The sequence below is a fragment of the Pseudoalteromonas sp. NZS11_1 genome (genome assembly GCF_015864275.1).
In the GTDB taxonomy this organism is placed as follows: Bacteria; Pseudomonadota; Gammaproteobacteria; order Enterobacterales; family Alteromonadaceae; genus Pseudoalteromonas; species Pseudoalteromonas arctica.
In genome coordinates this window covers 1-57,671 of the sequence record NZ_JADYXK010000013.1, presented here as the reverse complement: position 1 = coordinate 57,671, position 57,671 = coordinate 1, and the positions used below count along the sequence as shown (strand labels likewise).

General features: G+C 38.5%; 48 protein-coding genes (1 of these 48 running past the window's edge). 35 read left to right on the top strand and 13 right to left on the bottom strand.

What is annotated here, in order from left to right:
• From I6F44_RS10990 to I6F44_RS10950, 9 genes are all read left to right on the top strand, one after another.
• Positions 1 to 312 carry the 3' portion of a WD40/YVTN/BNR-like repeat-containing protein gene (locus tag I6F44_RS10990; RefSeq protein WP_121954896.1) on the top strand. It extends 684 nt beyond the left edge of the window, so only the last 312 of its 996 coding nucleotides appear in the window; its start codon lies beyond the left edge, outside the window; it ends in the stop codon at positions 310 to 312.
• Positions 312 to 2,633: an efflux RND transporter permease subunit gene (locus I6F44_RS10985; protein ID WP_197173770.1), complete on the top strand. Its 2,322-nt coding sequence runs from the start codon at positions 312 to 314 to the stop codon at positions 2,631 to 2,633. The genes I6F44_RS10990 and I6F44_RS10985 overlap by 1 nt, the downstream gene beginning before the upstream one ends.
• Before the next feature lie 208 nt (positions 2,634 to 2,841).
• Positions 2,842 to 7,683 (top strand): NAD-glutamate dehydrogenase, encoded by a 4,842-nt coding sequence (locus I6F44_RS10980; RefSeq protein WP_197173769.1) that lies wholly within the window; start codon positions 2,842 to 2,844, stop codon positions 7,681 to 7,683.
• A gap of 120 nt (positions 7,684 to 7,803) precedes the next feature.
• A complete protein-coding gene (gene pyrD, locus I6F44_RS10975; RefSeq protein ID WP_010552659.1) occupies positions 7,804 to 8,814 on the top strand; it encodes a quinone-dependent dihydroorotate dehydrogenase in 1,011 nt (336 codons plus the stop codon).
• Between the two features lie 117 nt (positions 8,815 to 8,931).
• The gene (locus I6F44_RS10970; RefSeq protein ID WP_007586900.1) at positions 8,932 to 9,462 is read left to right on the top strand and encodes a cell division protein ZapC; all 531 of its coding nucleotides are present in this window, start codon (positions 8,932 to 8,934) and stop codon (positions 9,460 to 9,462) included.
• Positions 9,463 to 9,553: 91 nt separating this feature from the next.
• Positions 9,554 to 11,671, top strand: coding sequence for a bifunctional 23S rRNA (guanine(2069)-N(7))-methyltransferase RlmK/23S rRNA (guanine(2445)-N(2))-methyltransferase RlmL (rlmKL, locus tag I6F44_RS10965; protein ID WP_007586899.1), 2,118 nt, complete (start codon positions 9,554 to 9,556; stop codon positions 11,669 to 11,671).
• Positions 11,664 to 11,903, top strand: a complete 240-nt coding sequence (locus I6F44_RS10960) for a glutaredoxin family protein (RefSeq protein ID WP_007586898.1) — start codon at positions 11,664 to 11,666, stop codon at positions 11,901 to 11,903. Before rlmKL ends, I6F44_RS10960 begins: the two co-directional genes overlap by 8 nt.
• 15 nt (positions 11,904 to 11,918) lie before the next feature.
• A complete protein-coding gene (uup, locus tag I6F44_RS10955; protein ID WP_024607750.1) occupies positions 11,919 to 13,832 on the top strand; it encodes an ATP-binding cassette ATPase Uup in 1,914 nt (637 codons plus the stop codon).
• Positions 13,833 to 13,843: 11 nt separating this feature from the next.
• On the top strand, positions 13,844 to 15,601 hold the full coding sequence (locus I6F44_RS10950; protein WP_121954899.1) for a DUF3466 family protein: 1,758 nt from the start codon (positions 13,844 to 13,846) through the stop codon (positions 15,599 to 15,601).
• A gap of 110 nt (positions 15,602 to 15,711) precedes the next feature.
• Here I6F44_RS10950 and I6F44_RS10945 read toward each other — a convergent pair whose 3' ends face one another.
• Positions 15,712 to 16,218 carry a DUF2062 domain-containing protein gene (locus tag I6F44_RS10945; RefSeq protein WP_007586895.1) on the bottom strand — a complete coding sequence of 169 codons (507 nt, stop codon included), beginning with the start codon at positions 16,216 to 16,218 and terminating at the stop codon, positions 15,712 to 15,714.
• Between I6F44_RS10945 and I6F44_RS10940 the strand changes: the two genes are divergently transcribed.
• Genes I6F44_RS10940 through tcdA form a run of 7 tightly spaced genes read left to right on the top strand, consistent with a single transcriptional unit; the run spans position 16,198 to position 23,659 of the window.
• Complete coding sequence (locus I6F44_RS10940; RefSeq protein ID WP_197173768.1) at positions 16,198 to 18,465, top strand: DNA internalization-related competence protein ComEC/Rec2; 2,268 nt, start codon at positions 16,198 to 16,200, stop codon at positions 18,463 to 18,465. The genes I6F44_RS10945 and I6F44_RS10940 overlap by 21 nt on opposite strands.
• 60 nt (positions 18,466 to 18,525) lie before the next feature.
• Complete coding sequence (gene msbA / locus I6F44_RS10935; protein WP_121954937.1) at positions 18,526 to 20,271, top strand: lipid A export permease/ATP-binding protein MsbA; 1,746 nt, start codon at positions 18,526 to 18,528, stop codon at positions 20,269 to 20,271.
• Entirely contained in the window at positions 20,268 to 21,248 is a 981-nt protein-coding gene (gene lpxK, locus I6F44_RS10930) for a tetraacyldisaccharide 4'-kinase (RefSeq protein WP_197173767.1), read from the top strand. Before msbA ends, lpxK begins: the two co-directional genes overlap by 4 nt.
• Entirely contained in the window at positions 21,238 to 21,435 is a 198-nt protein-coding gene (locus tag I6F44_RS10925; protein ID WP_002961789.1) for a Trm112 family protein, read from the top strand. Before lpxK ends, I6F44_RS10925 begins: the two co-directional genes overlap by 11 nt.
• A complete protein-coding gene (gene kdsB, locus I6F44_RS10920) occupies positions 21,423 to 22,184 on the top strand; it encodes a 3-deoxy-manno-octulosonate cytidylyltransferase (protein ID WP_121954938.1) in 762 nt (253 codons plus the stop codon). The genes I6F44_RS10925 and kdsB overlap by 13 nt, the downstream gene beginning before the upstream one ends.
• A complete protein-coding gene (locus tag I6F44_RS10915) occupies positions 22,181 to 22,861 on the top strand; it encodes a TIGR01621 family pseudouridine synthase (RefSeq protein WP_121954939.1) in 681 nt (226 codons plus the stop codon). The genes kdsB and I6F44_RS10915 overlap by 4 nt, the downstream gene beginning before the upstream one ends.
• Complete coding sequence (gene tcdA / locus I6F44_RS10910; RefSeq protein ID WP_010552670.1) at positions 22,862 to 23,659, top strand: tRNA cyclic N6-threonylcarbamoyladenosine(37) synthase TcdA; 798 nt, start codon at positions 22,862 to 22,864, stop codon at positions 23,657 to 23,659. It abuts the gene before it with no gap.
• Positions 23,660 to 23,665: 6 nt separating this feature from the next.
• Here the strand turns inward: tcdA and I6F44_RS10905 are convergent, their stop codons facing one another.
• The 3 genes from I6F44_RS10905 to I6F44_RS10895 form a co-directional block, all read right to left on the bottom strand.
• Positions 23,666 to 24,082, bottom strand: a complete 417-nt coding sequence (locus tag I6F44_RS10905) for a SufE family protein (protein ID WP_008172666.1) — start codon at positions 24,080 to 24,082, stop codon at positions 23,666 to 23,668.
• 33 nt (positions 24,083 to 24,115) lie between these two features.
• Entirely contained in the window at positions 24,116 to 25,342 is a 1,227-nt protein-coding gene (locus tag I6F44_RS10900) for a SufS family cysteine desulfurase (protein WP_197173766.1), read from the bottom strand.
• 115 nt (positions 25,343 to 25,457) lie between these two features.
• Complete coding sequence (locus I6F44_RS10895) at positions 25,458 to 26,744, bottom strand: citrate synthase (RefSeq protein ID WP_007586875.1); 1,287 nt, start codon at positions 26,742 to 26,744, stop codon at positions 25,458 to 25,460.
• A 420-nt stretch (positions 26,745 to 27,164) separates the two neighbouring features.
• Between I6F44_RS10895 and sdhC the strand changes: the two genes are divergently transcribed.
• The 8 genes from sdhC to sucD all read left to right on the top strand — a co-directional run bounded on the left by sdhC (position 27,165) and on the right by sucD (position 37,031).
• Positions 27,165 to 27,542 carry a succinate dehydrogenase, cytochrome b556 subunit gene (gene sdhC / locus I6F44_RS10890; RefSeq protein WP_076914908.1) on the top strand — a complete coding sequence of 126 codons (378 nt, stop codon included), beginning with the start codon at positions 27,165 to 27,167 and terminating at the stop codon, positions 27,540 to 27,542.
• Positions 27,533 to 27,880, top strand: a complete 348-nt coding sequence (gene sdhD, locus I6F44_RS10885; protein WP_007586873.1) for a succinate dehydrogenase, hydrophobic membrane anchor protein — start codon at positions 27,533 to 27,535, stop codon at positions 27,878 to 27,880. Before sdhC ends, sdhD begins: the two co-directional genes overlap by 10 nt.
• Positions 27,881 to 29,653 carry a succinate dehydrogenase flavoprotein subunit gene (gene sdhA / locus I6F44_RS10880; protein ID WP_007375750.1) on the top strand — a complete coding sequence of 591 codons (1,773 nt, stop codon included), beginning with the start codon at positions 27,881 to 27,883 and terminating at the stop codon, positions 29,651 to 29,653.
• 10 nt (positions 29,654 to 29,663) lie between these two features.
• Complete coding sequence (locus tag I6F44_RS10875) at positions 29,664 to 30,380, top strand: succinate dehydrogenase iron-sulfur subunit (protein WP_007375751.1); 717 nt, start codon at positions 29,664 to 29,666, stop codon at positions 30,378 to 30,380.
• 94 nt (positions 30,381 to 30,474) lie between these two features.
• Positions 30,475 to 33,294, top strand: coding sequence for a 2-oxoglutarate dehydrogenase E1 component (gene sucA / locus I6F44_RS10870; protein WP_010552673.1), 2,820 nt, complete (start codon positions 30,475 to 30,477; stop codon positions 33,292 to 33,294).
• 3 nt (positions 33,295 to 33,297) lie between these two features.
• On the top strand, positions 33,298 to 34,815 hold the full coding sequence (odhB, locus tag I6F44_RS10865; RefSeq protein ID WP_121954940.1) for a 2-oxoglutarate dehydrogenase complex dihydrolipoyllysine-residue succinyltransferase: 1,518 nt from the start codon (positions 33,298 to 33,300) through the stop codon (positions 34,813 to 34,815).
• Positions 34,816 to 34,992: 177 nt separating this feature from the next.
• Positions 34,993 to 36,159 (top strand): ADP-forming succinate--CoA ligase subunit beta, encoded by a 1,167-nt coding sequence (sucC, locus tag I6F44_RS10860; RefSeq protein WP_007586870.1) that lies wholly within the window; start codon positions 34,993 to 34,995, stop codon positions 36,157 to 36,159.
• Positions 36,159 to 37,031 (top strand): succinate--CoA ligase subunit alpha, encoded by an 873-nt coding sequence (sucD, locus tag I6F44_RS10855; protein ID WP_007586864.1) that lies wholly within the window; start codon positions 36,159 to 36,161, stop codon positions 37,029 to 37,031. The genes sucC and sucD overlap by 1 nt, the downstream gene beginning before the upstream one ends.
• A 60-nt stretch (positions 37,032 to 37,091) precedes the next feature.
• On the opposite strand, the gene I6F44_RS10850 is transcribed toward sucD, so the two are convergent.
• Positions 37,092 to 38,162 (bottom strand): DUF3083 family protein, encoded by a 1,071-nt coding sequence (locus I6F44_RS10850; RefSeq protein ID WP_197173765.1) that lies wholly within the window; start codon positions 38,160 to 38,162, stop codon positions 37,092 to 37,094.
• A 218-nt stretch (positions 38,163 to 38,380) separates the two neighbouring features.
• Between I6F44_RS10850 and glnS the strand changes: the two genes are divergently transcribed.
• Positions 38,381 to 40,039 (top strand): glutamine--tRNA ligase, encoded by a 1,659-nt coding sequence (glnS, locus tag I6F44_RS10845; protein WP_165721945.1) that lies wholly within the window; start codon positions 38,381 to 38,383, stop codon positions 40,037 to 40,039.
• Positions 40,040 to 40,347: 308 nt separating this feature from the next.
• On the opposite strand, the gene fur is transcribed toward glnS, so the two are convergent.
• The 5 genes from fur to I6F44_RS10820 form a co-directional block, all read right to left on the bottom strand.
• Entirely contained in the window at positions 40,348 to 40,791 is a 444-nt protein-coding gene (fur, locus tag I6F44_RS10840; protein ID WP_007586857.1) for a ferric iron uptake transcriptional regulator, read from the bottom strand.
• A gap of 186 nt (positions 40,792 to 40,977) precedes the next feature.
• Entirely contained in the window at positions 40,978 to 41,505 is a 528-nt protein-coding gene (gene fldA, locus I6F44_RS10835) for a flavodoxin FldA (protein WP_197173764.1), read from the bottom strand.
• A gap of 14 nt (positions 41,506 to 41,519) precedes the next feature.
• Positions 41,520 to 41,798 (bottom strand): LexA regulated protein, encoded by a 279-nt coding sequence (gene ybfE, locus I6F44_RS10830; protein WP_002962928.1) that lies wholly within the window; start codon positions 41,796 to 41,798, stop codon positions 41,520 to 41,522.
• Positions 41,799 to 41,800: 2 nt separating this feature from the next.
• Positions 41,801 to 42,022 carry a DUF2788 domain-containing protein gene (locus I6F44_RS10825; protein ID WP_002962930.1) on the bottom strand — a complete coding sequence of 74 codons (222 nt, stop codon included), beginning with the start codon at positions 42,020 to 42,022 and terminating at the stop codon, positions 41,801 to 41,803.
• A 95-nt stretch (positions 42,023 to 42,117) separates the two neighbouring features.
• The gene (locus I6F44_RS10820) at positions 42,118 to 42,885 is read right to left on the bottom strand and encodes an alpha/beta fold hydrolase (RefSeq protein ID WP_197173763.1); all 768 of its coding nucleotides are present in this window, start codon (positions 42,883 to 42,885) and stop codon (positions 42,118 to 42,120) included.
• Positions 42,886 to 43,105: 220 nt separating this feature from the next.
• Here I6F44_RS10820 and seqA point away from each other — a divergent pair, with 220 nt between their 5' ends.
• The 7 genes from seqA to I6F44_RS10785 all read left to right on the top strand — a co-directional run bounded on the left by seqA (position 43,106) and on the right by I6F44_RS10785 (position 51,087).
• Complete coding sequence (seqA, locus tag I6F44_RS10815; RefSeq protein ID WP_121955047.1) at positions 43,106 to 43,702, top strand: replication initiation negative regulator SeqA; 597 nt, start codon at positions 43,106 to 43,108, stop codon at positions 43,700 to 43,702.
• A gap of 9 nt (positions 43,703 to 43,711) precedes the next feature.
• Positions 43,712 to 45,349, top strand: coding sequence for a phosphoglucomutase (alpha-D-glucose-1,6-bisphosphate-dependent) (gene pgm, locus I6F44_RS10810; protein ID WP_007586850.1), 1,638 nt, complete (start codon positions 43,712 to 43,714; stop codon positions 45,347 to 45,349).
• 121 nt (positions 45,350 to 45,470) lie between these two features.
• Entirely contained in the window at positions 45,471 to 46,523 is a 1,053-nt protein-coding gene (gene astE, locus I6F44_RS10805) for a succinylglutamate desuccinylase (RefSeq protein ID WP_121955048.1), read from the top strand.
• Between the two features lie 265 nt (positions 46,524 to 46,788).
• On the top strand, positions 46,789 to 48,003 hold the full coding sequence (locus I6F44_RS10800; protein ID WP_197173762.1) for a thiamine pyrophosphate-dependent dehydrogenase E1 component subunit alpha: 1,215 nt from the start codon (positions 46,789 to 46,791) through the stop codon (positions 48,001 to 48,003).
• On the top strand, positions 48,003 to 48,980 hold the full coding sequence (locus I6F44_RS10795) for an alpha-ketoacid dehydrogenase subunit beta (protein WP_008171214.1): 978 nt from the start codon (positions 48,003 to 48,005) through the stop codon (positions 48,978 to 48,980). The genes I6F44_RS10800 and I6F44_RS10795 overlap by 1 nt, the downstream gene beginning before the upstream one ends.
• 8 nt (positions 48,981 to 48,988) lie before the next feature.
• Entirely contained in the window at positions 48,989 to 50,572 is a 1,584-nt protein-coding gene (locus tag I6F44_RS10790; protein WP_197173761.1) for a dihydrolipoyllysine-residue acetyltransferase, read from the top strand.
• 149 nt (positions 50,573 to 50,721) lie between these two features.
• Positions 50,722 to 51,087, top strand: coding sequence for a DUF805 domain-containing protein (locus I6F44_RS10785; RefSeq protein ID WP_007586837.1), 366 nt, complete (start codon positions 50,722 to 50,724; stop codon positions 51,085 to 51,087).
• Positions 51,088 to 51,172: 85 nt separating this feature from the next.
• On the opposite strand, the gene I6F44_RS10780 is transcribed toward I6F44_RS10785, so the two are convergent.
• Positions 51,173 to 52,348, bottom strand: coding sequence for a putative manganese transporter (locus I6F44_RS10780; protein WP_197173760.1), 1,176 nt, complete (start codon positions 52,346 to 52,348; stop codon positions 51,173 to 51,175).
• Between the two features lie 160 nt (positions 52,349 to 52,508).
• A complete protein-coding gene (locus I6F44_RS10775; RefSeq protein WP_197173759.1) occupies positions 52,509 to 54,134 on the bottom strand; it encodes a M28 family metallopeptidase in 1,626 nt (541 codons plus the stop codon).
• 113 nt (positions 54,135 to 54,247) lie between these two features.
• Here I6F44_RS10775 and I6F44_RS10770 point away from each other — a divergent pair, with 113 nt between their 5' ends.
• From I6F44_RS10770 to I6F44_RS10760, 3 genes are read left to right on the top strand one after another with little or no spacing between them, the layout of a single operon-like run.
• On the top strand, positions 54,248 to 55,060 hold the full coding sequence (locus I6F44_RS10770) for a DUF3025 domain-containing protein (protein ID WP_197173758.1): 813 nt from the start codon (positions 54,248 to 54,250) through the stop codon (positions 55,058 to 55,060).
• The gene (locus I6F44_RS10765) at positions 55,057 to 55,845 is read left to right on the top strand and encodes an ABC transporter ATP-binding protein (protein ID WP_007586825.1); all 789 of its coding nucleotides are present in this window, start codon (positions 55,057 to 55,059) and stop codon (positions 55,843 to 55,845) included. Before I6F44_RS10770 ends, I6F44_RS10765 begins: the two co-directional genes overlap by 4 nt.
• On the top strand, positions 55,838 to 57,046 hold the full coding sequence (locus I6F44_RS10760) for an ABC transporter permease (RefSeq protein WP_197173786.1): 1,209 nt from the start codon (positions 55,838 to 55,840) through the stop codon (positions 57,044 to 57,046). The genes I6F44_RS10765 and I6F44_RS10760 overlap by 8 nt, the downstream gene beginning before the upstream one ends.
• Before the next feature lie 161 nt (positions 57,047 to 57,207).
• On the opposite strand, the gene I6F44_RS10755 is transcribed toward I6F44_RS10760, so the two are convergent.
• Positions 57,208 to 57,618 (bottom strand): transposase, encoded by a 411-nt coding sequence (locus tag I6F44_RS10755; RefSeq protein WP_442960264.1) that lies wholly within the window; start codon positions 57,616 to 57,618, stop codon positions 57,208 to 57,210.
• Between the last annotated feature and the right edge of the window lie 53 nt (positions 57,619 to 57,671).

Below are 57,671 nucleotides of genomic sequence, written 5' to 3'. Positions count from 1 at the left end.
GCTGTTGCATCAGATAGCACACAAGAAATTGTGGCAGGGCTTCGAGGTAATGTTTTTGCAAAGCAAAATGGTGAACAGCAGTGGCAGCATTTCGAAAATGTAAAAACAGCGACGATTAACAACATTATTAATTATAATAACAAACAATGGCTTATGCTTGCCAATAGTGGCGTTATTTTTCATCTTCAAGATGGGTTACTCACCCATGAGCAGCTTGCTGACGGTAAAGCGATTCTTGATGGTGTAATTTTAGATAACAGGCTGATTATGGCTACAGAAGATGGCATTAAAGTGAAGGAGTTAACCCCTTAATGCATAAACTACTCGATTTTATTGAAAAGGCGATTTTTAGACATCGCTTAATTATGCTTATAAGTTTTGCACTTATAACTTGTTTACTTGTATTCAAAGCGACTCAAATTCAATTAGATGCATCGTTTAATAAAAATATCCCGTTAAACCACGATTATATGAAAGTGTATACCAAGCATGAAAAGCAGTTTGGTGGTGCAAACAGTATTTTGATTTCAGTGTGTGATGATAGTGGTGATATATTTAATCCAGAGTTCTTTACCCAATTAAAAGCGGTTCACGATCAGCTTTATTTCATTCCTGGCGTAAATCGTCCATTAGTTAACTCAATATTTTCACCCAGTGCTCGTTTTGTTGAAGTAGTGGAGGATGGCTTTGCCGGTGGCCCAATTATTCCTGCTAACTTTAAAGCAGATAAGCGTGGTTTAGGTGTAGTAAAGGAAAACATTGAAAAAGCAAAAGTTGTAGGACGTATGATTGCCAGCGATTATTCGTGTGCAATGGTAACTGCTCAACTTTTAGAAACTGATCCTCAAACACAACAAAAATTAGACACATTAGCTTTTGCACAAAAGCTAGAAAGTGATTTAAGAGAGCCTTTAAGTACGGACAAAGTAAGTATTCATATTATTGGCTTTGCAAAAATGGCTGGTGATATAGCGGAAGGTGCAAAAGGGGTGGTTGTATTTTTTGCCATTGCTATCGCTTTTACCTTTATTATGGTCTGGCTATTTTGTGGCAGTTTAAAGCTGACTATTTTGCCTATCGCATGTTCCATTATTGCTGTTATTTGGCAATTAGGCCTGCTTTCAAGTTTAGGTTTTGGCCTTGATCCTATGTCTATTTTGGTACCGTTTTTAGTATTTGCTATTGGTGTAAGCCATGGTGTGCAGATGATAAATGCGATTGGTAAAAAAGTAGGTGAAGGTAAAACAACACGTATTTGTTGTCAGTCAAGTTTTAGGGCTTTATTAGTGCCAGGCGGTATTGCACTGCTTTCAGACACCGTAGGCTTCTTAACATTACTTACCATCGATATTGGTATTATACGTGAACTTGCCATTACAGCGAGTTTAGGTGTAGCAGTAATTATATTTACTAATTTAATCTTATTGCCAGTTTGGGCTTCGTACATGAACTTTGAAAACAGTGTACATATTCAATCTGGTGATGCAGCAAAACCAAACATGCTTGATAAAATCCGCGACTTACTTGTTAAAGCGACTGATCCTAAAGTAGCTAAAATGATTATTGGTTTTACCCTTGTTCTATTTGCTTTAGGTTACTGGCAAGCAGATAAAATGCGTATAGGTGACTTACATGCAGGCGCGCCATCACTGCATCAAGATGCTCGTTATAATCAAGACACGTTTTTAATATCAGACAAGTACACTATCTCGTCTGATATCTTAAAGGTAATTGTAGAAGCGTATCCTGCAGCATGTACTGAGCATGATGTGATGGAGCGTATAAGCCGTTTTCAATACAAAGTAGAGAATGTAGCAGGTGTGCAGTCTGCTGTAAGTTTGAGCTCTGTAGCTCAATCGGTTAACGCAGGATACAACGAAGGCAATTTGAAATGGCAAAGCTTGCCACGAAATTCAGCAAGTTTAGTGCAGTCAACGTCTCGAGTTGAAACTAGTACAGGTTTACTTAACGGTGATTGTTCAGTTATGCCAGTGATTATATTTTTAGATGATCATAAAGCACAAACTATAGATACTGTAATTAAGAGTGTTAAGCAATTTGCGCAAGAAGAGGGCACTGATAAATTAGCATTTAAACTAGCGTCAGGACCTGTTGGCGTAATGGCAGCGACTAATGAGTCAGTTGCAGATGCGCAAATACCAATGATGCTTTATGTTTATGGTGCCGTTATCATCTTATGTTTAATGAGCTTTAAAAGCGTAAAAGCAACGATTGCTGTGGTATTGCCGCTTTATATCGTATCAACACTTGCACAAGCACTTATGGTGCAATTAGAAATAGGCTTAACCGTTTCTACTTTGCCAGTTATTGCTCTAGGAGTAGGTATTGGGGTCGATTACGGTATTTATATACTGTCGTCGATGATGGGGCAGCTTAAGCAAAATGTACCATTAAGTGTTGCTTATCGAAATGCGCTTGTTGAACGTGGAAGTGCGGTTCTATTTACCGGTATTACACTTGCGATTGGTGTGAGTACGTGGATATTCTCAGATCTTAAATTCCAAGTTGATATGGGTATACTGTTAACCTTCATGTTTTTAGTAAATATGTTAGGTGCAGTGTTGTTATTACCCGCTATTGGCAGCCTTCTCTGGACTGACCAGAAAAAATAATGTGAATAATTTTGCTCCTAAATGGCCTGTAAAGGCCATTTATATCTACAATTTGTGAATAGATGACCAAATAGCTGAAATGCTTAAAATGTTTTCATCGAAAAGGCTGTTTATTAGCTGTAAAAGGGTTAGAATTTAATTGACTCCACGCTAATGAATAGCTGTACAAATTCCTGCTCCTGAGCAGTAATAGATTAAGGAACATACAATGACACGAAATGAAGGCCAAGCCTCGGTTATCCTAGATAATGTCTGTAAGCTGATCCAGAAAAAAGTTCGCGCTGATAATGTGTTACTCGTTGAGAAATTCGCCAAAGCCTTGTACAGCAATATGTCTAAAGAGGATTTGGCAAACCGCAACGATAGTGACCTATATGGCGCAGCATTAAGCCTTTGGAACTCGCTAGAAAAAAATACTACCGACGACGCTGTTATCCGCGTTTTCAACCCTGAAGTGGCAAAAGATGGCTGGCAGTCATCACATACAATCGTAGAGATTATTACTAAAGACATGCCGTTTTTAGTTGATTCTGTTCGTATGGCCATGACTCGTGAAAATATCGCCTCTCACTTATTACTTCACTGCCCATTAAAAATTAAGCGCGATGAAAACGCTAAAATTTCTGGATTATCAAATTTAAAAGCAGAGCAAGAATCCTCATCTACTAAAACAGTATTTTTTATTGAAATTGACCGTCAAACAGATTCTTCTGTGATTGAGTCTTTCAAGAAAGAGTTAGAGTCGGTTCTTGTTGATGTATCAGTTGCTGTTGATGATTGGCAGCCAATTCGTAAAAAATTGATTGCAGTAACCAAAGAGTTACCTAAACGTCATCATAATAAAACTACAGAAGAAGTTTCAGAAACAACTGAGTTTTTAGATTGGTTAGCGAAAGATAACTTTACCCTAATGGGTTACCGTGAATATGAGCTAAGCCCAGTTCAAGGAGATTACCAATTAAAAGGTAAAATGGAATCAAGCCTTGGCTTGATGAAAAACTCTACTGAAGAACACACACGATTATTATCAGAATTACCAGAAGTTGCTCGCCAAGAAGCACGCAGCAGCAATCTACTGATCTTGACAAAAACAAACTCTGTTTCTCGCGTTCACCGTCCAGCCTACATTGATTACGTAGGTATTAAGCGTTTTGACGATGAAGGCAATGTAACTGGTGAAGACCGCTTTATTGGTTTGTTCTCATCAAGCTTTTACAATAACAGTGCTACTGATGTGCCTGTTTTAAAGAGTAAAATTAACCGCATTATGGAAATGTGTGATTTTGCTAAAGGTACACACGCTTACAAAGCTGTTTTAAATATTTTAGAAACCTACCCACGTGACGAGCTAGTTCAAGCGCGCGAAAGTGAGCTACTTGAAGTTGCTATGGGTGTTTTACAAGTACAAGAGCGCGATATGTGTCGCTTGTTTGTACGTAAAGATGCGTATGGTCGCTTTTTATCTTGCATGGTTTATGTGCCTCGCGAACGCTATAACACGGCTCTTCGTCGTGAAACGCAAGATATATTAGCTAATGCATTTAATTCTGACGATAAAGTCGAATTTACTACTTATTTCTCTGAGTCAACACTGGCGCGTACTCATTACACCGTTCGTGTGACCGACAACAAGATCGAATATAACGTGAAAGACATCGAAAACAATTTAGTAGAAGCTGCACGTACGTGGGAAGATAAACTTCAATCTGCACTTTTAGAGTCTGCGGGTGAAGCACGTGGTAACGATTTAAATCGTAAATACTGTAATGCATTTGCACGCTCATACAAAGATGAAGTGCTTCCAAGTGCAGCGGTTGTTGATATTGAAAAGTTAGAACTACTTAGCGATGAAAACAAGCTAGAAATGCTGTTCTACCGTCCTCAAGAAGAAGCAAACAGTAATATTGTACGATTAAGCTTATTCCATAAAGATGAGCCAATTCACTTATCTGATGTTATGCCAATGCTTGAAAACTTTGGTCTGCGCGTTGTTGGTGAAACACCATATTCAGTTAAAACTAGCGATGGTCGTATTAACTGGATCATGGACTTCTCGATGCTTATTGACAGCAAAGGGATGGCAGACTTTGATAAAATTTCAGCACGTTTTCGCGCTGCATTAACAAATGTGTGGGGCAACCGCCTTGAAAATGATGGTTTTAACCGTTTAGTGTTAATGGGTGGCCTAACTGGCCGCGAAGCCTCTATTTTACGTGCTTACGCTAAGTACATGCGTCAAATTGGTGTAACGTTCTCACAAAGTTACATTGAAAGCACATTTGCAAATTATCCAAACATTGCAGCGCAAATTGTTAATTTATTTGCTAAAAAGTTCTCAGTTAAGAGCCCAGCAAGTGCTAAAACACTTGAAAAGTTAAGTACGCAAATTTACTTAGAACTTGAAAACGTAGCAAACCTTGATGATGACCGTATTATACGTTTATACGTAGATATGATTGTTGCGACGCTACGAACTAACTATTTCCAAAAAGATGAAGCAGGTCAGTTTAAGTCTTATGTCTCGTTTAAAATACAGCCTAGCTTAATTCCTGATGTACCACTTCCACTTCCTGCGTTTGAGATTTTTGTATACTCTCCGCGCGTTGAAGGTGTGCATTTACGTTACGGTAAAGTAGCGCGTGGTGGTCTGCGTTGGTCTGACCGTCGTGAAGATTTCCGTACTGAAGTACTTGGCTTAGTTAAAGCTCAACAAGTTAAAAATACAGTAATTGTACCTGTTGGTTCTAAAGGTGGTTTTGTATGTAAACAATTACCTAGTGAGCGCGAAGCGTTTATAAAAGAAGGCCAAGAGTGTTACAAAATCTTTATCCGTGGTCTTCTAGATATTACAGATAACATAGAGCGCGGTGAAGTAGTCCCAGCTCGCGATGTTGTTCGCCACGATGAAGATGATGCTTACTTAGTGGTTGCAGCCGATAAAGGAACCGCTACTTTCTCTGATATCGCAAACGGTATAGCTAATGAATACAATTTCTGGCTAGGTGATGCATTCGCATCAGGTGGCTCGGTTGGTTACGATCATAAGAAAATGGGTATTACAGCTAAAGGCGCATGGGAGTCAGTTAAACGACATTTCCGTGAAATGGATATCGATTGTCAAACGACTGACTTTACAGTGGTAGCTATAGGCGATATGGCTGGTGATGTATTTGGTAATGGTATGTTGTTATCTAAGCATATTCGGTTACAAGTTGCCTTTAACCATATGCACATTTTTGTTGATCCGAACCCAGATGCTGCTACTTCTTACCCAGAGCGCGAACGTTTATTTAATATGCCGCGTTCATCGTGGGAAGATTACAATAAAGAGTTAATTTCTGCCGGTGGTGGTGTTTTCTCTCGTGCTGCTAAATCAATTACGCTCAGCCCAGAAATGAAAAAAATGTTGGGCACTAAAAAAGCAAGTATGACCCCAAATGAGTTAATGAAAGCTTCATTGATGATGGAGTTCGATTTACTGTGGAATGGCGGTATTGGTACATATATTAAAAACTCTAAAGAAACTGATGCAGATGTAGGGGATCGTGCAAACGATGCACTACGTATCAATGGTAGAGATTTAGGCGCTAAAATAATTGGTGAGGGCGGTAACTTAGGTGCAACTCAATTAGGTCGTGTTGAATTTGCAGCTAAGGGTGGTCGTGTTAATACTGACTTTATTGATAACGTAGGGGGCGTTGCCTGTTCAGATAACGAAGTTAACATTAAGATTTTACTTAATGGCTTGGTTGCTGAAGGCGACTTAACACGTAAACAACGTGATGAGCTACTTTATTCTATGACAGATGAAGTATCTGAATTAGTATTAAAAGACTGTTACCGTCAAACACATACTATTTCAATTACGCAGTCTAAAGGTACTTCAACGCTTAAAGAAAAGATTCGCTTTATTCATGCACTTGAAAAAGATGGTAAGTTAAACCGTGCTATTGAGTTCATTCCAAGTGATGAAGAATTGGCAGAACGTGCAGCCGCAGGTAAAGACTTAACTCGCCCTGAGCTTTCAGTGCTAGTGTCTTACGCAAAAATGGTATTAAAAGAGTCTTTAGTAAGTGATGAAATTACTGAAAACCCTTACTATCGCCAATTGCTTGTGAAGTCATTCCCACGTCCTCTACGTGAGAAGTTTAACGATGCGATGAACAACCATCCACTTCGTAAAGAAATTATTGCAACTAAACTTGCTAACAGCATTGTTAACGATATGGGTTTAAACTTCATGGTACGCATGCATGAAGAAACCGGTGCCAACGAAGCTGAAATTGCAATGTGTTACTCAATTGCTAGCGAAATATTTGAAATGCGTGATACATGGTCTTCTATCAGCGCACTGGATAATAAAATACCAGCAGCGGTACAAACTGAAATGCTTTACCAACTTCGTCGTACTGTTCGCCGTACTACGCGTTGGTTCTTACGTCATCGTAATAAGTCACAAACGATTGAACAAGGAATTGAATTCTTTGCGCCAACGTTTAAAGATTTAAGCGATAATTTAAATACATACATGATTGAAAAAGAAAATGACCGTATTGTAATTGAAGCTAATAAGTTAATTGATGCCGGCGTTCCTGTAGATATAGCTAAGCGTATTGTTTCGTTATCAAGCTTATTCTCTGTGATGGATTTAGCTGAGGTTGCTAATAATTCAGGTAAGAGTATTTCGATGGTATCGAATACTTACTTTAAACTAGGCGCGAGAATGGGTCTGCATTGGTTCTTAGAGCAAATAACTAAGCAACCAGTAGCAAATCATTGGCAAGCACTTGCTCGTTCATCTTACCGTGAAGAGCTTGATTGGCAGCAACGTACGTTATCTGAAGTGGTGCTAAATAGCTTTGAAGGTGACGAGAGCGATGTTGATAGTCAAATAGATGAGTGGATGGATAGCCAAGATTTATTACTTCAGCGTTGGAAACAAATGTTGGCTGAGTTTAAAACATCACAAAGCCATGACTTTGCTAAGTTCTCAGTTGCACTTCGTGAACTTATGTTATTAAGTCACAACTGTGATACATCAGGAAAATAATTTAGCTTTAATCAGTTATTTGTTTAGTAAATAAATAACTGATTGTTAAAATTGTTATACAATACCTCAGCCTTGTCTGAGGTATTTTTTTGTCTGAAATTTAAAAAGAGGATTATATTGATGTTTTATGATTTAGCTCGCCGTTTTATGTTTACCCGTGATGCGGAGTGGGCGCATGAGTTTGCACTTAATAATCTTCGTCGTTTTGCTAATACGCCTCTAAATATAGCTTGGTCACAAAGTGTTTCAGATAAACCCGTAAACTTTTTAGGTCTTGAATTTAAAAACCCAGTAGGGCTTGCCGCTGGCCTGGATAAAAATGCAGAATGTATAGATGCATTTAGCCAAATGGGATTTGGTTTTATTGAAGTTGGAACGGTTACACCGCGTCCTCAAGTTGGTAATGATAAGCCACGTATTTTTAGACTTCCAGAGTCAAACGCAATTATTAACCGTATGGGTTTTAATAATAAAGGTGTTGATAATTTAGTCGAAAATGTAAAAGCAGCAAAGTACAGTGGCATACTCGGTATCAATATTGGTAAAAATAAAGATACACCTAACGAGCAAGGTAAAGATGACTATATTCATTGTATGCGTAAAGTATTTGAGCATGCCTCATACATTACGGTAAATATTTCATCACCAAATACCCCAGGGCTTCGTGATTTACAATATGGTGCTGCACTTGATGATTTATTGCAAAGTCTTAAAAATGAACAGTTAGATTTAATTGCAAAGCATAATAAGCAAGTTCCTATGCTTGTAAAAATTGCACCGGATCTCGATCAAATACAAATAGAGCAAGTAAGTGAGTCACTTTTAAATAATAAAATTGATGGTGTAATTGCCACAAACACAACGCTTGAGCGAGCCGCAGTCATGGGGCAGCAATATGCACAAGAGGCAGGCGGTTTATCAGGTCACCCTGTTAGAATGCGCTCTACAGAGGTAGTAAGTGAGCTAAAACGCTTAACACAAGGTAAGCTACCAATCATCGGAGTCGGCGGTATTGATGATGCTACATCTGCAAAAGAAAAGTTAGATGCAGGCGCAAATTTAGTTCAGGTTTATACTGGGTTCATCTACAAAGGTCCACAATTGGTAAAGTCGATCGTTAACGGCTTATAAGGATCAGTTATCTAAGCTTTTGATCGTTAGCTAAATGTTCTAAGCAAACATTTTAAAAGTGGTCAAAAGCGGTTATACTCTGAGCAATAATTATTCAACATACCCAAGGAGGAGTAAATGTTACAAGCATCAAAGCAATGGCAGTGGATTACTTGTCCTGATAAAAATCGTTTGTTACTTGATTTAAATGACGACATGCAATTATGCACGCCTTATAAATTAAGACAGCTCACCGATTCTGTTTTTAAAAATCCACGTTTTAGTCTCGAAGATGCTGCATTTTACGAACAGGTTTATAATTATCTGGATGGATTTGAATTGTGGTCTGCGGCTCAAATTTGTCAAATATCATTAAATGCAACTGCTGTTAAGTATCACTTAAAACCCGTTTTAGCAAAAAGTTGGTTTTTTGAAGAATACACCGGGACAGAGCCAAGCGTAGAGGCAATAGTAAAATTAACATCTAAAGCGCAGTCAGGTGATTTTTTAATTGTAGAGCATTGTCCTGATGCATCTATTTGTTTGAATTTAAGTGAAACCTTTAAATTAGACGAAAACTTATCTTTAGCGCAATTTGAAGTAATCCGTATTTTGAATAATCGAGTCCACCCCATCCTAAATCAGCAATATCAAAGTCAAACCGCCTAACCAAATTTAAGTCTTAAGCGTGTCTTTATGGCGTGTTTGTCGCCCAACCTATGTTATAATCCTGCGCAATTAGCTATTAAGGGTTATTACTTTGCAATTTATCGCACTTACTTCTATCGGAATCGAAAATTTATTGGTTGATGAACTAACAGAACTTGGCGCAACCGTGTCTAAGCAAACTGTTGGTTCTGTTCGTTTTGAGGCTGACTCATTACTTGCGCAAAAGGTTTGTTTATCAACTCGTTTTGCAACGCGTGTGCTTATGCTTATTGAAGAAAAAGAAGGCGTAGATGACAAAAATAGCCTGTATAATTTTGCGCGCTCGCAACCTTGGCAAGAATGGTTTGGACCTACGCAAACATTCGCTGTCGACTTCAACGGTACCAATGACTCATTAAAAAACACGCAATTTTCGGGTCTTGTAATCAAAGATGCGATTGTTGACTATTTTAATGATTTATACGAGCAACGTCCTAACGTTGATAAGCAAGATGCTAACGTGCGCGTAGTTGCACGATTAAATCGTTACGGCGTATCGATGTATATTGACTATTCAGGTCCTCGTTTGTCAGAACGTGGTTACCGCCAAGGCCAAGGTAAAGCGCCAATTAAAGAGCACTTAGCTGCTGCATTAATTAAGCGAAGTGGCTGGCTTGAAAATGTAAAACAGCCTTTATTCGATCCATGTTGTGGTGCGGGTACTATTTTGATAGAAGCTGCCGGTATGGCGCGAAACGAAGCGCCAGGATTATTCCGTGAAGGTTTTGCTTTTGAGCGTTTACCCAGTTTTAGAGCCGCTAAGTTTAAAGAGCTTAAAGAAGAGTTACTCGCTAATATTACTGATCCTAAATTGTGGTTAATTGGCCACGATTACGATGAGCAAGTATTAAGTAAAGCAATTGATAATGCTAAACGAGCCGAGCTTGACGACGTGATTAAGTTTAAGCAAAGTGATGCAACTAAACTTACAGCTGTTGCAAAATTACCGGGTGTTGTAATTTCAAACTTACCTTATGGTGAGCGTATTGGCTCTATGGCTGAGCTTGTTGATTTACACCGTAATTTAGGCGTTGGCTTTAAAAAGCACTTCAATCACTGGAAACTTGCCTTATTGGGTATGGACGAGAGCTTATTTAAACTTTTAAAACTTGTGCGCCTCAAGCGTTATAAATTTAAAAATGGCCCGCTTGATGTAGAACTTAACTTATATCAATTAGATGATAAGCAAGTAAGTTTGACCACAGATGACAAAAAAGCACTCAATTTTGAAGGCTCAACGTCATTCGCAAATAGATTGAAAAAAAATAAGCAAGGCTTAAAAAACTGGCTTAAACAAAATAAAATAGATGCTTATCGCGTCTATGAAGCAGATATCCCTGAATACAATGTTGCTGTAGATATTTATGGTGACTCTGCTGTAATTTTTGAATATGCAGCGCCTAAAGAAATTGATGAAAAAACATCAGAAAAACGCCTGCAAGACGTAATAAGTTTAACGGCTCAACAGCTTGAGATTTCACCTGAAAACATTGCTGTAAAAGTACGTAAAAAGCAGAAGGGCGAAGATCAATACACCGCTATGTCTAAACAAAACCGTACTATGGTTGTTGAAGAGTTTGGTGCTAAGTTCAAAGTTAATTTATTTGACTACTTAGACACAGGCTTGTTTTTAGACCATCGCTTAATGCGCCGTTATATTCAAGAAAATGCTAAAGATAAACGTTTCTTAAACCTTTTTGCATACACAGGTACAGCTTCTGTACATGCTGCTCTTGGTGGTGCCAAAGCCATTACTACAGTCGATTTATCAAAGACCTACTTAAAATGGGGCCAAGATAACTTTGATTTAAATGGTATTAGTAATACACGATACCGTTTTGAACAAGCAGATTGTTTAAAATGGTTAGAGCACGCAACAGCGCAATATGATTTGATATTTTTAGATCCTCCAACGTTTTCAAACTCAAAACGTATGAAAGACGCGTTTGATGTACAGAGCGATCACATTAAATTATTAACGTGGGTTAAAAAGATTTTAAGCCCATCAGGTACCTTAATTTTCTCTAATAACAAACGTGGCTTTGTGATAGATGAAGTTGGTCTGATTGGTTTAGGTTTAAAAGCCATTAATATTTCAGATAAAACGTTATCACCAGACTTTAAACGTAATAAAAAAATCCATAATAGCTGGTTAATCACACATGGCTAAATGGGTTTTATACCACACTGATGGTTGCCACTTGTGCGAGCAAGCTGAGCAACTTATCACTGAGGTACTTAGTAATACGAGTGAGTTATTACTAATCGATATTATGACTGATGAGCAGCTTATAGCTGAGTATCAAATTACTATTCCTGTATTAAAAAGTGAAAAAGGCGAGCAATTATTTTGGCCTTTTACTTTACACACTGTGCGCGAATTTTTAGCACAAGCAGAATAAGAGCAAATAAGAACTATGGATTTAATTAGAATTTTAAAAGCACAACTTGCTTTTGGTACGCATGCTTTGCTTAACAAAGCAGATGCCGTTATAGAAAGTGGCGAAAGAGTGTGTGTTGTTGGTCGAAATGGCGCGGGTAAGTCAACTCTATTAAAAGTGCTTGATGGCGAAGTTGTATTAGATGATGGTGAAATAAATCAGCTAGGCGGGATTAGAATTTCTCGTTTAGAACAAGATCCACCAAAAGGCGCAAATGGCACAGTATTTGATTATGTTGCGCAAGGTATGCCTGAGATTGCAAACTTACTAATTGATTTTCATCATGTAAGTAATGAGTTGCAAACAGTGTGTACTGATAAGTTATTAAACAAGCTTGAACGTTTATCAAATCAATTAGAAGCGGCTGATGGCTGGCGCTTTGATAGCCGAATTCAATTAGTGCTAACACAATTAGAATTAACGCCAGAAGCTAAACTTGAGTCTCTTTCTGGTGGTTGGTTACGTAAAGTAGCACTTGCACGTGCACTTGTTAGTGAGCCTGATTTATTATTACTTGATGAGCCAACAAACCATTTAGACATGGCAAGCGTCATGTGGCTTGAGCAATTTTTAAAAGAGTTTAAGGGCGGAATCGTATTTATATCGCATGACCGTGCGTTTATTCGCGCTGTTGCTACGCGTATTTTAGATTTAGACCGTGGTAAGCTTATTTCGTACCCTGGTGATTACGCTACGTACTTAGAGCAAAAAGCCCATGATTTAAAAGTAGAAGAAAGCCAAAATGCATTGTTCGATAAGCGTTTAGCCGAAGAAGAAACATGGATCCGCCAAGGTGTTAAAGCGCGTAGAACGCGTAACGAAGGTAGAGTTCGTGAGTTAAAGCAGCTTCGTACAGAGCGTAAGCAACGTGTTGACCAAGTTGGTAAAACTGATTTCAATATTGAAACAGCAGATCGCTCTGGTAAGTTAGTATTTGAAGCTAAGAATCTTTGTCATGCATTTAAAGACAAAGTTATTGCTGATGATTTTTCTACACTGGTAATGCGCGGTGACAGAATCGGTCTAGTAGGCCCAAATGGTATTGGTAAAACAACACTATTAAAGCTAATGTTTGGTGATTTAGAACCAGATAGCGGCATAACTAAGCAAGGTGTTAATTTAGAGTTTGCTTACTTTGACCAATATCGTGAAAAGCTTGATGAAGAAGCAACAGTTCAAGATAACGTTGCCGAAGGTAAACAAGAAGTGATGATGGGCGGCCGCTCACGTCATGTTTTAGGTTATTTACAAGACTTTTTATTCCCGCCAGCACGTGCTCGAACCCCTGTTAAAGCACTCTCTGGTGGTGAAAAAAACAGATTACTATTAGCTAAATTGTTTTTAAAACCGTCTAATATCCTTGTTCTCGATGAGCCAACAAATGACTTGGACATTGAAACGTTAGAGTTACTAGAGGACATCATTAATCAATACCAAGGTACAGTGCTGATTGTAAGCCATGACCGTGAATTTATTGATAATACATGTTCAAGTGTATGGGCGTTTGAAGGTAACGGTAAAGTTACAGATATTGTAGGTGGCTATAGCGACTATGAGGCTTACGTTAACTATTTAGCTGAACAAGAAAAAAAAACGCAGCAGCAACCAGTAAAAAAAGTTGAAAAAGTAGTCGCTCCAGTTGCTAAACCTGCAGCTAAAACAAATAAACTCTCTTACAAATTAAAACTTGAATTAGAGCAACTACCGAATAAAATGGAAAAACTAGAAGCTGAAATTGAAGCTCAACAAGCTGTAGTTAGTGACTCAGACTTTTTTAAACAAGAGAGTGATGTAACAACTAAAGCATTGAACCATTTGGCACAACTTGAGTCTGACCTTGAAGCTGCGCTTGAGCGCTGGGAAGAACTTGAAGAATTACAGAATCAGTAGTAAGGACTAAAATGAAATATAAATTACTCGCTGCCAGTATTTTAGCGACATTAAGCACTTCAGCAACAAGTGCTACGTACCAGTTAAGTGAATTAGGGACTCTTGAAGACGCTAAATATTCTTATGTAACAGATGTAAGCGAAAGCGGGCATATTATTGGTTTCGCAAATGGTTTATACAATTTACCTATTGATATCAGCTATATAGATTTTACAGAAAATGTTATTGAAAGTGCATATGATAGCGCTGAAGCAGCATATGAACTAAGTGATAAAGCAATTACTTTTACGCTTAATGATATTGAAAACAATGACGCCGTAAGTACTAATCCTGATGCTCATACTTTTATGGTTAGCTTTTTGGCAAATTCGAATTTGGGGATTCCGTCAAACTTTGAATATCAAAAGATGAGTTCTTTGGTTGGTATTAAATTTAACGAATCGGTGATTACTGAACAACCTCTTTTTGATGTAGTTTCTGTTGATTATGACGGATTAACTCGTTCAACTATTAATCTTCTTAATGCTGTAAGTGAAGATGGCGTTACAGTTGGGTGGGGTAGCGCTCCATACGATAAAGTATCTTTTACACCTGATGATGAAGATGATGCAGAAACGTGGTTCACTCATGAGTTTATAGAACGTGGGATTGTAATAAGCGCTGATGGCAGTATAAGTGTTGAGTTAGAGCCTGAGTTTAATGAATACGGTGGCACAAGCCGCGCTAACGATATAGTCAAAACAAATAGTGGTTACACTGTTGTAGGTAATATCTCTACAAGTATTCCTGATGACAAACAAGATAATATTGATGATAACTGTGATAATGAAGACGAACCAACATCAGTATGTATCAATTTATTAAATTCTAACATTACACGAGGCTTATTTAATAAGCGTGCTGTTAAATGGGAACTTGATGAATCGTTAAATATTATTTCTGTTGAAGAGCTTGGTATGGCACTTACACCTGATGAAGGTGAAACGGAAGATGACGCATTTACGAGTACTGCTTTAGCAGTGAATAACAACGGTACAATTGTAGGTTCATCAAATACGCGTTATTACAAAAATGATGATGCGATTCTTACAATGCCAGTTTATTTTAAAGATGGTGCAGTTACTGACTTTATCAATCAAGAAGATGACTGGCAGTCTGGTAAGTCAATTGCTATTAATGATAATGATGTAATTACAGGTTATGCGACTAAGCGTATTGAAGGCACACTTCGCAATAAATTCTTCTATCATGACATTGAAACAGGTAATACAGTTTTTCCAACTGATTATTTTTCAAGCTCAAGTTCTTATGGCAACGATATAAATAATAAAGGATATATTGTAGGCGAAGGGGAAGTGGGTGTTTCTGATAGCTCACGACTTAAAGAAGCGTTTATTTACAAAATTGGTGATGATAAAATCACTAATCTAAACGATTTACTGCCTTGTTATGACACGGACGGTGAAACTGATTATGCTTATACTATGGCTGAAGCTACAGCTATCAATGAAAATAATGAAATATTTGGTACTGCGACTAAGACAGTTGAAAAACTTGATTCTTTAGGCGGTGTTGTAACTGATATCAATGGTGAAATTGAATACGAAAGTATTGCAGTTGCAGTTAAATTAACGCCAATTGCAAATGGTGAAGTAGAAAACTGTGCTCCAGTAGAAGCAGAAGTGTATGAGCGTAACTCTGCTAGCTTTCCTTGGTATACATTATTGCTATTACCATTAGTTGGCTTAAGACGTATATTTCGCTTTTAAAGTTTACTAATATTGATTATAAAAAAAACCAACTTAATAAAGTTGGTTTTTTTTTCGTCTATAATATTTTATAAGATTAGGATTACAGTGATTATTTAGTTTTAACGCTACTAATTATTTCGCGATAACCATGCCTTTTTAACAGAACGGCGCCAAATAATATCAATACCAAAATAGCCGATAATTGATGCAATAGAAGCACATACTAACGAACCTAGTAAAAATGCAGGACCAATAGTTTCAATGCTCTCTAGAAACCAAGACCAACTAGCTTCAAATACAAAGTGTTGCTCAGGCTGATTAAGTATTAATGTACCCACTAAGTATGAGCCATAAAAAATAGGGGGCATAGTTAGAGGGTTTGTAAGCCATACTAATGCTACTGAGATAGGTAAATTAACTCTAAATAATATAGCGCCGGCTGCTGCTAAAACCATTTGAAAAGGAACAGGGATGAAAGCAAAAAATAACCCGACTGCAAATGCACCTCGAGCAGAACGTCTATTTAAATGCCAAAGATTTGCATCTTGTAAAAGGCGTCCAAATATTCTTAGTGATTTATGATGTCTAATTTTATTTGGATCAGGTAAAAATCTTTGGATCGTTTTTTTAGCCATTTAAAGCAACCATTTACATCAGTGTGGATAAGTCTTGGGTTTGTAATTGGCTGTATAGCAACCGTATTTTATTATCAAACTCTCGAATTTACAGTATTCACAATTTTCATTGTTATAGTGAGCGCTTATTTTAAGCCGTTTTTAAATGTATTGTTAGGCTTTATTTGTGCAATTTGCTTCGTTGGTCTGCATTTTTACGTTTTTTATAGTTTTGAAATACCAAAACCGGATGAAAAGTATGCACTTGATTCTACATTAATTGTTGAAGAGGTTATTTCTGACAAAAAACCTCAATATATTAAAGTTAAAATAGTGGCATTAGAAGGGAGTAATTTTTCGGATTTTAGAGCACCCAAAGCAATGCTCAGTGTTAATTCTGCACAGCCTTTAATAGTAGGTGATGAATTTTCTGCTTTAATTCATTTAAAACATTTTCGTAGTAATAAAAATTTTAATGTATTTGATAATGAACGTTATGCTTTTATAAGTAGAATATTATTTAAAGGTAAAGTGCTTAATAAAAATCTTAATATTATAAATAGCGACAAACAAAGCATAATTTTAGATTATCAACACTTCCTTAAAAACACTTATACGGATACAAAACTACAGTGGCTCTATTATGCATTGCTTAGCGGTGAAAAATCTTTGATGAGCTACGCTGATAAACAATTAATGCAATCTCTTGGGCTAAGTCATTTACTTGCTATATCGGGGTTACATATTGGTTTGATTTTTAGCTTCGGTTATCTATTTACTCGATTCATTTTTGCAAAAATTAATTCTTCGATCGGGCAATCATTCAACCTGACTCTTTATTATAGTTCATGCGGATTTTTAGTAGCCTTGGTTTATGTGTACTTAAGTGACTTTTTAGTATCGGCAACGCGAGCGCTTATCATGCTGGGTTGTTATTTATTATTGTATTTTCTTGCTAAGCAGTCGCTGCGTTGGCGGAGCATTTTATTTGCCTTGGTTATTGTTCTTATTGTTAACCCATTTAATTTACTCAATCCAGGTCTCTACTTTTCATTTTTAGCGGTTGCTATCATTTTTACAGTTATTAATAAATTACCAATATTAAACACTCGCATAAAAAACAAAGTTATTTCACTGTTTGTTATTCAAATAGCGTTATTTATTGGTTTATTGCCACTTTCACTCTATTTTTTTAATGGGGTAAGTATTGCAGGTTTGATAATAAATTTAATTGCTATACCGCTGCTTTCAATCATTATCTTACCTTTTTTAATTGTTTTTACATTACTGAGTATTTTCTTAGATGTAAGTATTTTAATAAACCTGTTTGATACTGGCTTATATGCGCTATTTAAATTGCTTAATGAAATACCAGAATCGTTAAGGTGGATAACGACTGGCAGAATTGACTCAATATTTGTCGTTTTTACTTATATTATTATGTTGATGGTTTATTTCCTTCCTTATAAATGGCTCGCTTTTATTCCAGCAATAACGCTTTTATTAAATTATTGGTTAACAGAAAAGTCTAAGTGGCAACTACATGTATTTGATGTAGGGCATGGACTTATGGCATTAATTGAAAAAGATAATCAAGTGCTTATTTATGATTTTGGCCCCAGTTATTTCAATCGCTTTAGCCGTACGCGAAGTATTTTATTGCCTTATATTAAAGCAAATAATTTAACAGTGAAAACGGCGATTCTAAGTCATGAAGATAATGATCACGCTGGAGGATTACAACATTTCATAGATGCTGGCTTTGGTGAAACATTACAACAATTTCATCCTAAAAATACACATAATGTATGTGAAGTCATAAACATTGATTTTGCTGGATTAAAAGTACAAAGCTTTAGTACAAAAGGGTTTGGAAATGAAAATGATGATTCATGCGTTGTTAGGGTATCAGATAATACTCATAGCGTGTTACTTACCGGTGATATATCAAAGGCGCGTGAAGCATCGCTATTAGCGGATAATAAATCGTTGAAAAGTACAGTAATGTTAAGCCCGCATCATGGCAGCGATACATCCTCAAGTGTTAATTTTATAAATAACGTTGCTCCCCAAGTAGTCATTCATTCAAGTGCCTATAAAGGGCAATGGGAATTCCCTAAGCCTCTTGTCGTCGAACGTTATAACCAAATAAACGCTCAGCAATTTACGACAGGCGTTGAAGGGCAAATTAGTATTAAATTTTATGCAAAGAATTTGGCTATAGAAACAGCAAGAGGGCAGGAAAGTTACTGGTTTATCAAAGATTGACGTTTAGTTTTATCTCATCGGAGGATACAATACAGATTGTTACTGTATTTAGAGAGTGTTATGGATCAAAGTACTACACAAATTTATAAACGTCTTGTCTCATATGTTGGCACCTACAAAAGCGTCGCATTTGTCGCAATTATTGGGATGATAGGCTATTCAGCAATGGATGCTTTATTTATTCAATTAATGAAGCCGTTTATTGATCAAGGTTTGAACCAGCGTAATACAGAAGTTTTAAAGTACGCTCCTTTTGTCGTTATCGCGTTAGTTCTAGGGCGTGGTGTTTTTAACTTTATGTCTTCCTACTGCTTAAGTTATGTAGGCTCCCAAGTTGTACGTTCTTTACGCCAAGAGTTATTTGAGCACATATTGCACTTACCCGTTTCTTTTCATGACAAAAACTCAACGGGAGATTTAATTTCAAAAATCACATTTGATACAGAACAAGTTCAACAAGCGATTACTAAAGCCTTGCTAATCGTGGTTCGAGAAGGTGCATTTGTTGTATTTTTACTTGCGGTAATGTTCTATACCAGTTGGCAACTATCACTGATATTTTTAGTGATCATCCCACTTGTTGCTATTATTGTCGCCGTCGTCTCTAAACGTTTTCGCCACATTTCTAAAAACATTCAATCTGCCATGGGGCAAGTTACCCGTAGCTCAGAACAAATGCTGAGCGGACATAAAGTTATTCATGGTTTTGGTGGTCAAGATCAAGAGATTAATCACTTCTCGAAAATTAATAATCATAATCGTCAGCAACGTATCAAAATGGATGCAACTAAAGCGCTTAGTGTATCTATAATCCAAATTTTAGCGGCAAGTGCCATGGCAGTTATTTTGTGGGCGGTGTCGTTGCCATCAATGATTGATACGATTACATCTGGTGACTTCATGGCATTAATTGCCTCAATGATGATGTTATTACGTCCGCTAAAACAACTTGCCAATGTGAATAGTGATATGCAACGTGGTATCTCTGCAGCGCAAAGTATATTTTTAGTTTTAGACGAAGAAATGGAAAAAGATACAGGCACTGTTTCGGTTGATAAAGTTAAAGGTTTAATTGAAGTTAAGAACGTAACCTTTAAGTACCCAACTAAAGATGAAGCCGTATTAAACGATTTGTCGCTAACGATTGAGGCGGGTGAAAGTATTGCCTTAGTAGGGCGCTCAGGCTCTGGTAAGTCAACAATTTCTAACTTGTTACCCCGCTATTATGATTTAGAACTACCGAGTGAAATTTTACTTGATGGCATAGCACTGCAGGACTATAAATTAACTGATCTGCGTCGCCAATTTGCTTTAGTCTCTCAGCAGGTTATGTTATTTAACGATACGATTGCCAATAATATTTGTTATGGCATAAAGCACGATGTCTCTGTTGAAGAGTTAGAACAAGTTGCCAAACAAGCGCACGTGTGGGAATTTGTTAAAGACCTGCCAGAGCAATTAAACACCATGGTAGGCGAAAATGGGGTAATGCTCTCAGGTGGTCAACGCCAGCGAATAGCGATAGCGCGTGCAATATTAAAAGATGCACCTATTTTGATTTTAGATGAGGCAACGTCAGCACTTGATACCGAATCTGAAAAGCTTATTCAGCAAGCGTTAGAAACGTTAATGAAAGATAAAACCTCTATTGTTATAGCACATCGCTTATCTACTATTGAAAACAGTGACCGAATTTATGTTATTGATAACGGTCGTGTGATAGAAAGTGGCGATCATAGTAGCTTATTAGCAAATGACGGTACTTATTCAGCACTTTGCAAAATGCAGTTTGGTGATCAGGCGTGAGCAAAATAGAGCAGAGCTGGTATAAACCATTTGGTCTAATTACTTTATTGTTATTACCATTAAGTGCTTTGTTTTGGGTTGTATCGGCATTTCTAAAACTCTTGTACAGCGCTAAAATACTTAAACCTTTTGAGTGCAAAACGCCTGTTATTGTAGTCGGCAATATAAGTGTAGGCGGCAATGGTAAAACACCTTTTGTTTTGTGGTTGTATGAGTATTTGACCGAGCAAGGTTTATCAGTGGGTATTATTAGTAGAGGTTATGGTGGGCAATCAGATAATTACCCGCTGTTAGTCACTTCAGTTGTTGACGCCCAACAGGCTGGAGATGAGCCTGTGCTTTTATACCATCGTTTAAAGTGCCCAATAGCAGTTGGCCCTAATAGAAAGCATAATATCGATTTATTAGAAAAAAATTATACGCTAGATGTCATTATTTCTGATGATGGGATGCAGCATTATAAAATGCCTCGTAGCATTGAGTGTTGTATTGTTGATAGTGAACGCCGCTTTGGTAATGGTTTTGTTATGCCCGCAGGGCCACTACGCGAAACAACTAAACGCTTACAAAGTGTTGATATAGTAATTGAAAATGGCGGTGAGGCTAATAATAGCTACGTGCTGCAAGTAAGTAACCTTCGCTTAGTTAATTCAGGTGATGATGCAAAACATACGGTAACTCACGCACATGCAATAAGTGCAATTGGGAACCCTAAACGGTTTGAAAACTCATTAGAAGCACAAAATATTAAGCTATTGTCGACTCATCACTTTAGGGATCATTATGCTTATACAGCAGATGATTTTATTCAGTTTGGTGATGATTGCATTATAATGACCGAAAAAGACGCGGTTAAATGTAAGTCCTTTGCAAAACCTAATTGGTATTATTTACCTGTAGATGCAGAGCCTTCCGATAGCGTAATAAACACATTAAATTCATTATTAAAAGAAAAAGGAATACTCAATGGCCTTTGATACTAAATTACTCGAGATAATTGCCTGCCCAGTTTGTAAGGGTAAATTACGCTTTGATAGAGAAAACAACGAACTAATTAGTACTGCAGCTAAGCTTGCTTACCCCGTTCAAGATGATATTCCAGTATTGCTTGAAAACGAAGCACGTGAGTTATCTTTAGAAGAGGTTGAAAAGTGGAATTCGTAGTTGTAATTCCTGCACGTTTTGCATCAACCCGACTACCTGGTAAGCCGCTTGCTGATATTTGCGGTAAGCCAATGGTTCAACATGTTTACGAAAAAGCATGTTTATCAGGTGCAAGTAAAGTGGTTATAGCAACCGATCATCAAAAAGTGTTTGATGCAGTAAGTTTATTTACTAGTGATGTTGTAATGACTCGCGAAGATCACCAATCGGGTACTGAGCGTTTAGCCGAAGTAGTTGATTTACTTGATCTCGACAGCAATACAATTGTGGTTAATGTACAAGGCGATGAGCCCTTACTTGCGCCAGAAAACGTATCTCAAGTTGCTGCACTATTAAGTGATTCAACAGCACCAATGGCAACGTTAAGTGTTGCTATTGAAGAGCGTGATGAAGTATTTAATCCAAACGCGGTTAAAGTTGTTAGTGATATAAATAAAAATGCACTTTACTTCTCACGCGCTAGTATTCCTTTCAATAGAAATGCAATGATGAATGAGAACAGTGAACTTGATTTAGCGCCATTTCAGCGTCACGTAGGTATTTATGCGTACAGAGCGGGTTTTATTAAACAATATATAGAATTGAGCGTATCGCCACTTGAGCTACTTGAATCGCTTGAGCAGTTACGTGTGTTGTATCATGGTTATAAAATCAAAATAGAACAAGCTCAAATAGCACCCCATGCTGGAGTTGATACGGCAGATGACTTAGCGAAAGTGATAGCGCATATTAAAAGTACAAACGCGTGAGTGAACAAGTAAGTAAAATATTAAAAATCATTTTTACACATAACGATTTTTATATTTTAGAAAAGCCAGCGGGTCTTAATTTTCATTCAGAAGATGGCCCCGGCTTTGTTGTGTTAGCCGAACAACAATTAACGCAAAAGCTTTATGCCGTTCATCGTTTAGATAAAGTGACATCAGGGCTGATTATTTTAGCGCGAAACAAAGCCGCTGCGGCCAGCTTTACTGTTATGTTTACTGAGCATGCGATTGCTAAATTTTATTTAGCGATTAGTGACGCTAAACCAAAAAAGAAGCAGGGGTGGATCAAAGGCGATATGGCTAAGTCTCGCCGTGGCTCGTTTAAGTTACTAACGAGTAAGCTTAACCCTGCAATCACCCGATTTTATTCGCTAAGCTATAAGCCGGGATTTAGAGGGTATATTTTAAAGCCTTATTCAGGAAAGACGCATCAATTAAGAGTGGCACTAAAAAGTATTGGCTCTGCTATTTTAGGCGATGCAATGTATTCAGGCACGCCATCAAATCGTACCTATTTACATGCATATGCATTGAGCTTTTTATGGCAAGGTGAACAAATACAGCTAACTTTATTACCCGATAATGGTGATGAGTATTTGGCGTTAATTAAACATCAAGATTTTCAAGCATGGCAATCGCCATGGCAACTGGATTGGTAAATGAGCGAAAAAGTTACAGATATACGTTTTGGTGGTATTAAACGTTTATATGGTCATCAACAGTTTGATTGGCTTCAAGAAGCACATTTTTGTGTAGTAGGGATTGGTGGTGTAGGGAGCTGGACAGCAGAAGCACTTGCACGTACTGGTGTTGGTAAAATAACATTGATTGATTTGGATGATATTTGCGCGACTAACGTCAATAGACAAATTCATGCGTTAACGGGCACTATTGGTCAAGCTAAAGTAGATGCAATGAAAGCGCGCTGCGAGCTTATTAATCCAGAGTGCCAAGTTAATGTGATAGATGATTTTATTACGCTTGATAATATTCAAGAGCATATTCAAGGTTTTGATTATGTGATTGATTGTATTGATGCAGTTAAAGAAAAAGCAGCATTAATTGCTCACTGTAAACGTAATAAACTACCTATAATTACAACTGGTGGTGCTGGCGGGCAAACAGATCCTAGCCAAATAACTTTTGGTGATGTAGCCAAAACTACGCAAGACCCATTACTTGCAAAAGTGCGCTATATTTTGCGCAAGCAATATAATTTTAGTAATAATCCTAAACGTAAGTTTAATATTGATTGTGTTTACTCAACAGAGCAACTGGTTTACCCAGGAAGCGATGGCAGTGTATGTCATGCTAAGCAAAGTGCTGATGGCACGATGAATATGGACTGTAATAATGGTTTTGGTTCTGTGACTATGATCACAGGAAGCTTTGGTTTTTTTGTTGCGGCAAAAGCGGTGCGTAAATATCTAGATAAAAAACAACGCTCACAAGCTTAGTTTTCGTTAACTAAGCTTGTGTTGTGCCATGGTTTGTATTTTATCAACCATGGCTTTAATACCATTACCACGTGATGCGCTTAAGTGGCTTATAAGGCCGAGCTTTTCAAATTCTTCATACGCATTTTTATTCACTACTTGCTCTGGTGTGAGGCCATTGTAAAGCGCTAAAATAATGGCTAATAATCCTTTTACTATACGTGTATCTGAGTCACCAATTACAACAAGTGTATTTTCTGTTAAATCAAATTCAACAAACATCCATACTTTGCTTTCACAGCCCGGTACAAGTGCATCATCAGTCTTCAAAACATCAGCTAAAACAGGTAAAGTTTTTCCTAAAAGCATTATCTCACGATATTTTTGCTGCCAAGCGGGCGCATTTTTTATAGATTCTGTGACTTTGTTAAACGTATTTGTCATGAGTTATCCTAATTAATTCTATTAAAGTGACGTTTAGTCGAGTAAAGCGATACATTTTTTAAGTGAATCAATGAATATATCTACATCTTCATAGGTATTATAAAAACAAAAGCTCGCTCTTAGCGTTCCATTAAGCCCTAAATGTGTCATTAATGGCTGTGTACAATGGTGTCCACTCCTTACTGCAACCCCGTACCCGTCAAGTAAAGTTGCCAAATCATAAGGATGTTCATCATTTAAGTTGAAGCAGAGTGTACCAATATTGTCAGATAGGTTGCTATATATTGTAATACCATCAACCTTTACCAATTTTTGAGCGGCATAACTAAACAATTTTTGCTCATATTGCTGGATTTTTGCGTGATCTAATTCATTTAAATAGTCTAATGCGGCACCAAAGCCTAAAACTCCAGAGATATTTGGTGTTCCAGTTTCAAATTTTGCAGGCGCAGGACGATAAGTACTGTGAGTTAAGTACACTTTATCGATCATTTCCCCACCTGATTGGTAAATCTCAAGGGTATTTAATTGCTCATATCGACCATAAAGCACACCTAATCCTGTTGGACCGAGCATTTTATGGCTTGAGCAGACATAAAAGTCACAGTTTAATTCACGTAAATCGGGTTTTAAATGCAGTGCACCCTGTGCACCATCCACTAGAACAAGAGAATTGACGTCTTTTGCAGCTCTAATAAGTGGTTTTAAATCGGTGATATTACCCAGTGTGTTAGATGCTTGTGTAATAGCTAATAGGGTAGGTTTTGTTTCTTTTATAAATTCACAGCATTCTTTGGTGTTCAGCGTGCCATTTTTATTTAGTGGAAGCGCTATTAATTTAGCACCCGTTTGTTGACTCACTATTTGCCAAGGCACTATGTTTGCATGATGCTCAAGCGGAGATATCATTATGGTATGACTTTCATTTAAGCGCTTTTTTAATCCGTTAGCGACCAAGTTAATGGCTTCTGTAGCGCCTTTAGTCCATACAATCTCTTTACTAAATACATTGAAATACTCTGCAGTTTTATCCCGTACTTGTTCATATGCATGAGTTGCTTGCTCGCTAAGTGTATGGCGTCCACGGTGTACATTAGCGTTTTGAAACGTATAGAATTCAGTAATTGTATCTATAACTGATTGAGGCTTTTGTGAGGTTGCTGCTGAGTCTAAATAAACAAGCGGGCAGCCGTTTATTGTTTGATTTAATGTTGGGAAGTCGTTTCTAATTTTATTTATATCAAACTTTAAAGCAAGCATGGCTCATCTACATAGTGTTTTTAAGGCAGGAATTGTAATCGGTTTATGATAATTCTCAAGTGTTGTTAATAAAAAAGGCCGCAAAATGCGGCCTTTTTAAACTAACCAACGTTAATTAACGCTTGTCAGTTGATACGTAGTCACGTTGAGTGTAACCAGTATAAAGTTGACGAGGACGGCTGATCTTATGACCAGGTTGAGATAGCATCTCATCCCAGTGAGTGATCCAACCAACAGTACGTGCCATTGCAAAGATTACAGTGAACATGCTTGTTGGAATACCAATCGCTTTTAAGATAATACCAGAGTAGAAATCTACATTAGGGTATAGTTTTTTCTCTACAAAGTATGGGTCTTCAAGCGCAATTTGCTCAAGCTTCATAGCAATATCAAGAAGTGGATCTTGGATATTCAGCTCAGCTAAAACTTCGTGACACGTTTGACGCATTACTGTAGCGCGTGGGTCAAAGTTTTTGTAAACACGGTGTCCAAAGCCCATAAGGCGGAACGGGTCAGCTTTATCTTTAGCTTTAGCTACGTATTCATCAATACGGTCAACAGAGCCAATCTCTTCTAACATGTTTAAACATGCTTCATTAGCGCCGCCGTGAGCAGGGCCCCATAAAGATGCAATACCAGCTGCAATACATGCATACGGGTTAGCACCAGATGAACCAGCAAGACGAACTGTTGAAGTTGATGCATTTTGTTCATGATCTGCATGAAGCATAAAGATTTTATCCATCGCTTTTGCAGTTACTGGATTAACTTTATATTCTTCAGCAGGTACAGAGAACATCATGTGTAAGAAGTTTTCTGCGTAGCTTAAATCGTTACGTGGGTATACAAACGGTTGGCCGATATTTGTTTTATAAGCCATTGCCGCGATTGTTGGTAACTTAGCAACAAGCTTAACTGCGCTTGTTTTACGTTGTTCAGCATCAGTAATATCAAGGTCTTCATGATAGAAAGATGATAATGCACCTACTACGCCACAAAGCATTGCCATTGGGTGAGCGTCAAAGCGGAAACCTTGGAAAAAGTTAGCAATCTTCTCGTCAAGCATAGTGCTTGTAGTGATTTCATTCTTAAAAACTTCATATTGTTCTTTAGAAGGTAACTCACCATTTAAAAGTAAGTAACAAAGTTCAATGTAATTTGAGTCTTCAGCTAATTGCTCAATTGGGTAACCACGGTGAAGTAGTACACCTTTACCACCATCAATATAGGTGATTGCAGATTCACAAGAACCAGTCGACATGAAACCTGGGTCATAAGTAAAGTGACCGTGTGAACCTAACGTACGTACGTCGATTACATCTTGGCCAGCAGTGCCTTGATAAATTGGAAGTTCGATTGGATCTAGTCCATCAATTTGGACTGTGGCTTTTTTATCTGCCATCGTTATGTATCTCCTATTAAGATATCTATTCTGATTTTTAGATTTTAAAGTTCTGAAATCTGTTTTAAGCACATCTTCTCATTTTAACGTGAAAGAGGGGGTTAAAGTCAATTTTTATAAACATTATGCATATATGTATAATAAATATTCGGTATTAATTAAATATAATACTATTGGCTAATTCGCAAACATCTCTAAATAAACAAGAATTGTAAAAAGCCCTGTGGGTATATATACTAACGGTGGTTTTAAACCGTATTGTATTTGGGTAAACATATTCTTAACAGCTTAAAATTTACAGGTTTGTGAACTTTAATTGTTTTGGTACGTTTATTTTGATAGTTCCATCAGTAATATTTGGTGGGTTTTTAGAAAAACAAGTAGATGAGCTCCACTGTGAGCAAAGATGGGCAAGTAACTGTGAAAAAGCAAAGACCTGTAAATCTAGATCTAACAACTATATCTATGCCGGCAACGGCTAAAGCTTCAATTTTTCACCGCGTCACCGGTGTTGCATTATTTTTTGCTTTAACGTTTGTCATTTGGGCTTGGTCTGAGTCTCTCTCTTCAGCTGAAAGTTTTGAATTCGTCAAGGGTCTGTTTAACGGATTCATTGCCAAATTTATAGCTTGGGGCACTGTTTCTGTATTAGGTTATCACCTTATTGGTGGTATCCGTCATATGATTATGGATATGGGACATTGGGAAGAACTTGAATCAGGTAACCTCAGCGCTAAAGTTTCAATGGCTCTTGGTGTTGTGTTTGCCGTATTGGCAGGGGTGTGGATATGGTTTTAAATCAAGCAACTCTAAAACGTGATGGTGTACAAGATTTCGTATCTTTACGTACCACGGCATTAATAATCAGCGCTTACGCGATTTTTATTATCGGCTATTTTTTAGCGACGCCAGAAGTCACTTTCGAAGCCTGGACAGGCCTCTTCTCTAACCTAGCAATGAAAGGGTTTACGTTAATTACCCTTGTTTGCATTATGGTTCATACCCGCATTGGCCTTTGGCAAGTTCTTACAGACTATGTTAAGTGCGCAAAGCTTCGTGCAGTTTTAGGTTTTGTATTAAACCTAATGGCCGTTGCTTACGTAGCTATTGGTCTAATCGTATTATGGGGTGTTTAAGTGAAATATTCTGTTCGTGAATTTGACGCCGTAGTAATTGGTGCAGGTGGTGCAGGTATGCGCGCTGCTTTAGCAATTACAGAATCTGGCAAAACGTGTGCATTAATATCTAAAGTATTTCCAACGCGCTCACACACTGTATCTGCTCAAGGCGGTATTACGGTTGCGCTTGGTAATTCACACGAAGATAACTGGGAATGGCATATGTACGATACCGTTAAAGGTTCCGATTTTATCGGTGACCAAGACGCTATTGAATACATGTGTCAAACTGGCCCAGAAGCTATTACCGAATTAGAAAACATGGGTTTACCATTTTCTCGTTTTGAAAATGGCCGTGTTTACCAACGTCCTTTCGGTGGTCAATCGAAAAACTTTGGTGGTGAACAAGCCGCACGTACTGCAGCAGCTGCTGACCGTACTGGTCATGCTTTGTTACACCTTCTATATCAACAAAACGTTAAAAACAAAACAAATGTATTCTCTGAATGGTATGCACTTGATTTAGTTAAAAACGATAATGGTGATGTAGTAGGGTGTACTGCAATTGAGATTGAGACAGGTGAAGTTACCTTCTTCAAATCTAAAGCTGTTGTATTAGCTACTGGTGGTGCAGGTCGTATATTCGCATCAACCACTAATGCTCACATTAACACTGGTGACGGTGTTGGTATGGCAACACGTGCTGGTATTTCTATGCAAGACATGGAAATGTGGCAGTTCCACCCAACGGGTATCGCAGGTGCTGGTACGCTAGTAACTGAAGGTTGTCGTGGTGAAGGCGGTTATCTTCTAAATAAAGATGGCGAACGCTTCATGGAACGTTACGCACCAAACGCAAAAGACTTAGCGTCTCGCGACGTTGTTGCACGTTCAATGATGACTGAAATCCGTGAAGGTCGTGGTTGTGATGGTCCTTGGGGTCCACATCTTAAGTTAAAACTTGACCACTTAGGTGAAGAAACACTTAACTTACGTCTTCCTGGCGTATGTGACCTTGCTAAAACATTTGCTCACGTTGACCCTGCAAAAGAGCCAATTCCAGTAATTCCAACTTGTCATTATATGATGGGTGGTGTTCCTACTAATGTAAATGGACAAGCGCTACAAATCGATGCTCAAGGCAACGAAACAGTAGTTCAAGGTTTATTTGCAGTAGGTGAGATTGCATGTGTATCTGTACACGGTGCAAACCGCTTAGGTGGTAACTCATTACTTGATTTAGTTGTGTTTGGTCGTGCTGCGGGTAACTTCTTAGGTAAGTACCTAAATGACGTTGAAATATCTAAAGCTGCTTCAGAATCAGACTTAGAAGCGTCTCTTGCACGTTACAATCGTTGGGAAAATTCAACGGCTGGCCAAGGTGAAGATCCAGTTCAAATCAAAAAAGACTTACAACAATGTATGCAGCTTAACTTCTCGGTATTCCGTGAAGGTGACTCAATGGCTGCAGGTCTTCAAGAACTTAAAGAAATTCGCGAACGTCTGCAACATGCTCGTCTTGATGATAAATCATCAGACTTCAACACGCAGCGTATCGAATGTCTTGAACTAGACAACTTAATGGAAACAGCTTACTCAACTGCAGTAGCTGCAAACTTCCGTACAGAAAGCCGTGGTGCACATTCTCGCTTTGACTACCCAGATCGTGATGACGAAAACTGGTTATGTCACTCAGTATTCAATCCTGTAACGGATGAAATGAGTAAGCGTGATGTAAACTATGCGCCTAAAACGCGTGAAGCTTTCCCACCTAAAGCACGTGTTTACTAGGAGATAGACGATGGCACAAGTACAATTTTCAGTTTATCGTTATAATCCAGATGTTGACAACGCTCCTCGTATGCAAGAATACACCTTGCAAACAGAGGAAGGTCACGACATGATGGTGTTGGATGCACTTATTCTTCTAAAAGAACAAGATCCTACATTATCTTTCCGTCGTTCATGCCGTGAAGGTGTGTGTGGATCTGATGGTGTTAACATGAATGGTAAAAATGGTTTAGCATGTATTACTCCTTTATCTACGCTACAAAAAAATGGCAAAGGTAAAATCGTAGTACGTCCATTACCAGGTTTACCTGTGGTACGTGACCTTGTTATTGACATGAGTCAGTTCTACACTCAGTACGAAAAAGTTAAACCTTATTTAATTAATGATCAGCCTGCAGCAGGCGAACGTCTTCAAACTATTGAAGAACGTGATAAATTAGATGGGCTTTATGAGTGTATTTTGTGTGCATGTTGTTCAACATCGTGTCCTTCGTTCTGGTGGAATCCAGACAAGTTCATTGGTCCAGCAGGCCTTCTTCATGCTTACCGTTTCTTGGCTGATAGCCGAGATACAGCAACTGAAGAACGTTTAGCGGATTTAGACGATGCGTTCAGTGTGTTCCGTTGTCACAGTATCATGAACTGTGTTAGCGTTTGTCCTAAGGGTCTTAATCCGACCAAAGCAATTGGACAAATCAAATCTATGTTACTAAACCGAGCGGTTTGATAGCTTAGTAAAGGTAAGATGGCTAATATTAAATTATATTAGCCATCTTGTTATAATAACTATTAATTTCTGCGCTAAAAAAAAGGGCTTATAAATGCACGAAGGTGTGATGAAGGCATGGCTAGAATCTTCACATTTAAACGGCGGCAACGTTGCTTATGTAGAAGAGCTTTATGAAGCGTATTTAGACGATGCGACTTCTGTGCCAGACGAATGGCGAGAAGTGTTTGAACAATTACCTAAAGTTGATGGTGTGGATGTTGAAGTAAAACATTCAGAGGTTCGAGCACAGTTTGCACAGCTTGCAAAAAACAAGCATAGAGAAGTAGTGGTAGCAGAGGGTAGTGGCGGTGACCTTAAACAGGTTAAAGTTCTACAACTTATTAATGCTTTCCGTTTTCGTGGGCACCAAAATGCAAACCTAGATCCATTAGGTATTTGGCAACGAGAGCGTGTACGAGATTTAGAGCTAGAGTACCACGACCTATCTTCAAGTGATTTTGACCGCGAGTTTAACGTAGGATCGTTTGCCGTAGGGCGCGATACTATGCCTTTAGGTGAACTATACCAAGCACTAAAAACTACATATTGTGGTTCAATTGGCGCTGAGTATATGCACATCACATCAACAGAGGAAAAACGTTGGTTACAACAACGTCTAGAATCTGTCCAGTCTAGGCCTAAATTCTCAAAAGATGAAAAGCTACGTATCCTTAAAGGGCTTACTGCAGCAGATGGTCTAGAAAAATATTTAGGGTCTAAGTTTCCTGGTGCTAAGCGCTTTTCACTTGAAGGTGGCGATGCGTTAGTTCCAATGCTTAAAGAGCTTATTCACCGCGCTGGTGAAAGCGGCCAACAAGAAGCTGTTATTGGTATGGCTCACCGTGGTCGTTTAAACGTTTTAGTTAATGTACTTGGTAAAAATCCATCAGAATTATTTGATGAATTTGCTGGTATACATAAAGAAACGTTAGGTTCTGGTGATGTTAAATATCACATGGGTTATTCGTCTGACTTTGCTACCAAAGGTGGCAATGTACACATGGCGCTTGCGTTTAACCCATCTCACCTAGAAATCGTAAACCCTGTTGTAATGGGCTCTGTACGTGGTCGTCTCGACCGTTTAGGTGATAAATCAGGCATTAAAGCACTACCTATTACCATCCATGGTGATTCTGCTATTGCTGGACAAGGTGTTGTTCAAGAAACGTTTAACATGTCACAAACTAATGCGTTTAGTTGTGGTGGTAGTATTCGTATTGTTGTCAACAACCAAGTAGGTTTTACAACCTCTAAGCAAGATGACGTTCGCTCAACGCCATACTGTACTGACATTGCTAAAATGGTTCAGTCTCCAATATTCCATGTTAATTCTGATGATCCTGAAGCCGTTGCATTTGTTACTCAACTTGCTCTTGATTTTAGAAATCAGTTTAAGCGTGACGTAGTAATTGATTTAGTTTGTTACCGTCGCCATGGTCACAATGAAGCTGATGAGCCTAATGCAACTCAGCCTGTCATGTACCAAAAAATTAAAAAGCATCCAGTGCCGCGTTTAATCTATGCAGACCAACTGATTGCTGAAGGCTCTTTTTCTGAACAAGAAGTTAAAGCCTTAGCTGATGAGTACCGTGATGCACTAGATGAAGGCAGCTGTGTTGTTTCAGAAATACAGCCAGAGACGTCGCATTCTTCTGAGTGGGCCAAATATATTGGTCATGAATGGAATGTTGACTACGATGCTAGCGTATCTGTAGAGAAGCTTAAAGCTCTTGGTGAGAAAGTAGCTTCTTACCCAGAACAACATAAAGCTCAATCTCGCGTTAAAAAGATTTATGACGATCGTAAGCTAATGGCCACAGGTGAAAAACCACTTGATTGGGGTATGGCAGAGACTCTTGCCTATGCAACAATTGCGTCTGAAGGTACTGACATCCGTTTAACAGGACAAGACACAGGTCGAGGAACATTCTTTCATCGTCATGCTGTTGTTCATGGTCAATCTGATGGTACAACTTACACTCCTTTAGAGCATTTAAGTGAAGATCAAGGCACATTTGAAGTCTTTGATTCTGTTTTATCTGAGGAAGCTGTCGTTGCGTTCGAATATGGATATGCTACCGCTGAACCTAAGTCTCTCGTAATATGGGAAGCGCAATTTGGTGACTTCGCCAATGGTGCACAAGTTGTATTTGACCAGTTCTTAAGTTCTGGTGAGCAAAAGTGGGGCCGTTTATGTGGGCTTACAATTTTGTTACCTCATGGCTACGAAGGTCAAGGGCCAGAGCATAGTTCAGCGCGCTTAGAGCGTTTCTTGCAACTATGTGCTGATCACAACATGCAAGTATGTGTTCCTTCAACGCCGGCGCAAGTTTACGCTATGCTTCGTCGTCAATCAGTTCGACCACTTCGTCGTCCTCTGATTGTTATGACGCCTAAGTCGCTACTTCGTCACCCGCTTGCAACTTCATCACTTGAAGAGCTTTCACACGGTGTTTACCATAATATGATCGACGAAGTTGATGATATTAACCCTGAGAAAGTAGAGCGCGTTGTATTTTGTAGCGGTAAAGTTTACTACGAGTTACTACAAGAGCGTCGTAAGCTTGAGCAAGATAATATTGCAATTGTACGTGTTGAACAGTTATACCCGTTCCCACACGATGAAATGCAAACAATTATAGAGCGCTACCAACACGTAACTGATTTTGTATGGTGTCAAGAAGAGCCACAAAACCAAGGTGCATGGTACTGTTCACAACATCACTTTATTGATGCAATCCCACAAGGTGCTAAATTAAAATATGCAGGACGTAAAGCGTCTGCATCACCAGCGTGTGGTTACATGTCAGTACATACTAAAGAACAACAAGCGCTCGTTGCCGACGCGCTTACTATAGAAAATAAAGGATAAGCAATGAGCACAGAAATTAAAGTTCCTGTTCTTCCTGAGTCGGTTGCAGATGCTACCGTTGCTACATGGCATGTAAGTGTTGGCGACAAAGTAACTCGCGATCAAAACTTAGTAGACATTGAAACAGATAAAGTGGTTTTAGAAGTTGTTGCACAGCATGACGGTGTAATAACAGAAATATCACAAGAAGAAGGTGCAACCGTACTTGGCGATCAAGTTATGGGTTTACTTGGTGATGCTGATGCAGCGCCAGCAAGTGAAGGTTCAACTAAAGAAGAATCAGCACCAGCTAAATCAGAAGACGCGCCAGTGGCGCAATCAGCACCAGCATCAGAAGGTAAAGAAGTGGATATTAAAGTACCTGTACTTCCAGAATCAGTTGCAGACGCAACAATTGCTACATGGCATGTACAACCAGGTGACGCGGTAACACGCGACCAAAACTTGGTAGATATTGAAACAGATAAAGTTGTTCTTGAAGTAGTAGCTCAAGAAGATGGCATCATGGGTGATATCATTCACGGCGAAGGCGATACTGTATTAGGCGAGCAAGTAATTGGTTCGGTTAAAGCAGGCGGTGCACCAGCGGCTCCAGCTGCAAAAGCAGACGCAGCGCCAGCAGCAGATTCAAGCGAAAGTTCAGATGTGTTAACACCATCAGTTCGTCGTTTAATTGCTGAGAAAGGCCTAGACGCTTCTAAAATTAAAGGCACGGGTAAAAATGGTCGTGTAACTAAAGAAGACGTTGATACCTTCTTAAAAGCACCAGCACCAGCGGCTAAAAAAGCAGAAGCTTCTGCTCTTGCATCACCGATGGGCGATCGTACTCAAAAACGCGTACCTATGACTCGTTTACGTAAAACGATTGCGACACGCCTTCTTGAAGCTAAAAACTCAACTGCAATGTTAACTACATTCAACGAAGTGAACATGGGACCAATCATGAGCCTTCGTAAGCAGTACCAAGAAACGTTTGAAAAGCGTCACGGCATTCGTTTAGGTTTCATGTCTTTCTATGTGAAAGCTGTAACTGAAGCTCTTAAGCGTTTCCCAGATGTAAATGCTTCAATTGATGGTGACGATATTGTTTACCATAACTATTTCGATATCAGCATTGCAGTATCTACTCCACGTGGCTTAGTTACTCCAGTACTTAAAGATTGTGACAAACTATCTGTTGCTGAAATCGAAAAAGGTATTCGTGAGTTAGCACTTAAAGGTCGTGATGGTAAGCTTACGCTTGCTGATATGACGGGTGGTAATTTCACTATTACTAATGGTGGCGTATTTGGTTCATTGCTATCTACACCTATCATTAACTTGCCACAGTCTTCAATCTTGGGTATGCATAAAATTCAAGACCGTCCGATGGCTGTAAATGGTAAAGTTGAAATACTACCTATGATGTATTTAGCACTTTCTTATGACCACCGTATCATTGATGGTAAAGAATCTGTTGGTTTCTTAGTAACTATTAAAGAGTTACTTGAAGATCCAACTCGCTTATTGCTAGATGTTTAATCTAGTTGTATGAAATGTAAGCTGTGAATGAACATTCACAGCTTTTTTTTTGCGCCTTTGGTCGTACTGGGGTTTTCATGTTAAGCCTTGGGATCTATACTAGGTGCGCAATTTGGGATAGTTGTTTATTTGAAAAAATATTCAGCTCTTTTAGTATAAAAAATTGGATAAAGCATCATGAATTTGCATGAGTATCAGGCAAAACAACTTTTTGCCGAATATGGTTTACCCGTTTCTACAGGTTACGCTTGCGATACACCTGAAGAAGCTGCTGCAGCTGCTGAAAAAATTGGCGGCGATATGTGGGTTGTTAAAACTCAGGTTCACGCAGGTGGACGTGGTAAAGCTGGCGGTGTAAAGCTAGTCAAAACTATCGAAGAAGTAAAAGCGTTTGCAGCTAACTGGTTAGGTAAAAACCTAGTTACTTACCAAACAGACGAGAAAGGACAGCCAGTAGCTAAAATTTTAGTAGAAAGCTGTACTGACATTGCTAACGAATTGTACCTAGGTGCAGTAGTTGACCGTGCATCTCGTAAAGTAGTTTTCATGGCGTCTACTGAAGGCGGCGTTGAAATTGAAACTGTTGCTGAAGAAACACCAGAGCTTATCCACAAAGCAGAGATCGACCCGTTAGTAGGTCCTCAAGCTTACCAAGCACGTGAACTAGGTTTCAAATTGGGTCTTAACCCAGTACAAATGAAACAGTTTGTTAAGATCTTTATGGGTCTTGGTAAAATGTTCACTGATTTTGATTTCGCATTACTTGAAATCAACCCGTTAGTAATTACAGACGAAGGCAACCTTCACTGTCTTGACGGCAAAATCGGTATTGATGGTAATGCACTTTACCGTCAACCTAAAATCCGTGAATTCCACGATCCATCTCAAGAAGATGCTCGTGAAGCACACGCAGCAAGCTTCGAGCTTAACTACGTTGCTCTAGACGGTAATGTTGGTTGTATGGTTAACGGTGCAGGCCTAGCAATGGGTACTATGGACATCGTAAACCTACACGGCGGCAAGCCGGCTAACTTCTTGGATGTTGGTGGCGGTGCTACTAAAGAACGTGTTTCTGAAGCATTCAAAATCATTCTTTCTGACGACAATGTTAAAGCTGTTTTAGTAAACATCTTTGGCGGCATCGTTCGTTGTGACATGATTGCTGAAGGCATCATTGGCGCAGTTAAAGAAGTTGGCGTAACCGTACCAGTAGTTGTACGTTTAGAAGGTACTAATGCTGAATTAGGTCGTGAAGTTCTTAAGAACTCTGGTCTAGACATCATTGCTGCTGAATCACTAACAGACGCTGCTGAAAAAGTTGTTGCTGCTGCGGAGGGCAAATAATGTCTGTATTAATCAATAAAGATACAAAAGTTATCTGTCAAGGTTTCACTGGTGGCCAAGGTACTTTCCACTCAGAGCAAGCGCTTGAGTACGGTACACAAATGGTTGGTGGTGTTAGCCCAGGTAAAGGCGGTCAAACGCACCTTGGTCTTCCTGTATTCAACACAGTTCGTGATGCTGTAAAAGAAACTGGCGCAACTGCTTCAGTTATCTACGTACCAGCTCCTTTCTGTAAAGATGCAATCTTAGAAGCTATCGATGCTGGCATCGAGCTAATAGTTTGTATTACTGAAGGTATCCCTACACTTGATATGGTTGATGTTAAAATCAAACTAGATCAAACAGGTACTCGTATGATCGGTCCTAACTGCCCAGGTGTTATTACTCCTGGTCAAACTAAGATTGGTATCATGCCTGGTCATATCCACAAACCTGGTAAAGTAGGTATTGTTTCTCGCTCTGGTACTTTAACGTACGAAGCAGTTAAGCAAACTACTGATGCTGGTTTTGGTCAGTCTACGTGTGTTGGTATTGGTGGTGATCCAATTCCAGGTACTAACTTTATCGACGTTCTAGAAATGTTCGAAAAAGATCCACAAACTGAAGCAATCGTAATGATTGGTGAAATTGGTGGTACTGCAGAAGAAGAAGCTGCAGAGTACATCAAAGCTAACGTAACTAAACCTGTAGTATCTTACATTGCTGGTGTTACTGCACCAGAAGGTAAGCGTATGGGTCACGCTGGCGCAATCATTGCCGGCGGTAAAGGTACTGCTGATGAGAAATTTGCTGCATTAGAAGCTGCGGGCGTAAAAACTGTACGTTCACTTGCTGATATCGGTAAAGCACTTAAAGAGAAAACAGGCTGGTAATCGCTTGTTTTTCTTTAAAAAGGCCCGCATATGCGGGCCTTTTTGTTATTAGATGAAAATTTAGAACGGGTAACTAATATGCTGGAAAAAGCGTACAGATAAGTCTTGGTGTTGTTTATTTATAGCCAGCTCATTACACAGAGTATAGATTGTTTTTTCTACTTGGTTCATAAATCGACCATAGCCCATTTCATGTTTATCCTGCTGCGTTGCGACTACTACAAAATGCAGCGTTTCTACCAATTTACTTGCTTCATAAAAGTGCTTAATTTGATTTTCATTAGATTCAATATCAAAACTTAACTTTTGAAGTTCATCATTGCCTTCACTTTTATCTATTTTACTGTTGCGTATAATAGGCGTTGCACCGTTAGCAACCATAGCGCCATGGTTTAAGTTATTATTTTGACACGCACGTATAAATGCATAAGCAAAGTAGTCATAAAATTTAGCATAATCGTTTGTGTTCATTAGTGTTTGAAACTGCGTTTTAATAGCGCGCGAAACCGGTATAGTAAAAGTGGCGTAAGTCATCTCTGCATAATCATTGGGTATGCTGCATTGTCTTGATTGGTAGCGAGGGTAGAGACTTCTTAATTTGTAACCATAGCTTTCCTTGTTGCCTTTTTCTTTAGCAAATAGGTCATACGTTAAGTGTTGATGGTCGCGTAGTTTAAACTGGGGCTGATTTATTAAGAGTTGTCCTTGTAAAGTGTCTAACACTTTTTGAACTTTATTATGAAATTCTGCAGAGTTGGCTCGTAAATCATCGCCTGTTGCTAAAAATAGAATGCGTATTTTTTTACTCGGTGTACCTTCAGTGTAATAAATCTTATGCGCTTCGTGATAACGGGGATTATAAAAAAAGAGCATTTGTTTATCTGTTTCTAATTGATAAGACTCATCATTAAATCTTACAACGGGTAGTTTATCATTCGCTAATAAGTGCACATTATAAAGCTCGTACTCATCACAAGAAGCAAACAGCTGGCGTGCAATACGTTCATAGCAGCAATTTATATCACTAAAGCTTTTATAAAAATCGTGATTAGGGGTTATTTCAGCTAAAAGGTAGTGATTAGCGCGTGCATTAGTTGGAATATATACACGATGTTGATTAAGTGTCGCCATCTTTAAATCCTTATAATGTAGGTTATTTACCTACTATAAACTGTTTAGATGACTTAAATATTGCGTTAAAACAAATTTTATTCATAAACAATGGTTCAGCTGAATTAAAGTTAAGCAATATCAAAAATAAACCTTAATCTAGTGCTGTATGTTAGTGTATGTTTTTGTAATAATGCATTAGTTTTGTTATTACGTAATATTTAGAGGACTACACTCCTATGGCGGAAATTGAGAATCGCCCAAGCAACTTTATTAGAACCCGAATTGATGAAGACTTAGCAAGTAAAAAGCATGCAACAACGCATACACGTTTTCCACCTGAACCAAATGGCTTTTTGCATATTGGTCATGCCAAATCAATTTGTTTAAATTTTGGCATCGCAAAAGATTATAACGGTTTATGTAACTTACGTTTTGACGATACAAACCCAGAAAAAGAAGACATTAACTACGTTAATTCTATAAAAGAAGACGTACAGTGGTTAGGTTTTAACTGGGATGGCGATATAAAGTATTCTTCTAACTATTTTGATACTTTATATGGTTACGCTGTTGAGCTTATAAATAAAGGCTTAGCGTACGTTTGCTTTTTAACAGCGGATGAAGCACGCCAATACCGTGGTACATTGAAAGAGCCCGGTAAAAATAGCCCGTACAGAGATACATCAGTTGAAGAAAACCTAGCGTTATTTGAAAAAATGCGTGCTGGCGAATTCAAAGAAGGCGAATGTGTCCTGCGTGCTAAAATTGATATGGCTAGCTCATTTATGGTGCTTCGCGATCCAATTATTTATCGCGTACGTTTTGCTCATCATCATCAAACAGCAGACAAGTGGTGCATTTACCCAATGTATGACTTCACGCACTGTATTTCTGATGCACTCGAAGGTATTACACATTCATTATGCACACTCGAGTTTCAAGATAACCGTCGTTTGTACGACTGGGTACTTGATAACATTAGTTTAGAGTGTCACCCACAGCAAATTGAGTTCTCACGTTTAAATCTTGAATACACAATTATGTCTAAGCGTAAGCTAAGCGATTTAGTGGTAAATAACCATGTAGAAGGTTGGGATGACCCACGCATGCCTACAATTGCAGGCCTACGTCGCCGTGGTTATACACCAGGTTCAATCCGTGAGTTTTGTTTGCGTATTGGTGTAACAAAACAAGAGAATATGGTTGAAATGGGTATGCTTGAAGCATGTATCCGTGAAGATCTAAACGAAAATGCACCACGTGCAATGGCCGTACTCGATCCTGTTAAAGTTGTTATTGAAAACTACGATGCAGACAAGGTTGAGGTTTTATCTGTGGCTAACCACCCAAATAAAGAAGAAATGGGTCGTCGTGATGTACCATTTACTCGTGAAATCTATATAGAACGAGAAGACTTTAAAGAAGAAGCGAATAACAAGTTTAAACGTTTAGTGCTTGATAAAGAAGTACGCTTACGTGGTGCTTATGTTATTAAAGCACAGCGGGTTGAAAAAGACGAAAATGGTGAAATTACAACTATCTTCTGTACTTACGATACTGAAACACTTGGTAAAAATCCAAGTGATGGACGTAAAGTAAAAGGTGTTATTCACTGGGTTTCAGCACCAGAGTGTATTACGGCAGAAGTTCGTTTATACGATCGTTTGTTTAGTGTTCCAAACCCAGCAGCCGCTGATGAGTTTGAAACAACATTAAATCCAGAGTCACTGGTTGTTTTATCAAACGCTAAATTAGAGCCATCGCTTGCTAATTCACAAGCAGAGCAGGGTTTTCAGTTTGAGCGTACGGGTTATTTCTCTCGTGATTCTAAATCAGAGAACGTTGTATTTAATCAAACAGTCGGTCTTCGTGATTCATGGTCTAAAACTCAATAAGTAATATCTAAAAAACCTGAACTCTGGATAATAAATCTATCTCGAGCAGCTATTTTCAGCGCTAACTGCGTTGAATTTACTTGCAATAGGCCAGCTATTGACGCGTGAATTCGCCTTGTTTTCACTTAAAATCTCTGGCTAGAGAAAATAAATTTAAATATCACCATGATTCAATACGTTGGTAAATCTCTTAACCAGAGTTCAGGTTTAATATCCCCAGTTTTTACTGGGTATGTTTATTACAAGCGTATTTTAGAAACAAAAAAACCTGCACTTAGCAGGTTTTTTATTGCTTTTTAAAAGCGGTATTAGCTGTTAGCGTCGCTAAATTCTTTACACGCTGCTTTATCATTACACTCACCGTATAAATATAAAGAATGGTTTGTAAGTGTAATACCATTTTCTTCAGAAATTTCAAGTTGACGACGTTCAATCATCTCATCTTCAAACTCTACCACTTTGCCACACTTCAAACATACTAAATGATCGTGGTGTGTGCTTCCTGAAAGTTCAAATACTGATTTGCCACCTTCAAAGTGATGACGGCTTACAATACCCGCATCATCAAATTGGTTAAGTACGCGGTATACAGTTGCAAGACCAATTTCTTCACCTAGATCCAAAAGAATTTTGTAAACATCTTCAGCACTGATGTGTTGGTTATCTGGAGATTGTAAAATCTCTAATATTTTAATACGCGGTAAAGTTACTTTTAAACCGGCTTTTTTAAGTTCCAAGTTATGATCAGTCATTAAATCTGTCTCAATTTTATTTGGTTATACTAGACATCTTGCAAAGATGTACACGACACATTAGCAACAAACAGGATAACGTGCCTAAGCGTTAAGTGCAAAGAACAATTGATTTATATTGCCACTAAAGCTTAAAACGCTAACTGTTTGATAATTATTTAAACAGCTAGCGATATATGCAGTAAATTAGTCAGCTAATTCACTTAAACACATCTCTTCATATACTTGAGCAGACCATGCTTTAACACGTTGTTCTGTAAGCTCTGGTTGACGGTCTTCGTCGATACCCAAACCTACAAAATGCTTATCATCAGCCATGCCTTTAGATGCTTCAAAGTCATAGCTTTCGCTCGGCCAATGACCAACAACAATAGCGCCACGTTCAGTAACGATATCGTTCATCATGCCCATCGCATCTAAAAAGTACTCAGCGTAATCTTCTTGGTCTCCACAACCAAAAATAGCAACAAGTTTACCTTCAAAGTCTACTTCTTCAAGTTCTGGAAAAAAGTCATCCCAGTCACATTGTGCTTCGCCGTAGTACCAAGTAGGGATACCGAATAAGATTAAATCAAATTCAGCAATCTCTTCTTTAGAGCTTTTTGCAATATCATGAACAGCCACTAGCTTTTTACCCAATTCTTTTTGGATCATTTTTGCTACGTGTTCTGTGTTACCTGTGTCACTTCCGAAAAAAATGCCTACACTTGCCATGGATTTAAAACCTTTTATGTATCAATAGCCAATCTTTCTTGTAAAATCGTTTCAATCAGCGCACTGCGGCTAATATTTTGTGCATCTGCCATATCACTCAATGCTTGATATAACTGCGATGAAACTTTAAATTCAACACGCTTTAAGCCACGTGCTTTATCTCTTTTTATTTGATTACGTTTATTTACCTTTAACTGCATATCCCGTGATAGGGGATTGGTTTTAGGTCTGCCTGGGCGTTTTTCGTATTCAAATAAATCGAGTGTAGTTCTATCTGTTTCTGACTTCGCCATGCTTAACCTACACCTGCGCCTTGCCAAAATACTTGAATAAGACCTTTAGCAATAAAGCCTGAACAACCTAAAAAGAGCACGCCCCAGACAATGTATTGTCCGAACTTAGGCACATTGCCACTTTTTAGTACGTCTTTAATTGCCATGCCGATGAATATGAAAATACCGGCTAAGCCAAAATACAACCCTAGGGTATCAAATTCGTTAATTAACTGACTGACCATCAACGTATAACCTTTAAATTAAACGGCGCGTACTATAGCATATAATTATTCATATATTTAGTGCGAAAAATCAAAAACACGCGATTAAAATTGCTTTAAACCGCAGTTAAAAAGTCGTTTATCGCTTTATTTACAGCAAGTGGCTTTTGAGCATGAAGCCAATGGCCTGCGCCATGAATTATTTTAGCCTTGGTATTTTTAAAGCGAGCTTTAATTGCAGTACGATGCTCGGGCAAAATATAGTCAGAATCATTACCTTTAATGAAAAGAGTATCGCATAAACAAGAATTGTTTTCATTAACATTGGATGTGATTGTAGAATATTTTTCGTCAAGCACACTTAAGTTAAATCGCCATGCAAAATGACCATCCTCATTTTTAGCGAGGCTTTTAAGTAGAAACTGTCGAACTCCCAGTTCTTCTATGTAAGGCTGCATTAGAGCATCAGCTTGTTTTCTATCGTCAATTGATTGTGCTGAAACCGCTTTTAATGCCTGTAATATTTTTGTGTGCCGAGCAGGGTAACTAACAGGTGCTATATCAAGTACAACAAGCTTATTTACAAGTTCAGGATGTGTAAGCGCTAATTCCATTGCCACTTTACCACCCATAGAGTGCCCAACTAAATGTGCTTTATCTATGTTTAAATGTGCTAATAACTCAACAATATCTTGAGCCATTGCAGGGTAGTTCATTTCATCACTATGAGGAGAAAGCCCGTGGTTGCGTAAATCAACGTTAATAACATTAAAGTGTTCACTTAATGGTTTTGCGATTACATTTAGGTTTTCTAATGATCCAAAAAGTCCGTGGATCAAAATAACATTAGGACCTTGCCCTTGTTGCTTGTAATTTAACTGCATACACGCCTCCTGAAAATTTCGCCATAGTTTGCCGAGCATTGCTCTAAAAAGCAAAAAATACAGCGACTATTTATTAAATTGGGCTTTTGTTTGTTAAATCAACAACAATGAGGTAAATATTAATATGTTTACGGGAGTGCTTGTTGTAACTCGCATTTCTGATTGGTTTGGGTATAATCACACGGGAGAAAAAAATGTGACCCGTAATGACAGGAAGAACATGAAACAAATCGACATAGACGACGAGTTATATCAATATATTGCTAGCAATACGCAAAGTATTGGTGAAAGTGCATCCACTATTTTACGTCGTTTATTAAATCTGAGCGGCGAAAAAATTCAAACCGCAAACGTAGAACTAACTCAAAATAATCAAACTGCGACTACGTCTACCGCCACATTAAAAAGCTCAGAGCCATCTGCTGCTGAGATTTCAAAAAAACAAACGCCTGTAGCTCACTCACCCGTGAAGCAAAAAAGCGATAATGTTTTTAATGTATTAAATAAAGAAGAGCTGGCAATGCAAAAAGGTGTTGTTGGACGCTTTTTGTTTATTTTAAGTGCATTTTACCGCACACATAAAACTGATTTTTCTGCGGTATTAGACATAAAAGGGCGTGACCGTGTTTACTTTGCTACTAGTAAAGAAGCTTTAGTAAATAGCGGTAGTAGTATGAATCCTAAAAACATAACCGATAGTGAATATTGGGTTATGACTAATTCTAATACAACGCGTAAAAAAATGATGCTTCATGAAGTTGCTCTTTGCCTTGGATATAGTGCAGAGCAAGCTGAAAAAATTCGCGATTACCTGTAAGGAAATATAATGGCTATTCACTCAGGCGCAGGCAAAACTGCTCCACAATCGGCACTGGTTAACGTACCTAAATTAGTATCTGCGTATTACTTAAATGAACCTGATCTTGAACAAAATCCAGAGCATTGTGTTGCCTTTGGTACCTCAGGCCACCGTGGTTGTTCTTACGATGTTAAATTTAACGAGTCACACATTTTAGCGATTACTCAGGCTATTTGTGATTACAGAAAACAAAATGACATATTTGGTCCGTTATTTTTAGGCAAAGACACACACGCATTGAGTGAAGCCGCATTTAACTCGGCTATTGAAGTATTAGTTGCTAACGAAGTGCAAGTGATAACGCAAGAAGACGGTGATTTTACACCAACGCCAGTTATCAGCCATGCCATAGTGAGCCACAATAAGCTACACCCAAATGAATTAGCAGACGGGATTGTTGTTACTCCTTCGCATAACCCTCCTGAAGATGGTGGCTTTAAATACAACCCACCTAATGGTGGACCAGCAGATACCGACGTCACTAAATGGATTGAAGACAGAGCTAATCAACTTTTACTAGAAGATTTAGTTGAAGTTGAGTTGTTCCCATTCGCTAAAGCATCGCGTTCTGGCTTTATCCGCTACGAAGATTTAATGACTCCTTATATTGATGACTTAGCAAATATCGTTAATTTAAAAGCAATTAGCGATGCAGGTATCAAAATTGGTATCGATCCACTAGGTGGTTCAGGCATCAACTTTTGGCCAGTCATTGCAAAAAAATATAATTTAGATTTAACCGTAGTTAATGATGTTGTTGATCCACGTTTTGCTTTTATGCCACTTGATAAAGACGGCAAAATTCGTATGGATTGTTCATCACCTTATTCAATGGCAAATCTTATTGCACTAAAAGATGATTTTGATGTGTCTATTGGTAACGACCCTGACTACGATCGTCACGGTATTGTAACGCCAGATGGCTTAATGAATCCAAACCACTTTTTAGCAGTGGCAATCGATTACTTACTTAAACACCGTGATTGGAATGAAACCGTAGAAATTGGTAAAACATTGGTTTCTAGCTCTATGATCGACAAAGTAGCTGCTCGAAACAACCGTAAGGTTAAAGAAGTACCAGTAGGCTTTAAATGGTTTGTTGAAGGCTTAAGCAAAGGCAAGCTTGCCTTTGGTGGCGAAGAAAGCGCAGGTGCTGCATTCTTACGTTTTGATGGCTCTGTATGGTGTACAGATAAAGACGGCTTCATTATGGGTCTACTCGCTGCAGAAATACTTGCTGTGACAGGTAAAACGCCATCAGCGCTTTATAAAGAATTAGAACAAGAGTTTGGCTCTCCAATTTATAAACGCCTAGATGCACCAGCCACAAGCGGTCAAAAATCACGTTTAAAAGCATTGAGTGCTTCTGATGTAAAAGCAGATACACTTGCTGGCGAGCCTATTTTGCAAAAATTGACTCATGCACCAGGTAACGATGCCGCCATTGGTGGTTTAAAAGTGGTTACTGAAAATGGTTGGTTTGCAGCGCGTCCATCAGGTACTGAAGATATTTATAAAATATACCTTGAATCATTTAAAGGTGAAGAGCATTTAGCGTTACTTGAAAAAGAAGCTAAAAAGCTTGTAGATTCAGTTATAAGCTAACTTAATCTAATAATTTTAAAACGGCTGATTTATTCAGCCGTTTTCGTTTCTATACCTTGTGTATTTATAAAAATATATGCATAAGAGTCTACTCTCACATTATTTTTAAAGGGCTTATTACATGTCAGCCAATCCATCTTACTTAAATGAATTAAAACAAACAGGCAATTTTTTAACGCTTAGTCGTGACAACGAATGGCATTTAGATGCAGGTGAGTTTGTTTTAGATAATGGGACTCGTGTAAATATACACGATACCGGAGTCATTGAGTTTCAACCTGCTGTTACAACGTCAAAAGATGTAGTTTATTCAAGCGCTGTACACGGTAACGAAACTGCGCCAATTGAAATTTGTGATGCACTTATTAAACAAATTATAAAAGGCGAGCTGATACTTAAGCAGCGTGTTTTGTTTATTTACGGTAATCCACAATCAATTAATATTGGCCTGCGTTTTGTAGAAGAAAACTTAAATAGATTATTTAATGGTCACCATACAATTGAAGGTGTACCAATGAATAATGAGCGAAACCGCGCTGCAAAGCTTGAGCGATACGTAAGCGATTTTTATACACGTGGCGAGCAAGGCAGTAGCCGATGTCATTACGACTTACACACTGCAATTAGAGGCTCTAAAAACGAAAAATTTGCTGTGTATCCATTTTTACATGGTAAGCCATGGAAAAAGTCGCAGCTACAATTTTTATTGAGCTGTGGTGTAAATACCGTACTTATGATGAAATCTCCTGCAACAACATTTAGCTATTATTCGTCATTTATACACGGTGCTGATTCTTTTACGGTAGAGCTGGGTCAAGTTAAGCCATTTGGTCAAAACGATATGGCTCGCTTTGAAAAAACAAAGCAAACCTTAACTGCATTAATTAGTCAAAATGAAGTTAAATATCCTGAATTTAATGCAAATGATTTTGAATTATTTGCTGTCCATCGCACAATTAATAGAACACAGAACGATTTTAGCTTTCCTTTTTCTGACGATGCCGAGAACTTTACTGGCTTTGCGAAAGGTGAACTACTTGCAACCGACGGTGATACAGCGATTTACGCTGACGTTGAAGGAGAGGCTATTATTTTTCCAAATGCGAGCGTAGCATTAGGGCAAAGAGCACTCCTTACTGTTATTCCAATGGATATTGATAGCAATTTCGTCTAATTTAACTCATCAGACCACTAGTAACTTAAAGTTAACTATATGATTACTATTAATTAAAGTAACCGTATCGTTAACTTGCCACTTATTTAACCAGTATTTGCTTTTGTTTCGTCCCAGATCTGTTGAATAACACTTTACGTTAACGTAAAGTGTTGGCAGCTTTAATTAAAGATAGTGCAGATGTTGCAAAGTTTAACCAGCAACAATCACCCACAATAATAATTTAAAGGGGCACTGTTTTACCGACAACAAAAGAAGGTAGGTTATGAGTAATCCAAATAACGTATCGCTGAATATTAACCACGAGCTTGAATTTATTGATGGTCAAGCACTTAATATTCCAACCCTTAGTATTTTAACTGAGGACGGCGACATTCATCCTAGTGCAACCGCACCTGACATTTCAAAACATACCGCTATTAAGTTATATGAAATAATGCGTTTTATACGTTTGTTAGATGAACGTATGCAAGGCGCGCAGCGCCAAGGCCGTGTTAGTTTTTATATGCAATGCCTAGGCGAAGAAGCCGCAGTTACAGCCTCTGCTGCTGCACTTGATCAAGACGATATGATCATGGCTCAATATCGTGAACAGGCAGCCCTGCATTATCGTGGCTTTACGCTTGATCAATTTATGAACCAAATGTTTTCAAATGAATTGGATTTAGGCAAAGGCCGTCAAATGCCAATTCACTATGGTTCTAAAGCGCTAAACTACATGACGATTTCATCGCCATTGGGTACGCAAATACCACAGGCAACGGGTTATGCATATGGCCAAAAAATAAAGCACATCGACGTTAAAACAGGCGAGCTTGCCAGCACAATTGATAATGTGACTATTTGTTACTTTGGTGAAGGTGCTGCATCTGAAGGTGACTTTCATGCCGGTTTAAATATGGCCGCTGTTCACAGAGCGCCGGTTATATTTTTTGCACGTAATAACGGATATGCAATATCAACCCCTGCTGATGAGCAATTTAAAGGCGATGGTATTGCCTCGCGTGGTGTGGGTTATGGCATTAAAACAATTCGTGTTGATGGCACAGATGCACTTGCTGTTTATGCGGCAACTAAAAAAGCACGCGAAATAGCCTCAACACAAGGTGAACCTGTACTTATTGAATCGATTGCTTATCGTTTAGGAGCGCATTCTACGTCAGACGATCCAAGTGGTTATCGCTCTAAAGATGAAGAAGCTAATCATCAAACGTGCCCTATTGATAAATTTAGAAAATGGTTGGTCAAGCAAGACTGGTTAAACGAAGAAGACGATATAAAAGCAAAAGAGTCGATTCGTGAAGAAATTTTAGCCGCGCTTAAACGTGCTGAAGTTGTTGCAAAGCCCGCTTTAGAAGAACTGGTATCTGACGTTTACGATACACCAATTCCATTATTGCAACGCCAGTACGAGCAACTAAAAGAACATATAAAACAGCATCCAGATGCTTACCCAGTAACCGCAGGGAGAATTAAGTAATGGCTAAAATGAACATGCTCCACGCAATTAACTCTGCTCTGGATATTACGATGAATGAACACCCTCAAGCCTGTATTTTTGGTGAGGATGTTGGTTACTTCGGTGGTGTATTTAGAGCAACATCGGGCTTACAAGAAAAGTACGGTAAACATCGTGTTTTTAATACGCCTTTAACCGAGCAAGGTATTTTAGGCTTTGCTAATGGTTTAGCGGCATTTGGTGCACCTGCATTGGCAGAAATTCAATTTGCGGATTATATTTTCCCAGCGTTTGATCAAATAGTAAATGAAGCCGCTAAATTTCGTTATCGCAGTGGTAATGAATTTAATGTAGGTAACTTAACTATTCGTACACCTTATGGTGGCGGTATTGCCGGTGGTTTATACCATTCACAATCACCCGAAGCGTATTTTGCGCACACACCGGGTTTGAAAGTAGTTGTACCGCGTAACCCTTATCAAGCTAAAGGTTTATTACGTGCATCAATTAAAGACGATAACCCGGTCATATTTTTTGAGCCTAAGCGTTTATATCGCGCATCAATTGGCGAAGTGCCAGAAGAAGATTATAGTATTGAATTAGGCACGGCTGAAGTAGTGCAAGAGGGTGCCGATATTACGCTCTTAGCGTGGGGTGCTCAAATGGAGATTATTGAAGATGCAGCAAAGCAAGCAAGTGAGCAAGGTATAAGCTGTGAAGTTATTGACCTTCGTAGTATTTTACCATGGGATGTTGAAACGATTGCTAAATCGGTTATTAAAACCGGCCGTTTAATCGTGAGTCATGAAGCGCCTATAACCAATGGCTTTGGGGCAGAGATAGCCGCAACAATACAACAAGAGTGTTTCTTGCATTTAGAGTCGCCAATTTTACGTGTATGTGGTCTAGATACGCCATACCCGCTGGCACTTGAAAAAGAATACGTACCAGATGCACTAAAAGTGTTGGCTGCAATTAAACAATCAATGGATTTTTAGGGGTTACCATGGCTAAAGATTTTATATTACCCGATATTGGTGAAGGCATTGTTGAATGCGAAGTAGTTGAATGGCTAGTACAAGAAGGCGATACCGTATCTGAGGATCAGCCAATTTGCGATGTTATGACAGACAAAGCATTAGTACAAATTCCGGCAGTGCATGATGGCGTTATTTCAAAGCTATATTATCTAAAAGGTGAGATTGCTAAAGTACATGCCCCTTTATTCGCTATGGATGTAGCAGGTGAAAACACTAACAATGAAGTAGTACAAGAGCCAGTACAAGCTGAAAATAAAACTAATGATGCAGCTGATGTGGTTGAGGACTTTATATTACCGGATATTGGTGAAGGTATTGTTGAGTGTGAGATTGTTGATTGGTTAGTTGCTGAAGGCGACGAAATAGAAGAAGACCAAGCGGTTTGTGACGTAATGACCGACAAAGCATTAGTACAAATTCCGGCAAAATATACAGGCACAGTAAAAAAACTATATTACCAAAAAGGCGAAATAGCAAAAGTACATAGCCCGTTGTTTCAAATGACAATTGCAGGCAGTGCAGCAAAACCAAATGTTGATATAAACCAAGCGGTCGTAAAGGCTCAAACTAATGCCGTCGCTGAAAAAGTTGCCCCTGTTAAAACGCAGCAAGCTGCTAAAGTTATCAATCAAAAAGCGGTTGCATCACCTGCGGTTCGTCGTAAAGCACGTGAACTAGATGTTGATTTAACCTGTGTACCAGGTAGTGGTAAAAATGGCCGTATTTACAAGCAAGATATTGAAGAGTTTGTAAAAGGCGAAGTGCCAAATACTATTGATACTTCACCGCTTAATAGCGATGCTTCTCAAAGTGCAGTACAAAACCAAACACAGAATCAAAGCGGTGGCGTACGAGTAGAGCAAATTAAAGGCATTAAAGCGGCCATGGCCAAGCAAATGGTAGCTTCGGTTTCAACTATTCCGCACTTTACGTTTAGTGATGAAATAGACTTAACACAGCTTATAGCTTTGCGTAGCGCTTTAAAAGAGCAGTACAAAGCACAAGGCGTTAAGCTCACCATGATGCCATTTTTTGTAAAAGCACTCTCGCTAGCAATGAAAGAGTACCCTGTACTTAATTCTAAAGTGAACGATGAATGCTCAGAGCTTACCTATTATAACGATCATAATATCGGTATAGCGGTTGATTCAAAAATTGGCTTGTTAGTGCCTAATATTAAATCGTGCCAGAGTAAAAGCATTATTGATGTGGCAAATGATTTAACCCGCTTAACTCATTCAGCGCGAGAAGGCCGTGTTGCACCCGATGATTTAAAAGGTGGGACAATTAGCATCTCTAACATTGGTGCTATTGGCGGCACTATCGCGTCCCCTATAATTAATAAACCAGAAGTGGCTATTGTTGCGCTAGGTAAATTGCAGCATCTACCGCGTTTTGATGAAAGTGGGCAGGTTGTGAGTAAAGCTATCATGCAAGTGAGCTGGTCTGGCGATCATCGCGTTATTGATGGCGGCACTATTGCTCGCTTTAATAACCTATGGAAATCGTACTTAGAAAACCCATCGGCAATGATGATGGCTATGAGTTAATAGCTAAATTGTTAATATGTAATAAAAACCAGCTTTTAGCTGGTTTTTTGTTTTAATGTCAGCTGTTTTTAATTAAGATACAAATGTTACTAAAAAGTAATAAAGTTAACCCCGTTAGGGAATATAAAAAATAACACTAAGGAAATTTTATGGAACATTATATGAACGCGTTGCGAAGCTACGCAGATTTTTCAGGCCGTAATCGTCGTAAAGCATTTTGGATGTTTATGCTAATTAATTTTATTTTTTCGCTTTTGACAGGTGTTATAGATGGTATTACAGACACAATGTTCGTAAGCTCTATTTATAGCTTAGCGCTATTTATTCCTGGCTTAAGTATTGGCGCTCGTCGTCTACATGATACAGGCCGTTCAGGCTGGTGGCAGCTACTTTGGTTAGTGCCAGTAATCGGCTGGATTGTTTTAATTGTTTTCCTTGCTCAAGATTCACACGAAGGCGAAAATGATTTTGGTCCAAATCCAAAAGAATTAGCAGTAGAACCCACTACTGTATAAGTAAGAATAACTTAACATGTTGAAAGCTCAGCAATTGCTGAGCTTTTTTGTGTTTTTTTAAATCTCATTTTTTAAATCTCATTTTTTAAATTTCAGCAAAAAAATACAACCCATAACTAATTATTAATGCGGGAATAGACGTATAAAGTGTAGCTATAACTGCAGCTTTGGGCGCCATTGCTATTGCTGGAAATAACGCATCACCATCGTTAGAAATTGCGTTTCCTGCTAAAGCACTAAAGGGAATAATGCCTTGAATATAAAGCGTTGTAACAATTATTTGCGGGCCACAGCCGGGTAAAAATCCAATAAGCACTGCAATTAATGGGGCCAAATAGGCGTAATGTACAAACCACGTTTTTAAATCAAGTCCTGCAATGTTAACCAAAATCTCAAATAGCATAAAAGAGGCTACAACCCATGCCGTTACAAAATGGGTATCTTGTAATACTTTTATTATTTTAGAAGGGGGGTTACATGCATCGTCTTCTGACGTTACTTCTTGATAGCTTTCACCTCTTGACGAAAGCGCCCAAATACTAACAATAAATAAAGCCATTACCGCACCAAATAGCGTAATTACAGTGCTTGTGCTTGAACCAAACTGTGAAAAATCAACATTAAACGCAATCAAAAAGGCAATTATAAGGCTTGGGATAATTGCTACCATCCAAACCGGTTTACTGATTTTAATAATGTTAGTTGAGAGTATTTTAATTTGGTGCTTTTGTTCTTGCGCTGTTGGGCGTAAAAAGTCTTTTTTGTGTATTGTATTAACCAGTAAACCACTGAATGTACCCACAACTAACCCTATCCCCATAATTAACAAGCCTTCAGTAGGGCGGGTAGCAAGTAATAAAAACGCTGCATCGCCCATTGTAGCTGTTAGCACAGCAACAATAGCACCAAAGCTTGCTTGACCTTTTGTAAATTGAGTAACCACAATAATAGCCCCACCACAGCCAGGTAATGCACCTAAAACCGCTGCAAAGCTAATTTCTAAAATAGGGGACTTGGCACTTAAATAACTAAGCTCTAATTGAGGTAAGTGTTCTATAGCGTAGTAATAAATTAAAAGGGTAGCAGCAACAAACACACTCACTTGAAAAAATGCATCACTGAGTGCGGTCATTGTAATTTCGCGTAATTCCGGTATTGCAAGGCAAGTTAAAATAAATAAAGGCAGCAGTAAGCGTTTATTTTGGCTCAAAAATCGTTTTGAGGCAGGAGTAATAAAACCAATGTGAGGAAGTGAAATCATACAATGCGACCTAATAAATTAACTAGGTCACACTGTATATTTTAATTAAATGATAATCAATATCATTAGCATCTATTTAAATCGATTACTCTGTTTGAGTTTTTCGATAGCTAAATCTAAGTTAGTTTAAACTTAAATTTTAGGCTGTGATTAAATAGAACTACTTACGCTGAAATTCAGAGTTTGTATTCCACGTTGGCCACTGTTCTGTTTCAGAAATATCAAAACCTACCTTATAAAATAATTGTAAGTCTTGAACAGCACCCGATAAATCCCATTCATCACGGTAACGGTCACATGGTTGATGGTAACAACCGCGAAGTACTAAGCTCATACGTTTACGGTAATTAGCCGTTTCTTCATCAGCAGCCACAGTACCACCGCCTGCGTACATAGCCGGAATGCCCATGTTTGCAAATGCAAAGTGATCAGAGCGGTAATAGCCACCAGATGACGGTTTAGGATCGCCTGATATTGTTCTGCCTTGCTCTTTTGCTGCATTAGTTAAAAACTCATCCATTTGTGATTTACCAATACCAACCACATTCATGTCTTTTACTTTGCCTAATAAATTTAAGCTATCCATGTTTATGTTAGCGACTGTTTTATTAGCTGCAATCACTGGATTTGCCGCATAGTATTTAGACCCTAATAAGCCTTGCTCTTCAGCAGTTACCGCTAAAAATGTCATTGAACGGCTAGGGTGCTTAGGTAATTTTGTAAAGGCTTCGGCCACTTCAATTAGCCCAGCAGTACCCGTTGCATTGTCGTGAGCACCGTTATAAATTTGATCGCCTTTACGTGTTTTGTCTGTACCTAAGTGATCCCAATGAGCCGAGTAAATAACATGCTCATCTGGTTTTTCACTACCAGGTAAAGTGGCGATAAAGTTATACGACACCGATTTTTTAATCGTGTTTTTAATAGTAACAGAAGCAGTTAAATCGCCCATATCAACATGGTAAGCACCTTTGGCAGCATTCGTTTTAACGGTATCAAAATCTAAACCTGCTTTAGTAAAGAGTTCTTTTGCTACGTCAGTTGTAACCCAGCCTTCAACAGCTACACGGTCCATGTTGTTGTTTTCTTTTTGAAAACCAAACTGCTCACCGCTCCATGAGTTTTCAACTACTGACCACGGGTAAGATGCAGGTGCTGTTTCATGAATGATAATTGCACCTGCAGCACCACGGCGACTCGCTTCTTCGTATTTGTATGTCCAACGCCCATAATAGGTCATTGCGTCGCCAGTAAATAAAGCAGGGTCTTTTGTTGCAAAACCCGGATCGTTAACCAGCATTACAACCGTTTTGCCCTTAACGTCTAAACCTTCGTAATCATTCCAATTGTATTCAGGTGCGTTAACGCCGTAGCCCACAAATACAAGTTCAGAATTTTCTATGCCTTCTTGTGCGCTTATGCGGCTGCTACCCATAACCATGTCTTTTTTGTATTGGTAGTCTTTACCGCCAATACTAAGCACCATGTTCGAATCAGCTTCTAAAGAAACTAATGGCACTTCTTGTAAGTAACTGTCGCCATTACCTGGTTTTAAACCTAAAGCTTTAAACTGCGCAGTTAAATAATCAAGCGTTAGCTTTTCGCCTGGTGATGAAGGAGCACGACCACCAAATTCGTCCGATGCGAGTACTTTTACATGTTTAGCCAATTCATCAGCTTGAATACTGTTATAACCATTTGTTACATCAGTAGGTGTAATACTTGTTGTTGCGCAACCTGCTAAAACAGCAGTGGCAAGGAGTGTGAGAGAGAAATAATGTTTCATGTCAGCTCTTTTTTTGTTTTAAGTTGTGATTAGTATATTAACTTCTATTAAGTAGAACCAGTTTTTGCGGTAAACTTCTCGTAAATTATAGGCATAAATAGTTAAAGGTTTAAATGAAGCGTTTTACTCCCTCCGAGCAGTGGCAAATCAGTAGTTTAGAAACAGGTGCATTTGCGCATTTACGTGAGCTGTTTAAAGTTAACGAACTAACAGATTGGCCGGTGCCGCAGTGGTTTTCTCCATTTTTAAACGCTATTAATGCGAATAATATACCTATTACTTTTAAAGATGATGCAAAAGTAGATTTTGGCGATCGTTATTACGAACAAGTTATTTTTGAAACGGGTGTTGTACCTACACGCAGTGAGAATTGGCATGACTTGTTTGGTGGCTTTATTTGGTGTTTATTTCCTAAAACCAAAGCGCTTATTAACCAGCGTCATGTGCAAGATATAGCTGAACATGGTTTGCAAAAGCGTACCAAACATCGTAATGCACTAACGCTCTTTGATGAATGTGGTGTTGTACTTGCAATAAGCGATACTAAATGGCAAGAGTTGCTTCGCGATCATCAATGGAAAACAGCATTTGTTGAACACAAACATGAGTGGGGTAAAACAATAAAACCTTTTATGTTTGGTCATGCAAATTACGAAATGCTTACTAAACCTTATATAGGCTTAACAGGTAAAGCGTTATTTGTTTGTGTACCTAATGAAATATTTTGTAAAGATTTAGTAACTCAATACCAGTACCTTGACCAAGCCCTTTATGAGATGATTAATACAGATAACTGCTTAGCTGATAACAAACAGCTTTCACCACTGCCTTTATTAGGTGTGCCTGGCTGGCATGACGAAAACAAAGACGACTCTTTTTACAACAATACAGATTATTTTAGAGCGAAACGAAGGATACGAACATGATAGAAGTTGCTGGGCTTAAAAAGAAATTTAAGCTAACTAAAGATCACAAAAAAAATAAAATAGACGACATCGACCCTCGTGAAGATAAAGACTATTTTCATTCAGTACGAGATGTGAGTTTTAGCTGCGCAAAGGGTGAAGTACTTGGATTGCTAGGCCCAAATGGTGCGGGTAAAACAACTACACTTAGAATGATTTCAACCGCGTTAAAGCCCGATGAAGGTTCAATAACAATTGCAGGAAACGACATTGTAAAAAAACCGCTACTGGGACGTAAGTCTATCGGTTTTTTATCAGGCTCTACCGGTTTGTATGGCCGTTTAACTGTAAAAGAAAACATAGAGTATTTTGCAAAGCTCCACGGTATGAGCAAAAGCGATATTGCATCGCGTTGTGATGAGCTATTTACATTGCTTGATATGCATAAGTTTGTAGATAAACGCGCAGAAAACCTATCAACAGGTATGAAGCAAAAAGCAAATATAGCGCGTGCTGTTGTGCATCGCCCAGCAGTTGTTGTGCTTGATGAGCCAACAACGGGTCTCGATATAATGACCACGCAAACCGTTATTCAATTTATTAAAGGCTTAAAGGCGCAAGGTACTCCTGTTATTTTTTCGACCCATCATTTAGATGAAGTTGCACTTTTATGTGACCGAGTCGCTGTAATTAACGAAGGTATTAGCTGCTTTGACGGAACAGTAGATGAATTTAAACAAGCAGGTAATAGTGATGAGCTTAATCAAGCGTTTATGAACATATTAACGGAGAAACATGATGTTTGAGGTATTTAAAAAGGAATTAAGAGAGTTATTACGCGACAAAAAAACGCTATTATTTGTTGTTGCGCTTCCTGTCGCTATATTTCCGTTATTGTTTGCCGTAATGGCATTTATAAGCTCACAAGCAGCAATGGACGCAGAACAAAAAGTAAATAGGTATGCCATTATTAATGGTGAATATGCACAAGAATTTACTGATAAAGTGTTTTATCACAAAAGTTTTGAGCTTTATAAAGGGGCTAAAACCTTTAATAACATTGAAGAGCTTAAAGCTGGTGTTATAGCTGGCGATATTGATATGGGTATTTATTTACCAAGCCATGCTGAGCAAACACTAGATAATGGTGAACAAAGTCAGTGGCAGGTTGTTTTTAACGATTCAAAATCTATTAACTTTTTATTCGAACGCGTCAAAGAGCTAGCAAAAGAATACAGTGACGTACTGCAAACTCAAAAGCTAATCAGTTTTGGTATTGAAGAGTCTGTTCAAAAATCTATTCTTAACCCAATTGAAGTAATTAAGGTGGATACAGCCGATAAACGTGAAAACCTTGGCGAAAAAATTGGCGGTTTTTTACCTTACTTACTTATACCATTAGTACTAATGGGGGCTACTTATCCCGCTATTGATTTAGGCGCTGGCGAAAAAGAACGTGGCACGCTTGAAACACTCCTACTTACACCTATTACGCGTACAGAGCTGGTGCTTGGTAAATTTATAACTTTGTTAACTACATCCATTGCCTCCACAACCATAACGGTCTTAAGTATGGGTTGCTGGATAGCACTGGCGTTAGCATTTGCCGATCTAGATTTTATTAAAGCGGCATTTAGTACATTAGCGGTAACCGATTTACTGATGATATTTGTATTGCTACTGCCTGTGGCTGCTATATTTTCGGCTTTGGCACTGGCTATATCTATTTATGCACGTACGTTTAAAGAAGCACAAAACTATATGGCCCCCTTAAGTATGGGCGTGTTTTTCCCTATTATTATTTCAATAATGCCAAATATGGAGCTTACTGCTAAAACAGCATTCATTCCTGTTACAAACGTGGCTTTAGCAATTAAAGAAATAGTAAAAGGGACTGTTGATTACACATTTGTAGGCTTAATATTTTTAGCAACTGCAATCATTGCAGCCGGACTACTGGCATTTTGCGTTAAATGGTTTAACAGAGAAGATGTGCTGTTTAGATAATAATATAGATTTAGCACTCTAAAAATATATAAAAGGTAGCATNAGGGCTGAGGCATATCGCCTTTAATCAATTAAAGGCAGAAACCAGTTTTAGTAAAGGTATGCCAGCAAAGCAGAAGAAAGCGATGCGCAGTATAGCTTATCTTGAAAAGGTATTGAATTTATAGTGTTTTTTTCATGCTCTTGCCCTGGGCCATATCCCTGTAACTGTCGCCGCCATCGTCATTATCNGTATTGAGTAAGTGCTGCCAGTGTATTGGAATGTTCCCTGGACTCATTATAGATACTGACGAGAAATACTGAATGACAGCCATCGAACTGCTAGAGAAACTAAGCTGGTTAGGCCATATCCCTGTAACTGTCGCCGCCATCGTCATTATCCTTCGTATTAAATTATAGGCGAGTAACACGCCCCATAGCTCCTGACGCACCATATCTGGACGCTTGCTTCTTAAATGGTATGCGCTATCAAGCATGGTTTGTTTGATTTCTCTAAACCCAAGCTCTATCTCCCAACGATGACAATATAATTCAACAATTTCATTACCTGGATAACGCAATCTATCCGTCATCGAGGTTAATATACGGTAGCTTTTGCCCTTTATTGTTTTACTGATTAATCTCG

Bases quoted from the DNA above. Each gene is read 5' to 3' on its own strand.
- I6F44_RS10780 (WP_197173760.1), bottom strand. From the start codon at position 52,348: ATGATTTCACTTCCTCACATTGGTTTTATTACTCCTGCCTCAAAACGA.
- I6F44_RS10760 (WP_197173786.1), top strand. From the start codon at position 55,838: ATGTTTGAGGTATTTAAAAAGGAATTAAGAGAGTTATTACGCGACAAA.
- I6F44_RS10900 (WP_197173766.1), bottom strand. From the start codon at position 25,342: ATGCTTGCTTTAAAGTTTGATATAAATAAAATTAGAAACGACTTCCCA.
- sucD (WP_007586864.1), top strand. From the start codon at position 36,159: ATGTCTGTATTAATCAATAAAGATACAAAAGTTATCTGTCAAGGTTTC.
- I6F44_RS10905 (WP_008172666.1), bottom strand. From the start codon at position 24,082: ATGACAAATACGTTTAACAAAGTCACAGAATCTATAAAAAATGCGCCC.
- uup (WP_024607750.1), top strand. From the start codon at position 11,919: ATGGATTTAATTAGAATTTTAAAAGCACAACTTGCTTTTGGTACGCAT.
- I6F44_RS10950 (WP_121954899.1), top strand. From the start codon at position 13,844: ATGAAATATAAATTACTCGCTGCCAGTATTTTAGCGACATTAAGCACT.
- pyrD (WP_010552659.1), top strand. From the start codon at position 7,804: ATGTTTTATGATTTAGCTCGCCGTTTTATGTTTACCCGTGATGCGGAG.
- tcdA (WP_010552670.1), top strand. From the start codon at position 22,862: ATGAGCGAAAAAGTTACAGATATACGTTTTGGTGGTATTAAACGTTTA.
- sucC (WP_007586870.1), top strand. From the start codon at position 34,993: ATGAATTTGCATGAGTATCAGGCAAAACAACTTTTTGCCGAATATGGT.
- I6F44_RS10895 (WP_007586875.1), bottom strand. From the start codon at position 26,744: ATGGCAGATAAAAAAGCCACAGTCCAAATTGATGGACTAGATCCAATC.
- I6F44_RS10765 (WP_007586825.1), top strand. From the start codon at position 55,057: ATGATAGAAGTTGCTGGGCTTAAAAAGAAATTTAAGCTAACTAAAGAT.
- sucA (WP_010552673.1), top strand. From the start codon at position 30,475: ATGCACGAAGGTGTGATGAAGGCATGGCTAGAATCTTCACATTTAAAC.
- I6F44_RS10820 (WP_197173763.1), bottom strand. From the start codon at position 42,885: ATGCAGTTAAATTACAAGCAACAAGGGCAAGGTCCTAATGTTATTTTG.
- I6F44_RS10770 (WP_197173758.1), top strand. From the start codon at position 54,248: ATGAAGCGTTTTACTCCCTCCGAGCAGTGGCAAATCAGTAGTTTAGAA.
- I6F44_RS10850 (WP_197173765.1), bottom strand. From the start codon at position 38,162: ATGGCGACACTTAATCAACATCGTGTATATATTCCAACTAATGCACGC.
- fur (WP_007586857.1), bottom strand. From the start codon at position 40,791: ATGACTGATCATAACTTGGAACTTAAAAAAGCCGGTTTAAAAGTAACT.
- glnS (WP_165721945.1), top strand. From the start codon at position 38,381: ATGGCGGAAATTGAGAATCGCCCAAGCAACTTTATTAGAACCCGAATT.
- fldA (WP_197173764.1), bottom strand. From the start codon at position 41,505: ATGGCAAGTGTAGGCATTTTTTTCGGAAGTGACACAGGTAACACAGAA.
- I6F44_RS10970 (WP_007586900.1), top strand. From the start codon at position 8,932: ATGTTACAAGCATCAAAGCAATGGCAGTGGATTACTTGTCCTGATAAA.
- I6F44_RS10980 (WP_197173769.1), top strand. From the start codon at position 2,842: ATGACACGAAATGAAGGCCAAGCCTCGGTTATCCTAGATAATGTCTGT.
- odhB (WP_121954940.1), top strand. From the start codon at position 33,298: ATGAGCACAGAAATTAAAGTTCCTGTTCTTCCTGAGTCGGTTGCAGAT.
- pgm (WP_007586850.1), top strand. From the start codon at position 43,712: ATGGCTATTCACTCAGGCGCAGGCAAAACTGCTCCACAATCGGCACTG.
- I6F44_RS10945 (WP_007586895.1), bottom strand. From the start codon at position 16,218: ATGGCTAAAAAAACGATCCAAAGATTTTTACCTGATCCAAATAAAATT.
- sdhD (WP_007586873.1), top strand. From the start codon at position 27,533: ATGGTTTTAAATCAAGCAACTCTAAAACGTGATGGTGTACAAGATTTC.
- I6F44_RS10775 (WP_197173759.1), bottom strand. From the start codon at position 54,134: ATGAAACATTATTTCTCTCTCACACTCCTTGCCACTGCTGTTTTAGCA.
- I6F44_RS10875 (WP_007375751.1), top strand. From the start codon at position 29,664: ATGGCACAAGTACAATTTTCAGTTTATCGTTATAATCCAGATGTTGAC.
- I6F44_RS10960 (WP_007586898.1), top strand. From the start codon at position 11,664: ATGGCTAAATGGGTTTTATACCACACTGATGGTTGCCACTTGTGCGAG.
- I6F44_RS10925 (WP_002961789.1), top strand. From the start codon at position 21,238: ATGGCCTTTGATACTAAATTACTCGAGATAATTGCCTGCCCAGTTTGT.
- I6F44_RS10795 (WP_008171214.1), top strand. From the start codon at position 48,003: ATGGCTAAAATGAACATGCTCCACGCAATTAACTCTGCTCTGGATATT.
- astE (WP_121955048.1), top strand. From the start codon at position 45,471: ATGTCAGCCAATCCATCTTACTTAAATGAATTAAAACAAACAGGCAAT.
- I6F44_RS10790 (WP_197173761.1), top strand. From the start codon at position 48,989: ATGGCTAAAGATTTTATATTACCCGATATTGGTGAAGGCATTGTTGAA.
- seqA (WP_121955047.1), top strand. From the start codon at position 43,106: ATGAAACAAATCGACATAGACGACGAGTTATATCAATATATTGCTAGC.
- I6F44_RS10800 (WP_197173762.1), top strand. From the start codon at position 46,789: ATGAGTAATCCAAATAACGTATCGCTGAATATTAACCACGAGCTTGAA.
- I6F44_RS10825 (WP_002962930.1), bottom strand. From the start codon at position 42,022: ATGGTCAGTCAGTTAATTAACGAATTTGATACCCTAGGGTTGTATTTT.
- ybfE (WP_002962928.1), bottom strand. From the start codon at position 41,798: ATGGCGAAGTCAGAAACAGATAGAACTACACTCGATTTATTTGAATAC.
- msbA (WP_121954937.1), top strand. From the start codon at position 18,526: ATGGATCAAAGTACTACACAAATTTATAAACGTCTTGTCTCATATGTT.
- I6F44_RS10985 (WP_197173770.1), top strand. From the start codon at position 312: ATGCATAAACTACTCGATTTTATTGAAAAGGCGATTTTTAGACATCGC.
- I6F44_RS10785 (WP_007586837.1), top strand. From the start codon at position 50,722: ATGGAACATTATATGAACGCGTTGCGAAGCTACGCAGATTTTTCAGGC.